This window comes from Burkholderia sp. Bp8963 (assembly GCF_003854275.1).
GTDB lineage: Bacteria > Pseudomonadota > Gammaproteobacteria > Burkholderiales > Burkholderiaceae > Burkholderia.
Genome location: NZ_QTQP01000028.1, coordinates 1 through 57,671 on the forward strand (window position 1 = coordinate 1; position 57,671 = coordinate 57,671).

The window sequence follows — 57,671 nt, forward strand, 5'->3', positions numbered from 1 at the left end:
CCGCCTGTTCCGTGTTGAACGGCTCGAGCATCCCGATCAGCACCGAGCCGCGTTTCAGCGACGCCATTTCGGCATCCGTCGGCGCTTGCACCTTCAGCACGATGTCGGCGGCAAACGCAGCCGACTGGTCGGTCAACTCGGCGCCGGCGGCCGCGTACGCGTCGTCCGGGTAGCTGGCTGCGACGCCCGCCCCTTTCGCCACGCTCACTCGGTGGCCGGCGGCCATGTATTTCTTGATGGTTTCCGGCGTCGCGGCAACCCGAGTTTCGCCCGGCCTCGTTTCGACAGGCACACCTATCAAATTGGCACATCGTCACTCGCAACCAACGCATCGTGAATCAGCGACGCTGAAGCGCATTACACGCGCCCCGACGCCATCGGCCCGATCAAAATCGACCAACTTTTGTCGCCGGGCCGCCATTCACATTCTCAGGACGTCAATTCTTTCGATCTGCACCGGTACGCCCGACAACCACGACATGTGGCTCAACGGCTCAATCGTATTCGCGTCTGTCGGCATCAACGAATTACAGTTGGCACCGGCCTTGCGCGACGCGACCGACAAGCCATACGCGTGCGTATTGCCGTGCCCGTGCGTCATCGCAACCGCACCAGGTCTCAAATCGTTGTTGACCAGCACCCGCGTTTCAATGCTTCCGTATTCGTTGAATACGCGCACCGCGTCGCCATTGTGAAGACCTCGCGTCGACGCATCTTCTTCACAAATATTCAGCGGATTGATGCTCTGACGCCCCTGCCGGAATCGCTCCACATTCGCGAGCCAACTGTTTTGCATGTAAGGCGTGCGCAGCGAAATGAGTCTCAGCGTGTCGCCCGGTTCCAATAGACGCTCGACGAAAATCGCATGACAGCGTGCGATGAGTCCCGCTTCGGCGAATGCCGTTGGAAAGCAATCGATCTTCCGGTCCTCGTGCTGAAGACACCGATCAAACAGCACTGCAAAATCTTCCTGCTCAAAGAGCGCCGTCTGCGCAGGCATCGCCCGAAGCACGTCTATCGAAAGCCCCTTCATCGCCAACATCGCGTCGATCTCGTGCGCGCCGTCGCTCAGATCGGGGTTGTCGTCGAGCGATGACGACACGCCCATCGCCTGAGCGATACGGGCAAGGATCCACCAGCCGCTGCGCCGGCCTGCCGCCGGCTGCTCGACCTCATCCGTGTACTGGACGTACGGAACGGACTGCATGCCACTCGCCAGCAGGTTGATGTCCTTGCGCTCGAGCGAGTCCGTTGCCGGCAGCACGTAGTCGGCCATCTCCCCCGTCGCATTGCGAAAGATGTCGACGCTCACCATGATGTCCAGCTTTTCGCATGCTTCGCGCAAGCGATCGCCGCCGCCTACCGTGAGCAGCGGGTTGCCGCCGAGCACGATTAGCGCGCGCACGTCCCCACTTTCGATGAACGCAGGCAACGACACAGCAGGCATGACAGCGTGCCCCATCGGCTCCGGCACATCGAACGTCCCGACAGACGTTTTCATGGGTCGAGACAGCGCGCGCGGCGGGAAATAGCTCAGCAGTCCGCTCGGCTTGTAGGTGCCACCCCGCCGCCCCAGGTTTCCGGTGACGAAGTTGATCATTTCCACCAGCCAGTAGCACAGGATGCCCTGCTGGCTCTGATTGAGTCCAGTTGCCATGTAGACGGCCGCGGATCGGGCCGCAAGCATCTCATCGGCCACTTCGATCACGACCTTCGCCTCGAGCCCGATCACTGGCGCGACCTTGTGTACCGGGTATTCGCGGCAAAAGCGCCTCAGCGCGTCAACGTGCTTGCCGTAACGGTTTACCAGCGCCTCGTCGATGCCGCCGCGCCGATCGATCTCGTGCAACAGCGCCGCGAGAAAATAGACATCCGTCCCGGGTTTGATACGTAACGTTGGCCCGGTTTCGACAGTGGAAGACTCGATCGCCCGCGGATTGACAAAGCGCACCTTGCCACCGCGCCGGACAATCTGCTTCAGCGTGTCGCCACCGTCGTTCGGTGTCGAGAACAACACCCATCTCGAGACTTTCGGGTTCGAGCCGAGGCAGAGCAGATAGTCGGTATGGCCGACGTCGGGCACCATCAACGACATCGGTGAACCATATATCTCACCGGCCGCGACGAACTTGTTGGCCGTATCCTGCGTATTCGCGCTGAAGCGCATCCGGGTGCCGATTGCGTCCTGGAACTGCCCGAGCGTAAGGAATGCCGGTGCGTCGAACGACCACGGGTTCCCCATATACACAGCGATCGAATCCGGCCCATATCGGTCGCGAACCGCTTGCAATCTATGGCCGATGTCGGTCATTGCAACATCCCAATCCGTCGCCGCGAATTCGCCACGCACTTCCGCGCGTGGATTCATGCGTTTTTGCGGCCAGTTCAGCCGATCGCGATGGTGATGCACGTCGAGATAGGACAGCCCCTTGTGGCACGCCATGCCGCCGCTCGGATGGTCTCGATCAGGTATCAAGCGGATCAATTTCCCATAGTCGTCGAATTCGGCCTGCAACGGGCAATGAGGATCGCATATGCGGCAAAAGGTCGATTTCGTATGCGCCAAGACATCTTCTCCTTGTCGAGTGCGAAATCAGCGCGCCGCCGCAGCGCACGCCAGCATGCTTGTGACGTCGGTCATCTTGACGCGCGGTCTGTCCGTTTGACGCCCCGCGTCTCTTTCCGCACGATCGATCGCAATCCAGTCACGGCGGAGGACGAATTCCGGCTTTCTCTTTGTGACAAGTGCCAATATCGCTTCCTTGTCGACGCTCACCCGAGGCAATCGTCCGTTTCTCGCATCTTCGATCAAACAGTCCACAGTCTCTCGCGCACACTTCTTGTTGCTGCCGATGATTCCTCGGCAGCCGCGTTTGGACCAGCCCGTGACATAGGTGCCCGGAATCCATCCTTGCGCGTCGACTACGCGTCCGGCGATGTTCCGGATAACGCCGCGGCGGTCGTCGAATGGAAGTCCGGGGAAAGGGCTACCTCGATAGCCGATCGCACGCAATACGAGCCCCGCGCTCAACACCGACCGTTCCTCCGTGGGTTGTGCAGTCAACGTACCGCAAGCGTCCTGCACAAGACGATTACGCACGACCACCGCCTGTTCGACTTTGCCGCTCCCGCGCAACTCGACGGGCGACGTGAGAAAACGCAACACGATGCGTTTGTTCGACGGACGGGATGGTCGGGTTGCGAGCCGCTTCAGCGTCGCCACTTTGCGCCGGACGTCCCAGTCCAGCTCTGGATTCCCGCCATCCTCATCGGCCAGCGACACGCCGTCGACGTGCACGTCCACGTCGTCCAAATGCTCGAGTTCTTCGAGTTCTGGATTGTGGAACGCGCCCTGCAAATGACCGCGTCGACCCAACACGACCACCTCGCGAATGGCACTGCGACGCAATGCGTCGAGTGCATGGTCAGCAATGTCCGTGCGTTCGAGTGTCTTCACCGGCATTGTCAGCATGCGTGCGACGTCCAGCGCGACATTACCGTTGCCGGCAATCACCGCCCGTTCGCACGACAGATCGAAGCCGAGATGCCGGTAGTCCGGATGACCGTTGTAAAACCCGACGAATTCTCGCGCCGCCCAGCAACCCGGCAAGGTTTCGCCCGGAATGTCCATGCGAGTGTCGCTGCTCGCACCGACGGCGTAGAGGATCGCGTCGTACCACGCGGCAAGCTCTGCGTGGCCGATATCGGTGCCGATTTCGACGTTGCCGAAAAAACGCACGCGCGGATCGTTCAGGTGATATTCGAAAAGCCGGCCGACCACCGATTTCTTTTCCGGGTGATCCGGGGCGACGCCTGCGCGTACGAGCCCCCAAGGGTTTGGCACGCGTTCGAAAATGTCGATGCCGGCCACAAGCCCGTATGTTTCGAGCAGATGCCCGGCCGCATACATTGCAGCAGGACCCGCACCGACGATCGCGACTCTCAGCATCATGCGGATTCGCCCCTCGCCGAAAAGTATTCCCTGTTGACCTGCGCGTAATGCCGCCATTTGTCGGGCAGGCAACCCGCTTCGAAGATCGCCGATACCGGGCAGACTTCGACGCACGCGCCGCAATCGATGCAAATGTCCGGGTCAATGTACAACTGCTCGGCGTCGTCGAAATCCCCGTCGGTCGGGCGCGGACCGATGCAGCCGACCGGGCAGATCTCCACGCATGAATAGTCCGCCACGCACGGCGCGGCGATCACATGAGCCATCGTTACTCCCGAGTTTCGGTCCTTCCCGCGCCCGCCGCGCGGGCGATCATCCGCGTCGAACGCCCGTTGCCTCCGGGCGCCGCGCAATCCAGTCAAGCCGAATCAGGCAGCGACGAGCCCGGCGATTGCCTGACGCCCCCGCGTCAGCGCGGCATCGACAGACGGCACGCCCATGGCCAGACCTTCAGCGCGCACCACCGTGATGTCGGTCAGACCGATGAAGCCCAGTACTGCGCGTAGATAGGTCTCCTGGAAATTCATTGCCTGTGCCGACCCTTCGCTATAGACGCCGCCGCTCGCCGTGAACAGGTAGACCTTCTTGCCCGTCACGAGACCGACAGGCCCCGTCTCGGTGTAGTTAAATGTCAGGCCGGCACGCGTCACGTGATCGATCCACGCCTTGAGCGCCGAGCTGATCGAGAAGTTGTACATCGGCGCGCCAAGCACGATTACGTCGGCGCGCAACAACTCTTCGGCGAGCCCATCGGCCAGTTCGATGGTGCGGGCCTGCTCCGCTGAACGCTGGTCGGCCGGCGTGAAGAAAGCCCCCATCATCTGCTCGGTCAGATGCGGCACCGGATTGCTCGCCAGGTCGCGCTCGATCACGACGTCGCCAGGATTGGCCACCTTCCATTTGCTCATGAATTCGGACGAAAGCTGGCGGGAAACGGAACCTGCATTGCGAATGCTGCTATTGATGTGAAGAATAGTCATCATGACTGGAGACCCTGAAAGGTTGAGTGACCCGCTGCACGCTACTTCGCCCTAATCCACTGCCCGGCGGTCGCGCGCCTCGCTCGGCACACTCCCGGCGATGCATTGCATGCATGGCGCGTAGAGGCATCCTAGCCAACACGTCGCCCGACTATTAGCGGGTGAACGCGGATTTCACTCGTCCATGAGCGAGGCCAATCGATCGCGCGTCGATGCTTGTGTCAGGCAACGCAAGCGCGAGCGACAGGATTGCTTTCCTTTGCGTCACTCCCGGGACTCCTCCAATTTCTGGATGAGTGCCCCCCGATTTCAACACCTAGTCAACGACCCGAGTTGGTGCATAAATTTCACGCATGTCCCGCCGACATTTCGTCGGCTGACGCGCGGTGAAATCCAAACCCATGGTGCTATCGATGAACGCGCTCACCTCGCTTCCTCCGTTGTCCGCCACGACTGCTCCGACCTCGGCCATTGCGCTCGACAAACCGTCCGATCGCGAGGTGGGGCGCGCCGATGTCTGCCAGCGCATCGCCAGTTCGCGTGCGAGGCTGGTGCTCGTCCATGCCCCGGCCGGCTTCGGCAAGACGACTGCCATGACGCAGGCGCGAAGCCGCCTTGACCAGGCCAACGTTCATACCGTGTGGGTCTCGCTCGACCGCGCAGACAACGACGTGCCCCGCTTCATCCGGTGCCTGCGCGCGGCGATCGCACAATCCGGCGTCGACGACATCCCGTTGGGTACGCCGCTGGAAACCCTGCAGGTGCTGTCGCACGATGTGACAGCGTTCACGGTATTCTTCGACGACTTCGAGAAGCTGGTCGAGCCAGCCGTCATCGGACTCATCCGGGAAGCGATCGAACATCTGCCGCGCAACGGTCAGATCCTCATCGGCACACGCGTGCAACCCGATCTCGGTATCGCGCGTCTGCGCGTACAGGGCGAATTGCTCGAAATCGACGAAGAGAATCTTCGATTTACGCCGCAGGAAGCACAGACGCTCTTTAACCTGCGAATGCCGCATCCTCCGTCCACCGACGACGTGATGCGCCTGCATCGAAAAACCGAGGGTTGGGCCGCGGCGCTGTCGCTGGCGGCGCTGTCGCTCGCACGACGCAACGCCGACAGCGACTTCATCGAGCGCTTCTCGGGTGCGCATGGGGATGTTGCCGCGTATCTGGCCGAGGACGTGCTCGCACAACAGCCGGCTGACATCCGCGAGTTCCTGCTGCGCACCAGCATACTGCGACAGCTCGAGCCTTCGTTATGCCAGGCGCTCAATCCGGGGCTCGACGCGAACGACATTCTGGGCAGGCTTGTCGCCACGCACCTCTTTCTCACGCCGGTCGACGGCAAAGACGCCACGTGGCGATACCACAGCATGTTCGCCGACTATCTGAGCACGCAATTGCGTGTCGAACGACCGGACGAAATTGTGCGCCTACATCTGGCGGCGGCTGGCTGGCACGAGGAGCAGCAGCGCCCCGAGGCCGCAATCGAGCATGCGCTCGAAGGCGGCGATACGCCGTATGCTTTGTCGCTGCTCGCGCAGCACGCCGACCGCTTCCTCGAGCAAGGCCGCATGCGCCTGCTCGCGCGCTGGTTCGGCTCGCTGAAGCCGCACGACCTGGCCGCGCATCCGCGCCTGCAAGTCATCTCGATCTGGGCAACGGCTTTCACCCTTGGCCCGCGCCAGGCGATGGCGTTGCTCGAACACTCGGGCTATGCGGACAGCGTGGATCCGCTGGTACGCGCGCACATCAACGGCCTGCGCCCGATGCTGCTCGCGATGATGGATAGATTCGACGAAGCCTATGCGCTCGGTAAGCAATGCCTGGATCATCTGCCCACGCTGAGCGCATTCGCCGACGGCGTTCTGTGCAATGCAATGGGGCATATCGCATCGGTGCTCGGCCAGTGCGAGGAAGCGCATCGTCTGCTCGACACCGCGCGCCACATGCATAACGCCGGCGTCTTCATTCGCATGCACACGGAATCGACCGAAGGTCTCATCGACCTGCAACTGGGACACATGCGCAAGGCCGCCGCGCGCTTCCGCCTCGCGGCGGGTTCGGCGCGCGCGCATTCGTACAACCTGACGAAAGGCAACGCGTGGGCCGGCGTGCTGTATGCCGGCTCGGTCTACGAAGCGGATAACATCGAACAGGCCGAGCATCTGCTCAACGTCTACCTGCCGCTCGCATGCGACGCGGGCCTGCCGGACCATATCATCGTCGGCTGCCGAATCCGCTCGCGGATCGCATTCCAGCGCGGTGACGTCGATCAGTCGCAGCGCTTCCTGACCGAACTCGAATACCTCGGCATCGAGCGCCAGCTACCACGCGCCATCGCGACTGCGCGCATCGAGCGCGCGCGACTTCTGCTGCTGCAGGGACATGCGGCGTTGTCGCACGAGGAGCTGAAGCATGCCGACGACGCCGATCTGTGGCGCAACATCGCGCGAAGGAGCCTGCCCGCCAATGACGTCGACGACATCGTGATCGGGCGTGCACGCTGGGACATCGCCTTTGGCGATCCCGACGACGCGCTGGCGCTGCTCGAGCCGGCGCTCGTCGACGCGCAGCAGACGTCGCGCCATACCCGCGCATTGAAGTTGCGCCTGCTGACCGCGCTCGCGTTGCATTGCAAAAGCGACATGCACGCTGCCGTCGAGATGGTCGCGCCGGTGCTGCACCACGCTTGCCAGGAGGGCTTCGTCCGCCTGATTCTCGACGAAGGCCCACGGATCGCTCCGCTGCTGGAACAATGCCGCGCACTGGCGGACGGAGGCGGCTCGCACCTGGACGATCCCATTCTCAGCGAGTATCTGCATCGACTGCTGCAGGTGTTGGCGCCGACGCACGTTTCCGGCGCCACGCACGCGGTGACGTGCTGCCACGGCACGCTGCTCGACCCGCTGACCCGCAAGGAGCTGCGCGTGCTCAAGCTGCTCGCCGAAGGGTATTCCAACGCCGCGATGGCTGAAAACCTCTTCGTGTCCGACAGCACGGTTCGCACCCACCTGCGCAACATCAACAGCAAGTTGAACGCGAACAGCCGCACACAAGCCGTCGCAATCGCGCGCAAGCTCGGGCTGATGCCCTGAGCACATCGACAGCACACCGAATCGCCAGCACAAGCGATCGAAGCGGAATCGACGCAGGGGCCGTATCGACGCCCGTATGATCGCCGCTTCGGGTAGACATTACTGAAGCCGCTCGACGATTGTCACGTTAGCCAAACCGCCACCCTCGCACATCGTCTGAAGGCCATAGCGCATTCCACGCTGCGCGAGCGCGTGAATCAGCGTCGTCATCAACTTGGTGCCGGATGCGCCCAGCGGATGCCCGAGCGCAATCGCGCCGCCGTTGACATTCAACCGGGCCGGATCCGCGTCGAGCACCTTTTGCCATGCGAGCGGTATCGGCGCGAACGCTTCGTTGACCTCGTACAGGTCGATATCCTGAATGGTCAGCCCAGCCAGTTTCAGCGCGCGCTGCGTAGCCGGAATCGGGGCTTCCAGCATGATCACCGGATCGTGTCCGAGCACCGAGATATGATGTACGCGGGCGAGTGGCTTCGCGCCGAGCATCTTCAATCCGCGCTCGCTCACCACCATCACGCCCGACGCACCGTCGCACACCTGGCTCGACGCCGCCGCGGATATCATCCCCCCTTCCTGCAGCGTCTTCACGCTGCGAATGCCGTCGAGCGATGCATCGAAGCGGATGCCTTCGTCGATCGTGTGCATCTCGCTGCCGACGGCACCATCGAGGCCGATCGCAGCCACGGGAACGATCTCGTCGACAAAGCGCTGCTCCCGCGTCGCGTCGATCGCTCGGTGATGGCTTTCGAGCGCGAACAGGTCGAGTCGTTCGCGCGTCAGCGCGTACTTCTTCGCGATCGCTTCCGCGCCTGAGAACTGGCTGAATTCGACGTGGTCGTAACGCTCGCCGACACGCGGGCTGATATAGCCGCCCATGCCGTTCTTGATCGCCAGCGAATTCGCCGACGCGAGCGGCACGCGCGACATGACTTCGACGCCGGCTGCAATGACGATGTCCATCGTACCGGACATCACCGCCTGGGCGGCGAAGTGCAACGCCTGCTGCGACGATCCGCACTGCCGGTCAATCGTGGTGCCCGGCACCGAGATCGGCAGCTTCGACGCAAGTATCGCGGTGCGCGCGACGTTCATCGATTGCTCGCCTAGTTGACTGACGCAACCCATGATCACATCGTCGACCACCGCAGGATCGGCACCAGCGCGATCGATCAGCGCGTCCAGCACCTCTGCGGCAAGGTCGGCCGGATGCCAGCCCGATAGACGACCACTGCGCCGGCCGCCCGCGGTACGCGCGGCAGCGACGATATAAGCTTCAGCCATGTTGACCTCACGAATGCATGAAACGGAACGGGGTTGTCCAGCCTCGCGACAAGTCGACGGCGAGGCGATCGTGAGTAGTGTACGAACGAGGAATCGATGCGGTCATCGTCAGATACGACGATCTTGCTGCGCGGAACCGAGACTGCAGTTCGTCATTGAAAACAGCATCGGCACGCCAGCTCTACGCTTTCGACGCGAGCGGCACGACGAGCTTCGTTTCGAGCAGTTTCACCGCCGTGAACTCGATGAACGCGCTGACCGCGCGCGGCAGTTGCCGGCGGTTCAGATAGACGAGATAGACGCCGACGCGATGCAATCCGTATTCCGGCAATACCATCGACAGACGGCCGGCGGCGACATCGCCGGCAACCATCGCGGTCGGCAGCAATGCGATGCCGAGGCCACTGCGCGCGGCGTCGAGCTGCACTTGCATGCTGTTCACGTGGAATCGTCCTCTGACTGCGACTTCGATAGGGCCGTCCGGGCCGTCGAGCCGCCAAATCGTGTATCCGGTCGGATTGGACGGCGCGGCGATGCAATCGTGATCGGACAGGTCGGGCGGCGCGTCCGGCTCGCCATGGACTTCGAGGTAGGCGGGGCTCGCCACCAGTCCGGCAGATGTCCAGCCGATCTGGCGAGCAATCAGGTTCGGCTCGATTGCTTTTCCGACACGAAACGCAACGTCGATGTTCTCGCCGAGCAAATCGGCGCGTGCATCGCTGAGAACGAACTCCAGCCGTACCCGAGGGTATGCTGCGAGAAATTCGCTCATGATCGCCGCGGGGACGACATGGAAGAAATCGGCGGGAAGCGCGACGCGCACGCGGCCGCTCGGCGTCGCGGTCCCCTCGGCGATTTCCTGCGTCGAGCGCTCCACCGATTCGATCTGATCCGCACACTGGGAAAAGAGCCGTTGGCCGGCGTCGGTCAGAACGAGCCGTCTAGTCGAGCGCTGCATCAGACGCACGCCGAGTTCCCGCTCGAGCTCCTGCACGCGCCGGCTCGCGGTGTTGGCGGGCAGACCGAGGCGCCGTGCCGCTTCCGCGAAGCTGCCGGCGCTCGCCACGCAGACGAAAAGCGCAACGTCGTTCAGATCGACCATCGAATGTCTCCCGGATTGGATGCGTGAAGTCCGACCTGGGCACTAGTCTACTAGAGGCTAGCCATTTGGCATCTGTTGAGTGTGGATTTGCACTCAACGGAAGAAGCCCGACTTAACGACAGGGCTCCGATCGCCGGTACCAAACGCATCGTCGGGTGCGGCGAACGCGCCCGACGAGGCACCGATGCGATTACGCGGCGCGAACCTCCACCGGCTGACGTCGGCCATCGAGGCTGAACGCGCTGGCGCGGAATGCCAGAACCTGAATCAGACCGCCGGCCATCGCGACATTCTTCAGGAAGTGGAACGCCTGGTTCTGATCGCCGAATGCATGATGAAACACCAGCGCCGTCGCGATCGAATACACGGCCAGCAACGCGGCGACGAGCCGTGTCTGGAACCCGACGATCAGCAGCAGGCCGCCGACGAGCTCGAGCGCCGTCGCGACGACGAAGGCGGTCGTCGGCGCGGGAAACCCAACGAACGTGATGTATCCGATGGTCGCCGCCGGTGCGGCCAGCTTGCCGACTCCGCTGAAAAGGAAAACGGTCGCGATGAGGATTCGACCGATCAGTGCGAGTGCATCTCGAGATTTGATGTTTGAGTTCATGGCGATGGCTAATGAAGGTGAGTTTCGGAAACGAACCGCGCAGCGACAGTGTTGGCCGATGCGACGGACGGCGGCAGCATGATTGATGCCGCGGACCTTCGACAGCCCGCCACCGAAGGTGGTTACCGCTCGGAGGCTGATCGAGGCCCGTGGAATGCATCGTAGGCATTGCCGAATCCGATGACTAGACGGACAACACGGATTGCACTCGTCCAGAATCAACGCGAATTCGCCGATCGATCACGCACGCAGCGCTGTGGAATTCAGGTCGGATGGCGACATGCCCGAAGCGCCGACGCTCGGGCGACGCGCGCCGGCGCCCGGCTCAAAGGCTGCTGACCAGATGCCCGCCGTCGACCGCGACGACCGACCCGGTCATGTAGGCGCCGGCGTCCGATGCCAGCAGCAGCAACGGGCCGAGCAGATCCTCCGGCCGGCCGAACGCGCGCCCCGGAATGCGGCTCATGAGTTTTTGCCCCGCGTCACTGGCCAGGAACCCGGCGTTGAGTTCGGTCGACACGTAGCCGGGCGCGATCGCATTGACACGGATTCGATGGCGCGCAAGCTCCAGTGCCATCGAGCGTGTCAGATGGATCAGGCCAGCCTTCGATGCGCAGTAAGGCGCGACACCGCCGGCGACGCGAAGGCCCGTGATCGAAGCAATGTTGATCACGGCACCGCCGACGCCAGCGGCCACCATGCGCCGGGCCGCCTCGGTGGCGACCAGATACGCGCCCTTCAAATTCGTGTCGATCGCTTCGTCCCAGGTCTGCTCGCTATGCTCCAGCAACGGATGCGTCGATGCCACGCCCGCATTGTTGATGACCAGGTCGACGACGCCCACGTCCGCCTGGATAGCGTCGAAAGCCAGGCGAACGCTGTCGGCAGACGTGACGTCGATCGAAGCAGCGATCGCCATTCCGCCGGCCTGCTCGATTTCGGCGACCACGTTGTTTAGGCGGTCGACGCGGCGAGCCGCGACGACGACGGTCGCCCCCGCCTGCGCGAGCGCGCGCGCGAAATAGCGCCCCAGGCCGCTCGACGCGCCGGTCACGAACGGCCGCCGCCCGCACAGCGAGAACAGCGCGTCGATGTCAAGGCGCATGGCGACCATCCGTGTCGTCAAAATAGCGGCCGTTGCGATCCGCAAGCGCGAGCAGGCCTGGCGGCGGCTCATAGAGCCGCCCGAGCGACGCGAAACGCTCGCACGCCGCCACGACCTGCTGCGCGCCGAGCGCATCCGCGTACCGCAGTGCGCCGCCCAGATGGCGAGGAAAACCGATCCCGAGGACGAGACTCATGTCAATGTCGCCGGCGGATTCCGCGATCTGCTCGTCGAGGCAGCGCGCGGCCTCGACGATCATCGGCAACATCATGCGAAGAACGATGTCGTCAGCCGCCATCTCACGGACGCCGTACGGTTGCACGGAAGCGAGCAGCTCATGCGTATCGTCCGCCTCGAGCTTCTGCGGACGGCCTTTCGCATCCGGCGCATAACGATAAAACCCAAGCCCGCTTTTCTGGCCCAGGCGACCGTGCGTAGCCATCAGCACGACCGCGTGTTGACCGTCGACATTCATGCGCGGCGCATACCCGGCGCTGACGACGTCGATCACGTGCGAAGCCGTATCCATGCCGACGACGTCCTGCAGATACGCAGGCCCCATTGGCCAGCCCAAGGCCTCCATGGCCGCATCGATTGCGATGAAGTCCACGCCGTCCCGCACCAGCATCAGGAACGCCACGATGTAGGCGGTCAGGATGCGATTGACGAGGAAGCCCGGGCAATCAGCGACGACGATGGGCACCTTGCCCATCGACCGCGCATAATCGACGACGGTCGCAACGGCTTCGGCCGACGTCCGCGGCCCCCGCACGACTTCGACGAGCGGCATCACGGGAACGGGATTGAAGAAATGCATTCCGACGAAGTTCTCCGGGCGCGTCAGCGCAGACGACAAATCCGCGATAGACAGCGACGACGTGTTGGAGGCCAGAACCGCATCGCCGGTAATCCGGCGTTCGACGTCGGCCAGCACGCTGCGCTTGATGCCAAGATTCTCGACGACGGCCTCGATGACGACGTCCGCGCTGTCGAAGCCGGTGAATTCGAGCGTTGGAACAATGCTTTCCCCAACCCGCCGCGCCCGCTCCTCCGGCATCTTTCCGCTGCCGACCTGTTTGTCGAGCAATTTCGCCGCTTCGCGCATGCCGAGATTGAGCGCCGCCTGCGCGATGTCCTTCATCACGATCGGGATGCCACGTAGCGCGCTCTGATACGCGATTCCGCCGCCCATGATGCCGGCGCCGAGCACGGCGGCCCGACGCACCGGCCTCGCGATGCGAGCTGCATCGCGGCTCTTCCGTTTCAGCGCCTGCTCGTTGATGAAAATCCCCACCAATGACGCGGCCGCCTGACTCTTCGCGAGTTTCGTAAACGTATCGGCCTCGAGAGCGAGCGCCCCGTCACGCCCGAGCGACGCCGCTTCGCCGATCAGATCGACCGCCGCGGAAGCTGCCGGAAAGTGCGGACCGTAGCGGCGCGCGGCCGCCCTCGCGTCGCCGAGCGCCTTCGCCGGCACGTCGAACGGCCCCAATCGCGCGCGTCGCCGTGTATTCCAGCTATCCGGCTGCCGGATCGCGTCGTGCAGGCAAGCGAGCGCAGTCATTCGCAGCGCGTCCGGTTCGCAGACCACATCGACCACGCCGGATGCCGCCGCGGCTTCGGCGGTCCTCGGCGTCGCGCTGACGATCCAGTCGAGCGCGACGGCCGCACCGGCAATTCGCGGCAAGCGGACTGTCCCGCCGTACCCCGGCACGATTCCGAGCCCGATCTCGGGCAACCCCAGCCGCGCCGCGGTCGCGGCCACCCGGAAGTCGCTCGTCAGCGCCAGCTCCAGACCGCCGCCGAGCGCCATTCCGTTGATCGCGGACACGGTCGGATACGGCACGTCCTCGAGTCGCGTGAAAAGAGCACTGCATCTCACATCCCACTCGCGCAACTGAGTGTCGGATAGTCGAAACGTGCTTGCGAATTCGAAAATGTCCGCACCGACGACGAACGATTCCTTGCCGCTCGTCACGAGCAGCCCCCGGACACCGTCGCGTCCGGCGAGCGCATCGAGCGCAGTCTCGAATTCGGCAAGCGTGTGGCGATCGAACACATTGACCGCCTGGTCGCGACGATCGAAACACAATTCCGCCACGCCGCCTTCGACGTGCCGCAGACGCAAAGCCGTTCCTTCAAAGATCATGAGTGGCTCCTTTGATCGATTAATGCGTAGCGCTGCGAGCGATCTGTTTCGCGATGCTCCACCGATGGACTTCCGACGGGCCGTCGTAGATGCGAAACGCTCGCATGTCGGCAAAGATTCGCGCGACGATGGTTTCCGCCGTGACACCCGGCCCGCCGAGAATCTGCACGCAGCGATCGACTACGCGCCACTGCGCTTCCGAGCAGATCACCTTCGCGACGCTGGACTCGTGGCGCCCTTTCTCTCCCTGGTCCAGCAGCCATGCGCAATGCCAGATCACGAGGCGCGCGGTGTGAAGATCCATTTCGTTATCGGCGAGCATGAAGCCGACGCCTTCATCTGTGGCTGCAGCCAGCGGGCTTTCTGTGACGCGGTGGCGACGGCCTCCATCAGGTGAATGTTGCCTTCGTCGGGCGCGGCAATATTGAGCGCCGTGGGCCCCAGCGTCGAATAGCCTGCTTCCTCGAAGACGATCGCCTTCGCGAAGTGAGAGAGCCCTAGCCCGCCCGCCTCGACCAATGCATGCGGTGTCAGCAGACCGGCCCGCCGCGCCTTATCGATCAGCTCATGGCGTAGCGCCTCGCTCGGGCCGTGGGCCGTCTGACGCAAATCGCGCTCCATCGGGATGACCTCCTCCGCGATGAAGCGACGGGTACGAAGCTGAAGTTCCTTCAGGTTGTCGGGGATGTCGAAATTCAATTCGCGGCTCCTCGATGCGCGGCTTCATCGCGGGCGCCGTCGGCGACATCGAACCGCGCCAATGCCCGCTGCAGCCGTTCGTGACAATCGGCGACGATGCGCTCGATCAGCACTTCGCACGTCGGCACGTCGTGAATCAGCGCAACGACCTGGCCGGCGGTGATGATCCCGCCGTCGATCTCGCCCTGCGCCAGCGCGGCCTTGCCTCGCGCGCCCGCGACGAGCGGATGGATGTCCTTGAACTCGCAGCCGCCGGGACGCCGCTCGGTCGCGACCACCTCGTCCGCAATCGCGTTCTTGAACACGCGCGCGGTATTTTTCAGCGTCCGGAAGATGAGTTGCGTATCGCGTTCCGTCGCGTTGACGAGCGCGTCCTTGATCCGTTGATGAATCGGCGCTTCGACCGTCGCGCAAAAACGCGTGCCCATGTTGATCCCCTCCGCGCCGAGCGCCAGCGCGGCGGCCATGCCCCGGCCATCCCCGATGCCGCCTGACGCGACCACCGGGATGTCAAGCGCCTGCACCGCGCGCGGAATCAGGATCAGCCCCGGGACGTCGTCCTCCCCCGGATGCCCCGCGCATTCAAAGCCGTCGATGCTGACGATATCGACGCCGTTTCGCTGAGCCGACAGCGCGTGTCTCACCGTCGTGCACTTGTGGACGATCACGCCGCCGGCCGCCTTGATCTTGTCGATGAATTTCGTCGGGCTGTTGCCGGCGGTTTCAATGATCGTCACCCCGGCTTCCAGCGCGGCATCGAGGTATGCCTCGTAAGGTGGCGGGCTCGCTGCCGGCAGAATCGTCAGATTCACCGCGAAAGGCCGCGACGTCATCGCGCGGCAACGTTCGATTTCCGCCGACAAGGCGTCGGGTGTGGGCTGGGTCAACGCGGTCAGTGTCCCGAGTCCGCCCGCGTTGGATACCGCGGAGGCCATTTCCGCGGTGCCCACCCACATCATGCCGCCCTGAATGATCGGGTAACGAATCCCGAGAATATCCGTGACGCGCGTCTTCATGCGTTGAGTTTCCTGTCGTCGAGCCCGAGGTCGCGGCCAATGATCTCCTTCATGATTTCATTGGCCCCCGCAAAAATTCTCGATACGCGCGCGTCGGTAAACATCCGCGCGATCCGGTATTCCTCCATGTAACCGGCGCCGCCATGCAGTTGCACGCAGGCGTCGATCACCTTGTTCTCGAGCTCCGTCGCAAGCAGCTTCGCCTCCGACGCCACCGCGGCCGTCAATTGCCGCTCATTCGCCTCCATCACGCAGTGATCGACGAGCGCCTGCACCGCGTCGAGTTGCGCGCGCATCGAAGCCATCTCGAATCGCACGTGTTGAAACGATCCGATCGGCTTGCCGAACGCCATCCGTTCCTTCACGTAATCGAGCGTAATGTCGAATGCCGCCTGTGCATGCGCGATCGATCCGATCGCGACCTGCAGGCGCTCCTCGGCCAGCAGCGACGACATGTAGAAGAACCCTTTCGCCGGATCGCCCAGCACGTGACTCTTCGGCACCTTCACGTCGTCGAAGAACAGTTCCACCGTATCCTGCGCATGCAGTCCGATCTTGCGCAGCTTGTTGCCGCGCTTGAATCCGGGCATATCGGCTTCGACGATGAAAAGCCCGATGCCGTGACGGCTTCCTGGCACCGTTCTCGCCGCGACGACGATGACGTCGGCCTGACTGCCGTTCGAGATGAACGTCTTCGCGCCGTTGAGCAGCCAGTGGTCGCCCATGTCGATGGCGGACGTCTTCATGCTGGCGAGATCGCTTCCCGCCCCCGGCTCCGTCATCGCGATCGCGAGAATCTTCTCGCCGCGCATCGCCGGCGGCAGGAAGCGGGCCTTCTGCTCGTGCGAGCCGAACGCACCGAGATACGGCGCGACGACGCGCGAATGCAGATTCATGTAGAAACCGATCTCGCCATGACGGACGTTCTCTTCGTACAGGATCTGCTCGAAACGCAGATCGGCGATCCCGAGTCCGCCATATTCCTCCGGCGTCCAGATCAGCAGATAACCCTGCTCACCGGCCTTCAGGAAGGCTTCGCGATCCACGAAGCCCTGTTGACGCCAGCGCTCGGCGTGCGGACCGATTTCGCCGCGAAAGAAGCGGCTAACCGTGTCGCGGAATGCGAGGTGCTCGGCGTCGAAATGAGTGCGTCGCATATTCAGATTTCCTTGTGCATCGCGTCACGCATGCCGGGGATGGAATGGCTCGTCGGCGCCGGCGCGCGCGCGCAGCCATGCCGAAGGCCGGAAGCGCTCACCGAATTGCGACGCCAATGCATCGCAATCGGCCACGAACGCACGAAGCCCCACGGTATCGATCAGCGACAGCGTGCCGCCCGTCCAGGTCGGAAAGCCGAGCCCCAGCACGGCGCCGAGGTCGGCGTCCGCCGGCGCGGTAATCACGCCCTCCTCGACGCAACGGGCGGCCTCGAGCGCCTGGATGTAAAGCAGCCGGCGCTTCGCGTCTTCGACGGACGGCTGTCGCTCCTGCAGCGGATGGCGCTCCGCCAGGCCATCCCACAGATGCTTTTTGCCGCCCGCCGGATAGCTGTAGAAACCCATCCCGGCCCTGCGGCCGAGCCGGCCGAGCGCATTCATGCTCTCGATGACCTGCGCCGCGTGCTGTCGCAGGAAACGGCTCGGCAAATCGTCCGCGCGCGCCTGATCCAGTACCTTCTTCTGCAAGTCGAGCGTGACTTCGTCGGTCACCGCCAGCGGCCCCGTCGCCATCCCCGCCTGCTTTGCGGCGTTTTCGATGAGGCTCGGCGCGACGCCTTCCGCGAGCATCGCCATCCCCTCGTCGATATACGCACAGAAGATTCGGCTCGTATAGAACCCGGGGCTGTCGTTCACGGCGATGGGCGTCTTGCGCAACTGCCTCACGAACGCTAACGCGAACGCGATGGTCGCCTCCGACGTGTCGCGTCCGACGATGATCTCGACGAGCGGCATCCGCTCGACGGGTGAAAAGAAATGAAGGCCGATGAACTGCGCCGGACGCGCGCTGTGCTTTGCAAGCCCCGTGATCGGCAGTGTCGACGTATTGCTCGCGAAGATGGCCGATACCGGCAACGCCGCCTCGGCTTTCCGGATCACATCGGCCTTGATCTCGCGATTCTCGAAGACCGCCTCGACGACGAGGTCGCACCCGCCAAGCGCGCCGAAATCGTCGGAAGGCGTGATGCGGTCGAGGATCGCGGTGGCGGCCTGCTCGCTGCGGCGACCTGCGGCCACCTCCCTTTCCAGCGACGCGGCGCAACGCGCCTTGCCCTGCTCGGCGGCCGCGCGGTTCGTGTCGAGCAGTACGACGTCAATGCCGGCGGCGGCGGACACGAACGCGATCCCGCTTCCCATCATGCCCGCGCCCAGCACGCCGAGCTTCGTAACTTTCGCATCCGGCAGCCTGGGCCGTCCGATGCCCTTGTCGGCAGCCAGCTTGTTGACGAACAGCGTGCGGATCATGTTGCGGGCGACCGGCCCGGCCAGCAGCGGACCGAAATAATTGGCTTCGACGCGTAGCGCCGTATCGATCGGCAACTGCGTTCCCTCGTACACGCAGGACAGGATCGCCGCGGGAGCGGGATAGTTGTCCTGCGTCCCCTTGCGCACCGCGGCGACGCCGCGGCCAAACGTGCTCGCCGCGTGTGGCGCGAGCGCACCCGCGCCGCCGGGCACACGAAAGCCCTTCACGTCCCACGGCTGGCACGCATCCGGATGTTGCAGCACCCACGCGCGCGCCGTTTCGTAGACGAGATCCGCATGCACGACGCTGTCGACCATGCCGAGCGTCAGCGCCTCCGCCGGCTTGACCTTCCGCCCGCTGAGCAGCAACGGCATCGCACGCTCGATTCCGATCAGACGCGGCAGGCGCTGGGTGCCCCCCGCGCCGGGCAACAGGCCGATCGTCACTTCGGGCAGGCCGATCACCGCGGCCGGATCGTCCGCGAGCACGCGGTAGTGGCAAGCGAGGCAGAGCTCGTAGCCGCCACCAAGCGCCAGCCCGTTGATCGCGGCCGCCACGGGCTTGCCGCAGGTTTCAAGACGGCGGTAGATCATCGACGCTTCCAGCGTCAGGTCGCGCGCCGCCGATGCGCTCATCTTGCGATCGTATGCGGTCACGAAATCCTTCAGGTCCGCCCCGGCGACGAACGCCCCCGGCTTCGCCGACGTCACGACTGCACCCCTGACGTCGCTTCGCGTGCGAATCAGCTCCGTGACGTGCGCCAGCTCCGCGAGCAGTTCAGGCGCCAGCACGTTGACCGTTCGCCCCGGTACGTTGATCGCCACTCGCGCGATGCCGTCGGCGTCGACCTCGAAATCGATGTTGTTCATGTTGTTCGCTTTCTCAGATGCGTTCGATGATCGTTGCGGTCGCTTGTCCGGCCGCCGCGCACAGCGTCACGAGGCCGCGACCGAGATCGCGTCGCTCCAGTTCGTCGAGCAGCGTGCCGAGCAGCATGGCCCCCGTCGCGCCAAGCGGATGGCCGAGTGCGATCGCGCCGCCGTTGACGTTGACGCGGTCGTGCGGGATGCCGAGCGCCTGCATATAGAACATCGGCACCACGGCGAACGCCTCATTGATTTCGAACAGATCGATGTCCGACACACGCATGCCCGCCCGCGCCAGCAGCTTCTCGGTCGCCGGCACCGGCCCGCCGAGGCTCAGCAGCGGCTCCGATGCGAGCGACACGTGATCGCGGATGCGCGCGCGCGGCACAAGACCGTTACGCTCGCCGAACGCCCGGCTGCCGACGAGGACGACGCTCGCGCCGTCGACGATCCCGCTCGAATTGCCGCCGGTATGGATATGGTCGATCGTCTCGAGATGCGGATAGCGCTGCTGAACGATCGCGTCGTAACCCGCGTCGCCGAGATCGGTGAACACCGGCTTCAGTTTCGCGAGATCGTCCAGCGTCGTTCCCGGGCGGATCGCATCGTCGCGCTCGAGCACGGGCTCGCCGAGCAGGTCGCGCACTGCGATCAGCGATTTGTCGAAATATCCGGCGCTGCTCGCCTGTGCCGCACGACGCTGGCTCTCCACTGCGTACGCATCGACGTCGTTGCGCGTGAATCCACCGAGCGCGGCCATCAAATCCGCGGCGACGCCGTTGGGTACGTACGGATACCGGCTCGCGAGACGCGGGTCCGAGTAGCACGCGCCACCATCCGATCCGATCGGCACGCGTGACATCGATTCCACTCCGCCGCCAATGGCCGCGTCCGCGAGCCCGCTCCGAACCAGGCTCGCGGCCTGGTTGACGGCGTCGAGCGCGGACGTGCAGAAGCGGTTGATCTGATAACCGGCGATGTGCTCGCCGTAGCCCGCATTGAGCAGCGCGAAGCGCGTCAGGTCGGCGCCCTGCTCGCCGACCGGCATCACGATGCCCAGACCGACGTCGGCGATCTGGCGCGTATCCAGCCGGTTTCGATCTTTCAACGCGATCAGCGCCTGGCTCGCCAGCTCCACCGGCGTAATGGCATGCAGCGCGCCGTCGGCGCGACCGCGGCCGCGCGGCGTGCGGACGTGGTCATAGATGAAGGCATCGGTCATGTGTGGTCCCATCTGTACTGTCGACATGGCTTCGACTCGTGCGGGTCGAAGCGAAAACGCGTAGTGCGCGTAGTTCCCGGTGGCGCAATGCGTCCGCTAGGACGAGATCCGTCACGACCGGGCGCGCGTTTATCGGCTACGCAACTCGTGGTTTATCCTAGGCAACGCGACGTAAGGGGGAATCGTCCGAACCGACGTTTTTCATGTTCTCGCGCACGTCTGCCAGAAAATGCGACGACTGCGATCCGCATGCCACGCACGGCACGGTAGACAGCAAGCTGTCGGCCAGTCCTGCTCGACCGTATCGGCAAGAGCAAGCAGCGTGGCACGAGCATCGGTCACTGCGCCTCCTCACCGGCCCACGAATTTCGGCGTGCGTTTTTCGATAAACGCGTTGACGCCTTCGGCGAAATCCTCACTGCGGACCAGAACCGACTGCGTGTCGGCCTCCCACGCGAGCAGCGCATCGAGCGGCATCGGAGCGCGCGCCAGCGCGGCCTTGGTCGTCGCGATCGTGCCCGGCGGCGCCGCCGCCAGGCGTTCGGCAAGATCGAGCGCACTCGGAAGCACGGCAGACGGCGCGCAAAGCCGGTCGACCAGCCCGAGCTGCTTCGCGTCGACGCCGCCGATCGGTTCGCAGAGCATCAGCATCTCTCTTGCAACCCCGATGCCGACGCGCTGCGGCAGCGTCCACATCAGCCCGTAATCCGGCGTCAGCCCGACGCGTCCGAACGCGGCGCAAAAACGCGTGTTCTCGTCAGCGACCACAAAATCGCACGCGAGCGCCAGCGAGAAGCCCGCGCCGTACGCGTTCCCCTCCACGGCGGCGACAACCGGCCACGGGCCGCCCGTCAGCGCGCGGACGATCCGGTGGCCGTGAAGCATCGCCCGCCGCATGTCCAGCGTGGACTCATCGAGGCCACCGAGGTCGCCGCCCGCGCAAAAATGGCTGCCGCCATACAGCACGACCGCGCGCACGCTGGTGTCGTCCTGCAGATGCGCCAGCGTTTCGGCCAGCCCCGTGTAAAGGGGCGCCGACAGCGCATTGCGCTTGTGCGGCAGATTCATCGTGATCTGCACGACGCTCCCGTGACGGGCGACAAGCAGGGCTTCGCTCATGGGTAATCCTGAAATCCGTTCGGACGACGATCGGTCAACGCGATGCGAGCGCCGCGTAGACGGCGTCGATCAGCCCGCGGCGACGCGGATTCAAATCCATCTGGTCGCTCATCAGGTTCATCGCATAACCGACGGCGACACCCGCGACCGGATCGGCGAAACCGAACGAACCGCCCCATCCGCCATGGCCGAACGCTTCGTTGTTCGGCCCCCACACGTGTTCTTCGTTGAGGAGAAAGCCGGCCGCCCAGGGGCGGCGCACGCCACGGACCAGGTCGATGCCGTCGAAGCGCAGCTTCCTCGATTCCGCCAGTGCGGCGTCGCCGACCAGCCTGCGGCCCAACGCGTCCCGGTGCAGCAGCAGGCCGTACATCGATGCGAGCGCCCGCGCGTTCGTGAACCCGTTGGCCGCGACGATGTCGGCGGACTGGAAGTCCGCGTTGTTCGGCATGTCGCCGCGCATCGGCGGGTTGTGCACCGCGCGTTGCGCGTCGTTGCTCGCCGGGATCGTGTTGAGCGCGTCCATTTTGTCGCCGCCGAGCAGATCGGCCACGCGCGGCTTGTCGCGCGCATCGAGGCCCACCGACAGATCGAGGCCGAACACGCCCTTCAGCTCCTCCGCGACGAACTTCCGGATCGATCGTCCTTCGATGCGCTTGAACAGCGCGGTCTCCAGAATGCCGACCACGTTGCTGTAGCCCGATGCCGTGCCGAGCGGCCAGAGCGGCGCCTGGGCCGCGAGACGCTGCGCGGCGGCCTCGCCGGCGAACAGGTCCGCCAGCGTCGCCGGCGTCGAGAAGCCCGTGATGCCGGACTGATGCGACACGAGCATCCCGATCGTCACGTCGCCCTTCCCCTCCGCCGCGAATTCCGGCCAGTATTCGCTGACCTTGTCTTCGTAGGAAGCCAGGCCGCGATCGACGAGCATCGCGAAACACACGGCGCCGATCCCCTTCGACGTGGACCAGACGCACGAGATCGTGTCCCGCTCCCACGGCGCGGTTTTTTCGACATTCTTCCAGCCGCCCCACAGGTCGGCGACCAGCTTGCCATCGACCATCACCGCGAAGCTGCCGCCAATCTCGCCGAGCTCGCTGAAATTCTTCAGAAATGCGTCGTGCAACCCTTCGTATCCCTCTACAACGTAACCTTGCAGCACGGTTTCGCCGGCTGCCATAGCATTCGTCTCGCTCATTTTCGGTACTCCTTGCCTGGTGCCGCGCGCTCCCGCGCAGCGCATGTTCGTCAATGAAATCGCTTCGACGCGGCCGCCGGCCGCCGAACGCCGCTCAGTTCGCGGTCCATCCGCCGTCGATCGGCACCATATGGCCGGTAATCGACGATGCCTCGTCCGAGCAGAGGAACAGGAACGCGTCCGCGCACTCCTCCGGCGTCACAGCCCGGCCCGTCGGATGCACCGTCGCGAGCTGATCGAATTCCTCGCGTGTCCACCGGCTCAGCACGCGCTCGGTGACGGTCGCGCCCGGCGCCACGACGTTGACGCGAATGTTGTCGCGCGCGTACTGGATCGCGGCCTTGCGCGTCAGATGGATGACGGCCGCCTTGGCCGCGTGGTAGCTCGGCGAGCCCGCGCTCGACACACGCACGCCGGCCATCGATGCGGTGTTGCAGATCACGCCGCCGCCCTGCCGCAACATCGCCGCGATCTCGTGCTTCATGCTCAGAAAGGTGCTTGTGAGATTCCGGTGCAGCGTGTCCTCGAACGCCTCCAGCGGGGTCTCGTGCACCTTGCCGAGCGCCGAGTCCGTCGGCGCGGTGTTGCCGACGTTGTTCACCGCAATGTCGAGGCGCCCGTACGTTTGCACGACGCGCTCGATCACGCCGCTAATCTGCTTTTCATCGCGGCTGTCGCATTGCATGAACTTCACCTCGTGGCCCTGCTCGGTCAGCTGCTGTTCAAGCGCGGGGCCGTCGCCGGACGTCGAGCCGGTGAAGACGACCGCCGCGCCTTCCTGCAGGAATTTGAGGACGATGGCTTTGCCGATACCTTTCGTGCCGCCTGTCACCAGTGCGACTTTCGATTGCACGCGTAGTTTGGATGTATCCATGATGTTCGGTTGACTCTCTTCAAATGAACTGCATTGCCGGAACCCGCCCGCGCCTTTAATCGGCCTGCCGCCGGACCGCCCGAATGGCTTCGGCGACCCGCATCAGACGCACCGCATCGCCGTAATGCATGTGCTCGACCCAATGTCCGTCGACTTTGAGCACCGATTGCCCCGCGTTTTCCGGCGCGTCGAAAGCCGCGACGATGGCGCGCGCCCGGGCGAGCGCCGCGTCACCCGGCGAAAACGCGCGGTTCGTCGCGTCGATCTGGTTCGGGTGAATCACCGTCTTGCCGTCGAAGCCGAGTGCGGCGGCCTGATCGCACTGGATCGCGAGGCCGTCCGGATTCGTCAGATCGTTGAACACGCCGTCCAGAATCGCCAATCCATACGCCCTTGCCGCCATCACGCTCATCGACAACGCGGTCCGCAGCCCCGGCCGTTCGACGTCATGTGCGCAACGAATGTCGCTCGCGAGATCGTTCGAGCCGATGACCCACGCGCCGACGCCGTTCGCTGCGCTGGCCGCCCCGATCGCGTCGAGCCGTACGATCGCGATGGCCGTTTCGATCATTGCCCACAGCGGAATCGTTTCGCCGAGCACCGCGCGAGCCGTCTCCAGATCGACCGGCGACGAAATCTTCGGGACGAGTACCGCGTCCGGCCGGGCGAGCGCCGCCGCGGCCAGATCCTGCATGCCCCATTGCGTATTCAGGCCGTTGACGCGAATCACCACTTCGCGGCGCCCGAAATCGCCTTGGCGCACCGCGTCGACCGCCGCCGCGCGCGCGTCGGGCTTCGCATCCGGTCCGACCATGTCTTCGAGGTCGAGGATCACGACATCGCACGGCAACGAGCGCGCCTTGTCCAGCAAGCGGGCGTTGTTCGCCGGGAGATAGATCGCGCTGCGTCGCGGCCTGGCGGATGACATCATGTGAGATTGACTCCTTGTGACACGATCGGGACGCGCTGATGGTGCGCGCGCTCAGGCTTCCGTCTCGAAGACCGCGTCGAGCGCGCCGAGCTCGTCGATTTCGCAGCGCACGCGATCGCCCGCCTTCAGAAAGACCGGCGGCTTCATCGCGGCGCCGATGCCGCCGGGCGTGCCGCTGAATACGATGTCGCCGGGCTCGAGCGTCATCGCCTCGGACAGATATTCGATCTGTTCGAACACGTTGAAGATGAGCTCGCGTGTATTCGATTGCTGCCGGACTTCGTCATTCACGATCGAACGGATCCCCAGGCGATGCGGGTCGCCGATTTCATCGGCCGTCGTGATCCACGGCCCGAACGGCCCGTGCGTATCGAACGACTTGCCGAGCACCCATTGCGGCGTGCGCATCTGCCAGTCGCGCACCGTCACGTCATTGCCGACGCAGTAGCCGAATACGTAGCCCGACGCTTCGCCCTTCGGTATATGGCGGCCCCGCTTGCCGACGATGAAAACCAGTTCAACCTCGTAATCGATCGCCGTGGACGCCTTCGGAATCTGAATCGGCTCGTAAGGCGGATGAACCGTATTCGGCTGCTTGCAGAACCACACCTGATGTTTCGGTACCTCGAGACCCGCTTCGGCGACATGGTCCGCATAGTTCAGGCCCATCGCCATGATCTTGCCGGGCCGTTCGATCGGCGCGAGAAAGCGGACGCTTCGGTCCAGATCGACGACGTCGGCGGATTGCGCAACGGCCCGCTGCACCACGGCGCGCGCCGTATCCCATGCTGCGATCAGCCCGATCATCGTCGTCGGCAATTCGGGCTGCGCAGCCTTGAGCCGCACGAGGCGTCCGTCGTCGACGACGACGATTTCGGGGGACCCGCCGCGGATGCTGACTGTGGCAAGCTTCATTCAACAGACTCCCAATGCTGCTCTTCGGTCGATTTCAATCCGGCATCGCCGATCGGTCGCGTTGCAACCGAAATCGGCGTGCCGGTCTACGCCACGCATCACCAGGCTTGCGCGGCGCCGCGATTCCATCGAAAACCCGCGGCGTGATCGCCGGCGAAATCGGGATCGAGATAGATGTACATCCGCGCGATCAGACCATCGGCGTTGAAGTGGAACAAGCTGGCGAAGCGTCCGCCGGGCGTGCTGCCGCCGCGCCATTCGACGCCGGTTCCGGTGACGCCTTCTGTCGTCCCTTCGACGGCTACGCTGCGGCCGTCCTCGATCATCAGCATCTCGCCGATCGCATGCTTGAACTGCGCGACGCTCGCACCTGACGCCATTGTTTCGAACTCCTTGAGGCCTCGACCGACGCCGAACTTCGGTACATAGAACTCGAAGTCCTCAGTGAAGAGATCCGCTGGAAACTGCCCGGCATCCGTCTGCTCGTAGTAACGGACGATCGCGGCTTTCTGGGTGGACGATGCACTGGAACTCATGTTGTCGCTCTCCATTCAAGCTTCGTTGAGGTGATTCGGATCGTGTGCGATGTGCAGGTCGCTCTGGAACCCGCCTTCTCGCCAATCGCGGAGCAGATCGATGTATTCGAACGGCCCGCCGCCGTATGCCGTCGTGAACGTCTGCTTGCCCAGTTCTTCCAGATGGCCTTCCGCGTTCAGGATGCTCGGCGTGCATTCGCGCATGTACTCGAGATTGACCGTCGATTTCTCGATGATGATGTTGCCCCAGCGCTCTTCGGCCTGCTGCTTGACCTCCATCACCGCGACCTTGTCGTCGAGCATGCGCTTGACCACGCCCGCCGCATGAATCGCCTGCTCGTCCATCATGTACGGGAAGTTCAGCGTCGGCGCGCCCTGACGCAAGCCGGCGACGAAGAACAGATTCGGGAAGCCGTGCGTGTAGATACCGTGCAGCGACCGCACTGCCTTCGCCCACTTTTTGTCGATCGTTTCTCCGTCGCGCCCGATGATTTCGAAGCCGCCGGTCTTGTGCGACGTCGTCACGGCCTCGAAACCGGTTGCGTAGATGATGCAGTCGACCTCGTAGGACTGATCTTCGAAGACGATCTCGTTCTCGGTCACGCGCGTCAGCCCCTTGCCCTTCGTGTCGACGAGCGTCACGTTCGGCAGGTTGAAGGCCGGTAGATATTCGTCGTTGAACGTCGGCCGCTTGCAGTAGCGGTTGTAGTACGGCTTCAGCGATTCCGCTGTGGCCTGATCCTTGACGGTCGAATCGATCCGCGCGCGCACGCCGTCCATCTTTTCGATGTCCATCTTCTGAGCCGCTGCAGCCGCTTCGCGCGGATCGGCGCCGGCGTCCGGCGCATGCGGCGGCTCCCAGAAGCTGGTCCATTCGTCGCCGACGAGGTCTTTGTCACGCACGGTGCCGGCCAGGACCGATTCGAAGTTCGCCATGCGCGCGCGGTGCCATCCGGGCTCCAGCGACTGCGCCCAGTCGTAGTCGGTGGGCTGGTTGCCGCGATAGGCGACGACGGCGGGCGTGCGCTGCACGACGTACAGTTCCTTCGCGGATTCACCGAGCGCCGGCATGCACTGAATCGCCGAGCAGCCGGTGCCGATCAGTGCGACGCGCTTGTCCTTCAGATTCTCCAGGTTCCCGTTCGAGTCGCCGCCCGTGTACGCGTAGTCCCAGCGACACGTGTGGAACGAATGCCCCTTGAAGTCCTCGATGCCGGGAATCGCCGGCAGCTTCGGATAGTTCAGCGGACCGTTACCGACATAGACGAACCGCGCATGGATCGCATCGCCCCGGTTCGTGCTGACGATCCACCGGGCCTTCGCGTCATCCCAGCGCAGCTCGCTCACCCGGGTCTGGAACACCGCATGCCGGTACAGATCGAAATGCCGTGCGACGGCCTGCGCGTATTCGCGGATTTCGTCGGACGTCGCATATTTCTCGGTCGGCATGTAGCCGGTTTCCTCGAGCAGCGGCAGATAGATATACGATTCGACGTCGCAGCGCGCGCCGGGATAGCGGTTCCAGTACCACACGCCGCCGTAGTCGCCACCCGACTCGATGATGCGAAAGTTGTCGACGCCGGCCTGGCGAAGACGCGACCCGGCCAGCAGGCCCGACCAGCCGCCACCGATGATCACGACGTCGACTTCGTCGTTCATCGGCGCGCGGTCGGCCGGCTCGGCCGAGTAAGGATCGTCGAGGAAGCGTGCAAACTCCCCTTCGGTTTTGCGGAATTGCGCAAGGCCATCGGTGCGAATACGTTTTGCGCGCTCTTCCTTGTACTTCTCCAGTAGCGCGGCCTCACGCTCCGACAAAAGCTCAGTGTTCATCGTGTCTCCTTCATTGGCATCGGACGGGCTCGGTCTAGCATGCGACGTCCGGCGTTTTTCGCATTGAATCCGGTCGCTCGCCGCATTCGGTCACGGTCGAATTGCATGACACCGCAGAGCGACCATGTGTCGAATCCTAGGCAGCGAGAACTTCAGTGACTAGCCGGCGCAACCGGAGTGCACTCATCCAGGAACCGGAGTAATCAGCCGAAATCGTCGCAACCGACGATGCCCGCCATCGGGCCCGCGCCTACCATGCATCTCACTTGATACTGTGGCCGCTGCGTTCGCCATCGGCGGCCCGATGACAAAGGAGACGCCCATGTTCGCGAAGTTCGAAGGCAAGTCGGCAATCGTCACGGGGGGCGGCAGCGGCATCGGCGAAGCCGTCGCGCATGAATTGGCGCGCAACGGCGCTCGCGTTCTCGTCGTCGATCTCAACGGCGAGCATGCCGAATCGGTCGCACGCTCGATTCGCGACGAAGGCGGCGGCGCGCTCGCCTTTCGCGCCGACGTATCGGTCGAAGCGCAGTGCAGGGCCGCAGTCGACAAGGCGCTCGACGCGTATGGCGCGCTCCATCTGGCCGTCAACAATGCCGGCGTCAGCGGCAGATTCGCCGCGATCGAAGCGCTCGACGCCAACGACTGGCGCAAGGTGATGAGTGTCAACGCCGACGGCCTCTTCTTCGGCCTCAAATATCAGCTGCCGGCGATCGAGCGATCGGGCGGCGGCGCCGTCGTGAACACCGCGTCCATCTACGCAAACCTGGGCCTGCCCGGGTTCGATGCCTATACCGCGAGCAAGCATGCGGTCCTCGGATTGACCCGCTCGACCGCGATCGAATACGGAACGCGGGGCGTGCGGCTCAATGCGGTTTCGCCGGGCCCGATCCTGACGCCGCTCACGCGCGGCGAGAAAGAGCAAACCGATGCCGTGGCCGCGATGACAGCGATGAAACGGATGGGACAACCCACCGAAATAGCGAAAGTCGTCGCGTTTCTGCTGTCGTCGGATGCGTCGTTCATGACGGGCGCCGAAATCGTCGTCGACGGCGGCGTCATGCTGTCCTGAGCAAAGCGCCGCACGACGCTTCGCGCGTGCTTGCGCCGGTGGATCGCTCTGCCCATCGATAACGTCCGAGCCAGGTGCGGCCAACGGGACGCATATGTCCGAACAGCCTTTGGAGAAACACTATGAATCTGCAATGGAGTGACGCCGACCTCGCGTTCCGTGACGAAGTACGCGCGTTCTTCGCCGAGCATCTGACCGACGAGTTGCGCGCGGCCGGCCGCTTGATGACGAGCGTCTACGCCGATCACGATGCTGCGATGCGATGGCAGCGCATCCTGGCAGCCAAAGGATGGGCCGCGCCGGCTTGGCCGGTCGAATACGGTGGTTGCGGCTGGAGTGCATCGCAACGCTATCTGTTCTCGCGGGAACGCGTCGCGGCGGGCGCGCCGCCGCTGTCGCCTATGGGCATCCAGATGTGCGCGCCAGCATTGATCAAGTTCGGAACCGCCGAGCAAAAGGCGTTCTTCCTGCCTCGCATGCTGAGCGGCGAGCACGTGTGGTGTCAGGGGTACTCTGAACCGCAATCCGGCTCGGATCTCGCGTCGCTTCAGCTCAGTGCGCGCGACGATGGCGACCATCTGGTCTGTAACGGTTCCAAGATCTGGGTCACGCACGCGCAGGATGCGAACTGGATCTTCTGTCTCGTGCGGACGTCGCGACAACACAAGCCGCAGCTCGGCATCACCTTCCTGCTGATCGAGATGAACACGCCGGGCCTGACGTTCCAGCCGATCGTGATGTCGTCGGGCGAGCATATCCAGAATCAAGTGTTCTTCGACGACGTGCGCGTACCCAAAAGCAACGTTATCGGCACCATCGACGCCGGCTGGACCGTCGCCAAATATCTGCTCGAATTCGAGCGCGGCGGCGTCGCGTATACGCCGGAACTGCACGCGATGCTCGACGAGGTGTACCGGTTCGCGCAAGCGGTTCCCGGTGACACGACCGAATCGCTCGCCAGCGATCCGTTTTTTGCGAACAAGCTGGCCGCCGCGCGCATCCGCATCTCGACGCTCGAGGTTTATGAGCTCAGGACGATGTCGGCGATGTCGACTGGTGAATCGCCCGGCGCGAGCGCGTCGGCCATGAAGATCCTCGGCACCGAGCTCAGTCAGCACATCACGGAGCTATGGCTCGAAGCCGCCGGCCGATACGGACGCGCATTCCAGCCGCAGGGCACGCGCCCGGGCGGCCCGGTAAAGCTCTGGCACGCCTCGGGGCCTCACGCCGGGCCACTCTCGGCTGCGCTCGCGCCGCTGCGTTACCTGAACGACCGAGCCGGCTCGATCTACGCAGGCTCGAACGAAATCCAGCGCAACATCCTGGCCAAGGCCGCATTGGGCTTCCATTGACGCGATCGCGCGGAATGCATGCGCCCAACCATCCACGAAGACGCGGAGCCAAGTCATGAATTTTGACTTTACCGAAGAGCAGAATCTGTTGCGAAGCACGTTGCAGGCCTTTCTGCACGACCACTACACGTTCGAGGCACGGCGTACCGCGATTGTGTCCGATGCCGGCTGGCGCCGCGACATCTGGCGCGCATTGGCCAGCGATCTCGGCCTGCTGTCCGTGACCGTGCCGGAGCGCATGGGCGGTTTTGGCGGCGGGGCCGTCGAAACGATGATCGTGATGGAGGAGCTCGGCTCCGCCCTCTTCGTCGAGCCGTTTCTCGAAACGTGCGTGATGGCCTCCGGCGTGCTGACACGCGTCGGCGGATCGGCGGCGGACGCACTGATCGCCGATATCGCAGCGGGCGAAACGGTCGTCGCGTGCGCATGGCTGGAAGACGGCAGCGGTCCTCGCCTCGGTGGAAGCGGTTATCGTCTGTCGAACGTCGCGACGCGAGCACAACGCCAGGCAGGCGGCAGCTGGCGGCTCGACGGACGCAAGACCGTCGTGATGGCCGCGCCGTGGGCATCGAAGCTGCTCGTGAGCGCGCGGACGTCCGGCGCCGCCGGTGACGAGGCCGGCATCTCGCTCTTCGTCGTGGACAAGTCCGCCGCCGGCGTATCGACGATCGACTACGCGACCATCGACGGCCGGCGCGCGGCCGACGTCGTATTCGAGAACGTCGCGCTGCCTGCCGATGCGCTGCTCGGCAACGACGACGACGCTCTGCCCATGCTCGAGCAAATCGTCGACGAAGCAATCGCGGCCATCTGCGCGGAAGGCGTCGGCGTGCTGAAGAAGATGCATGCGGACACCGCCGACTACATGCGGCAGCGCCGGCAATTCGGTCAGCCGCTGGCGAGCTTCCAGGCGTTGCAGCATCGGATGGTCGACATGTATCTGCAGCTCGAGATGGCGGGCTCGTCGATGTATCTGGCGACCTTGTCGCTGGCGGACTCGGCGCCGGACCGCGCGCGCGCCGTGTCGGCCGCGAAGGTGACGGTCGCCAACGCATGCCGATTCATCGGGCAGAACGCGGTGCAGTTGCATGGCGCGATGGGAATGACCGACGAGCTGCCGCTTTCGCACTACTTCAAGCGAACGACGACGCTCGAACACGAGTTCGGCAACGTCGATTTCCATCTGGTGCGATACGCGAGCCTGGAGTCGTCCCGACACTGAGCGGGATCGCCGAAGAACCGGCGACTTTTTTCACCTCGTCACGCGCAATGCCCGGTTCGATCGAGGGTTCCCCCTCCCGACCGGGCATTTGAATTGCTGGGCATTCAAAGGCCGAGTCCAGTGCCTCACCGGACTCGGTCCTTTCCGTTTTGGCTTGATGCGCTCGCGGCTGCAGAAAGCGTCCGCAGTCGCCGTTCGATGTGACGAGACGGAATCGCGGCTTATCAATCTCAAGAACTCCGCTGCGTCGGATCGGGCTTGCTCGACAAGCGGGACGGTGCAAATATGTGTGCCGCCGCAGTGATTCTCTGACAGGCCGTCCCGTGACACTAACCCGATCTCGGCTGCGACATGCTCCACGGCACGACCTGGCGAACACTCGTCGAACTCCCCGTCCTCAGCGCCCGATCCCGCCTCTGCAAGAAAATGCCCCAAGCGTCGGATCGGCGTCCAACCCTTGGGGTCTAGTTCAATCGAAAGCGAGGATCGGCGATAGCAAGCGTATTGCAGCACCGTCAATGTCATCGATCTGCCGGATAACCGGCCCACTGCCGCCTCACCGCATTTCGCGCCGCGGCCTCCCGCCTACAGATCTTCCGATACCACCACGCTCGTCGAGGCCGTCACGTACGCGCTGCGCCTGGCATCCCCGACACGCTTCAGCAGGAAATGAGACAGCGCCGGAATGAGGACGAGCGCGCCCACCATGTTCCAGAGGAACATGAATGTCAGCAGGATGCCCATGTCGGCCTGGAACTTGATCGGCGACCATGCCCAGGTAATCACGCCGGCCGACATGGTGAGGCCGACCAGCGCGACCACGCGCCCGGTGAACTGCAGCGAGTGCATATAGGCTTCGCGCAGCGGCATGCCGGTACGCTGAAACGCCAGCTGAATACTGAGCAGGTAAAGCGCGTAATCGATGCCGGCGCCCACGCCCAGCGCGATCACCGGCAGCGTGGCCACCTTCGCGCCGATGCCCAGCTGGACCATCAGCGCCTCGCACAGCACCGATGTGATCAGCAGCGGCACCAGCGCGACGACGACAGCCCGCCAGCTCCGGAATGCGATGAAGCAGAGTACGACGACCGCTGCATAGAGCAGCAGCAGCATGCGATGCTGCGCTTCCTTGACGACGATGTTCGTCGCGGCTTCGATCCCCGCCGAGCCGGCGGCCAGCTGGAACCGGCGCTCGGGCGTATCGTGCTGGCGGCCGAAGGCCTCGGCGGCGTTGACGACGCGCGTCAGCGTGTCGGCCTTGTGGTCGTTCAGATAGGCGATCAGCGGCGACACCGCGCAATTCGGTTCCGCGAGTTCGGGATGATCCGTCATGACCTGCTCGAGCGCCGTGTTGAGAACAGAGGTATTGCGCGGGATCGTCATCCACTTCGGATTGCCTTCGAACTGCCCTGACGTACTTTGACGCACCATGTCGGCCGCCGATGCCGTCGCCTTCACGCCGTCGACCTGCCGAAGATAAGCGCCGAGCCGGTCGAGCTCGGTCAGCGTCCCGAAATCCTTGCAATGCCCGGGCGGCGTCGCCAGCATCACCACGAACTGGTCGCTGGACAGTGCGTAATGCGCATTCACGAATGCGCTGTCCCGGTTATAGCGCGAGTGAGCACGAAGTTCCGGCGCGCCGGGATCGAGATCGCCCGTCTTGAGCTGCTGGCTGGCTTCGAACGCGCCGAGCCCGAGCACGAACGCCGTCGCGATCGCGGCAACCGCCCAGCGCCGGTCGGTGAAATGCAACAGACCGGCCCAGACGTGCGCGCTCGATGCATTGGTACTGCCTGACCGCTCGGCTTCGACAAAGCGTTCCGCTGCCTTTTTGCCGACGCCGACATACGACAGCAGGACAGGAACGAGGAGCAGCTTGGTGAAGATCAGCACGGCCACGCCGATGCTGGTCGTCAATGCTAGATCGCGGATCACCGGCACGTCGATCACCATCAGCACCGCGAATCCGACGACGTTGGTCAGGAGTGCGGCGAACCCTGTCACGAAGAGCCGCCTGAACGTGTAGCGCGCGGCCACGTAACGATGCGCGCCGCGCGCCACGTCCTGCACGATGCCGTTCATCTTCTGCGTGCCGTGCGACAGGCCGATCGCGAAAACGAGAAACGGCACGAGAATCGAATAGGGATTGAGCACATAGCCGAGCAGTTGCATCAGTCCGAGCAGCCACACCACGGCCAGCGCGGACACGCCAACCAGCAGCAGCGTGCTGCGCAGATCGCGCATGAACGCATAGACGAACAACGCGGCGATCGCGGCGGACAGGCCGAAGAACACCATCACGTGGCTCAGGCCGTCGATCAGATCGCCGACGATCTTCGCGAACCCCACGATGTGGATCTTGACGGTCGCGCTTTCGAGCGGCCCTAGCTTCGCGTTCAACTCCCGGGAGAATGCCGTGTAGTCGAGCGGCTCGTGCGTCTCCGGATTGGTATCCAGCAGCGGCACGACGATCATGCTCGAACGCATGTCGTCGGCCACGTAGCTTCCCGCGATGCCCGCGCGCGCTATATTGACCTTGAGCCGGTCCAGCATCGCGCGTGAGCCGTCGAAGTTGTCGGGCATGACCGGACCGCCTCGGTAACCCTCCTCCGTCACCTGGGTCCAGCGAAGACTGGTGGTCCACAGGCCACGCATCGCCGCACGATCGACGCCGGGAATCAGATACACGGCGTCGTTGACCTTCTGCAGCGTCGACAGGTAATTCTTGTCAAAGATGTCGCCATCCTTGTTTTCGACCACGATACGCACGACATTGCCGAGGCCGCGCAGCGCTTCCTTGTGGCTAAGGAAGTTCTGTACGTACGGATGCCGGCTCGGGATCATCTTCTCGAAGCTCGCATTGACTCGCAGATAGAGCGCATGCCAGCCCAGGAAGAGCGTGACGACGAGCGACAGCAGCAGCACCACCGCGCGGTTGTTGAAGACGACGCGTTCGAGCCACATGCCGCTTGCGCGATCGAAATCCTCGATGTTGCGCACGATCGGGCTCTCATTACGATTGTCGGTTTCCACCTTCATGACGAGTGACTCACTGGAAGGTTGCGCTACTCGCACCGCTCACGCCGGTCAGCGCGACCCGGTTGCGTCCCGCGGGCGCGATGCCGGTGAAGAGGTCCGGCCGTGAAATGGCGATGGTCTGGAACGTGTCGCCCTGGTCGCGGCTCATGATCAGATGACCATCCTGGGTCGCGAACAGCAGCCTGCCATCGTCGAGAACGCATCCACTCGTGATGCTGCCCTGCACGCCGGTGGACAGCCGCTGCCAGGTCGCGCCGTTGTCGCGGGAACGGTAGGCCGAGCCGCCGATCCCGTATGCGACCACGTATTCGCGCGTGCCGACGACACCGAAAAAGCTCCCGTTGTAGCCGGTCGCAATCCGGACGAAGCGGCCACTGGCCCGGTCGAGCCGGAACAGCGCGCCCTGTTCGGACGCAAGATAGACGTTGCCGCCGACGTTCGCGATCGCGCTGAAGTGGAGCATCCGGTCGTTGTCGACCTTCTCCATCCACGACGTCCAGGTTTTGCCGCCGTCGCTCGTGCCGATGATCGTGCCGAACGAGCCGATCGCCCAGCCGGTCTGCTCGTCCTCGAACCACAGGTCGAGCATCGGCACTTCCGGGCCATCCTGGTAGTTAAGCGCGACGCCCTTTTGCAACCGGGCGGCGCGGGCATCGCCGCCCGCCGCCAGCGCGCCCAGATGCGCGTTGAGCAGATCGGCCGTCATACGGCCGTCGATCTGCTTGACCCAGTGCTCGCCACCATCGGCGGTGGCGAGTATCGCGCCGTCATGCCCCGACGCCCATCCCCGTCGGGCCGAGATGAAGCGCACGGACACGAGATCCGAACTGACCGGGCTTGCAACCTGGCGCCAGGTCTGCCCATCGTTGTCCGAAAGAACGATCAGACCTCGCACACCGACAGCGACGAGCCTCGCGCCCGCTCTCGCAATCGCGCTCAACTGAGTCTGGGACGCGAATCGCGTCACCTGCTCGGGCGTATCCAGAGGGTCCTGAAATTTGCCGTCGCTCGCGGTGGAGGCGACCGCGGACACGCTCGCGATCGCCAGCAACGCCACCCAGTTCGCGACCCTGCCCGCGCGCGCGGCCCGAACCCCGCGGCCGCACCCGGGCTCATGTGCGCGGGCGAACACTATTGGACCCCTCGTCCGGACATCGCGTCGGCAGTAAAGTAATTCGCCGGCAGCGGATTGCCTTTGTGGAATCCTCCGTCGACAGGAATGGAGCCCAACGCCCAGATCTGCTTGACGAAGTCATAGGCTATCTCGTTGATGTTGACGGCGGCCGGTACGTCATAAGCCTGCCAGAGCGGGAACTGCAGGTAGCGAACGAGCTTGCCGGCATGATCGTAGCCCTCGTATCCGACAATGTTCCAGCTGTCTTCGTCGAGATAAAACACCTTCTTGCTATTGACGTGGCGCGCACCGTTCTTGAGCGTGGCTTCGACCACCCAGACACGATGGAGCTCATAGCGCACCGCATCGGGATTGACGTGAGTCTTCCCGAGCAGATCGTCGACCGGCGCGTTCAGGTATTTGTAGACGTTGTATGGAACGAACATCTCCTTCTTGCCGGCGAGCTTGAAGTCGAAGCGGTCCATTTTGCCGTCGAAGCCGTTAAGCTCATCCCACAGAAACAGGCCGCTGTTCTCCGACACGACCGTGTCGTAGGTGAACTCAGGCGCGAGTCGTACGCGCCGCTGGCCCGGGGTATAGAACCAGGCCGTCGGATCGCGCTGGTCCATACGCCGCCATTGGACGCGCATGTCCATTTCACCGGCCTGGGACGGCGGCCCGACATGAATGTTGGATACCGCTGAAATCTGGTCGGCTTTGGTCTTGCGGTTATCCCAGTAATCAAACCGGTAATTCGCGGAACCGTGCGTGCTGAGCGTCTTGTTGCCTGCCGCATCGACCAGCCACCACGCGTAGTTGCCGGCGAAATACACCGGGAAATATCGCGTGAAGAAGTTGTAGATCGCTTCCTGCCCGTTCGCGGGGACCGGGAACGGGAACTGGGCATGCGCGTCATCGAGCCCGGGCCCGTCTCCGACGAGCTTCGGCGACATCACGCGCTTGATCGTATTGTCATACACCCAGTCGGGGAAGCACGCGGTGCGGTGCGTCGGGTATACATCGATGCGATAGGTCTTCGGATTCCGCTTGAACAGATCCTTCTGACCGTCGTCGAGCTTGCTCGCATACTGAGCCAGGTTGGATGCCGTGATCGAATGCAACGGCTTCTCATCGGCGAACGGGTCAACGTAAGGCGTGCCGCCCAGCGAGTTGAGTGGCTTGTACTTCGCCGGCGCCTTGCACAGGCCGCCCGTCCATTCGGGGATCGTGCCATCCTTGTTGCCCGCCCGCTCGGCCCCCAGGGGCGTGAGTTCCTTGCCGAGACGCGCCGCGTCGGCAGCCGAAGGCGCCGCCAACGCGTGCGTACCAATGATAGCCGTGACACCTGCGGCCGCCAAAGTCGCCAGATAGTTCATACCGCCTCCTCCAGTTCAACGTCTAGTTCAACGAATAGATGCATGACTCCGAAACCGCCGCTGCCGGGCCTGGATCGGAATCCCGGTGCCGTTCGACTATCGGCGGGGCGTGACGTGACTTGTTGTGTGGTGCCCATTGTGGGCGTCGCCCATTGCACGTGCGTCGTCGAAAACGACGAAATTTCGCAAACGGATCGACGAGCGCCGAAGGCGCAGGCGCAGGCGCAGGCGCAGGCGCTCCGAAATCGAAATCGAAGCCGAAGCTGAAGTCAAAACCGAAGCCGCACGCATCCTGCGAGCTCGCGGCGACGTGGCTGGCGATGCGTGACGACGTGACACGCACACGGCTTGCCGTCGCGCATTGTGTCCGATGCGCCGGGAGAAATTCTTAAGGGAAAGTCGTGGACATGCGCGACAGGCGCAAGACGGGAAATCAGTCGCAGCCGCCGCGTGCCAGTGCGGCACGCGGCGGCTGCAGCCCGATGGGCGTTGCGGTAACCGCGATCACCCGAGCAGTGACGGATTCAGCAACTCGTGACCCCAACTGTCGCCTCGGGGGTTGTATTCGGACTGCTCGAGCGCAGGCGTGCCGCCCCAGCCATATTCACAAAAGAAGCCGGATGGCGTCTGCATGTAGAACGACACCATGTTGTCGTTCTGATGGCGGCCGAGCCCCATCAGAATCGGCACCTTGTTCTCCTTCGCCAGCTCATAGGTCAGGCCGACGTCATCAATCGAGTCCGCCTCGACCATGAAATGCTGAACGCGCTTCGTGAAGCCCGGAATGCCGAACGCGACGGAGTGGCCGCGCGAATTGCAATGCATGAACATCGGCGCGATTTTATGCCCCGCCATCGACATCCTCGCCTCGATGCTGCCTCGCATTCCGAGCGCCTCCCGATAGAAGCGCTCGGATGCCTCGACACCCCGCTCGCGGATGATCATATGCCCCAGCCCGCTCGCGCCCAGCACGAATTTTCCGTGCATCGCGCGCGCCGGATGGAACGGTGCATGACGATCCACCTGCGGTCCATGGAAGAGCTCGATCGGCAGGCCGGCGGGATCCTCGAGACGAAGCAGTTCGAGTACGTGGCGCTCCTCGGCTTCGGCCGTCGACGCCACCTCGAACCGCACGCCCAGCGCCGTCAGTTGCCGCTGCATCGCCCAGAAATCTTCCGGACCGGAGAGGCGGTATCCGGCATACCGCAAATCGTCCGACGCGCCTTCGTGCAACACGATCCGCTGATGCCAGTAATCCATTCTGAGGCGCACGTCGGCACCGTCCGTGATGCATTCCATGCCGAGAATCTGCGTCGCAAAATCACGCCAGGCTCCCAGGTCGCTCACATCGAAGCCGATGTAGCCTAGTTCGGTGACGCCCACCTTGTTCATTCCGCCTCCTCCGTCGATTACGTCTGCGAAGGGTGAGTCGATCTCACCCGCTCCGCACCCATTGCGTTGCCGCCCGTTCGCCGACCGGCGGCCATTAATTGATCCGCCGCTCGAACCCGGCCCAGTACGGCTCCCGCAGCGTGCGGCGAACCACCTTGCCGGACGCATTGCGCGGCAGCGACTCGACGAAGTCGATGCTCTTCGGAACCTTGTACGCGGCGATGCGCTCGCGCGCGAACGACAGGATGTCCGGCGCGTCCGCGCGGACGCCTGGCTTGAGCACGACGACGGCCTTGACCGCCTCGCCCCATTTCGGATCGGGCACGCCGATCACCGCGACCTCAGCGACGCCCGGATGGCCGTAAATCGCGTTCTCGACCTCCGCCGGATAGATGTTTTCCGCGCCCGAAATGATCATGTCCTTCACACGGTCGTGGATGTACAGATAGCCGTCCTCGTCGAGGTAGCCGGCGTCTCCCGTCCGCAGCCAGCCGTCCGGATCGACGGTATCCTGCGTCGCTTCGGGCATGCGCCAGTAGCCCGCCATGTTGCTGCTCGACCGGATCAGCACTTCGCCGACGGTATTCGGCGGCAGGATCACGCCCGCGCCGTCGACAATCCGGATTTCGACGCCGGGCATCGGAATGCCGGCGGCGCGCAGCCTTTTGCTGCCCGGATAGTGATCGTCCGGCGGCAGGTAGACGATCACGCCACTCGTCTCCGTCATTCCGTACTGCTGGCAGAAACCGCAGCCAAAGATGTCCATGCACTCGCGAAGCAGATCGACCGGCATCGGCGACGCACCGTAGACGATGCACTTCAGCCTCCGGTAATCGACCTCGCGACTACGCGGCTGACGCACGATGATCTGCAGCGCAGATGGCACCATGAACATCTTCGAGATGCGATCGCGTTCGACGAAGTCCAGCACCTTCAACGGATCGAACTCCGGGACGACGATCCCCTTCGCGCCGAACAGTAGTCCCAGCATGCCCCACAGGCTGCCGGCGGCATGTGCGACGGGCATCGCCACCAGGCTCACGTCGTCGGCTGTCCATTGATACCAGCCCATCTCGGCATTGGATGCATGCCGCTGCTTCGACAGGATGTTCTCGTGCGTCAGCATCACGCCCTTGGGCCGGCCGGTCGTCCCGGACGTGTAGAGCTGCAGGACGACATCCGACGGATCGACTGCGATGTCGGGACTATCCGGGCTCTGGGCAGCAAGCCAAGCATCGAACGACGTCGCACCGTTGACCGGAATGCCGTCGATCGCGATCACCAACGGGCGGCTGGCAATCCGCTCGAGAACCGCATTGGCCTGCGCGGCGACATCGGGTCCGACAAACACCACATGCGCTTCGCAGTCTTCGAGGATGGCCGCCGCCTCGGCGGGAGCCAGACGCCAGCCGATCGGCGTCGTCACGACGCCGGCCTTCGCCGCGCCGAAAAACACCTCGAAATAGCGATCGCTGTTCTTGCCCAGATATGCGATGCGATGGCCGGGCGCCAACCCTTCGGCAATCAGCGCATTGGCCACCTGATTCGAGCGGGAATGGAATTGCCCATAGGTCGTGTCGCGCCCGTCGAACGAGAGCGCGACCGCGTGCGGCCGATGAAGCGCGTGCAGCCGCGCAATCTCGGCGAGCGTCGTCATCTGTTCAATGTTGGTCGGACTCGCAGTTGCGTTCACATCATCCTCCAGAGAATTACGGAATTTCGCCCGGCCTTCGCCGTGTGCGAACTCGGCCGGCCCGGCTAGTCCACCCGATACTTCTGCACGACGTCCTCGAGCAGCGTGAGTCCATGACCGGGGCGTTCGCTGAGATGCAGCGAGCCATCTGCAAGAACTGGCAATCCGTCGAACAGAATCGACGACCAGTCCATCCATTCGGCAATGAGGCCGTTCGGAACGGCGGCGATGCAGTGCGCGAAAATCTCGGGAATCAGATGGCTCGCGACCGGAACGCCGAACGATTCGGCCAGCGCAGCCGCTTTCCGGAACTGCGTGATGCCGCCCATCCGGCACATGTCGACCATCAGGTAATCCACTGCGCGGGCCTTCAGCAGGCGCAGCAGGGACACCGGGTCATAGTGGTATTCGCCGGCGCAGATCGGCACGTCCAGCGCCTGAGCCACCGCGGCCTGGCCCTCGATGTCGTGCATCGCGGTCGGATCTTCCAGCCAGAAAAGCTCGAACTCCTCCAGCGCGCGGCCCACTCTGATCGCGCGAGACGGCGTCCAGGTCTGGTTGACGTCGTACAGCAGGTCAACGTCGTAGCCGATCGCTTCGCGCACTGCCCGCACGCGCGCCACCACATCCTCCACGCGCGCGTCACGCTCCGCGTGCGGCCGAATCTTGACGGCACGATGGCCTTTCGCGACGAGTTCCGCCGCCTGGCGCTGCAGGACATCAGGCCGGTTTCCCATTGCGGCGTTGCTCTGGTAAGTCCTCACGTGATTCGCGTGCCCGCCGAGCAGGCGCCACAGCGGCTGGCCGGTTTCCTTGCCCCAGACGTCCCACAACGCGATGTCGATCGCCGCCGCCGCGATGTTCAGCAGCCCGCCCGGGCCCACGAAGTTGGACGGATAGATCATCCGTGCGAACACGTGCTCGATCTGCCGCGGATCCTCGCCGATGATCAGGTCGCCCAGATCGCGCACCATCGCCGATAGCGATCGCTGAAATTCCGGGTTCAGGCTGAAGGTATGCCCGATGCCGTCTATGCCGGCGTCGGTGCGAATCCGCGCGACGACCACCGGCAGGCGGCCTTGATAGCGGCCGAAATTCTGCGGAACGACTGTGGAAATGACGTCGACATGGGTAATCTTCATGGGTGCTCTCTTGTTCCGATAGCGCTCGCGTGACCATTGCCATGCGAATCGATCGATACGCCAGCCATTCGCGGTGACACACGCGGCGAACGACTCAGCGGCGCAGTCGCCCTTCCTTGCGGAGCTGCATGCCGATCTTCTGAATGCGAGACTCGCCTTCCCGCAGCGCATCCTCGCTCGTGTGCACCGAGTAGTAGCCGAGCACCAGATCGTGCGGATGCTTCACCGCCGAGCCGACGACGAACTCCGCGTCCGTCTCGGCCTCGAATTCGATTGCGTCGTCCGACTCTGCAAAGACCACGAGCTCGCCGGCGGCCAGGGCGTCCAGGGCGTCCGGCGCGACGAGCGCACCCCGGCTGATTGCCGTCCATCCGACGGTCTGCCCCTTCGGGGGCTGGAACCGCCAGCGTTCGCCGGCCTTCAGCGAGACCGACAGATAGGTGATCGGGGACGGCACGTCGATCGCGCTCTTTGCTGAACCGTAGCGACCCAGCAGCACCGTCACGGGACCATCGTGCTCAATCGCGTCTCCTTGCAGATAAATGCTCTCGGCCTTGCCCAGCTCCGTTTCAGCCGGGAGTGCGATCCACAGTTGAAATGCACGAACCGGACCGCCATCGCCGAAATCACCGCCGTGCCACGCGCCGCCGCCTGCATGCATCCATTCGAGGCCGCCCTTCGAGATTTGCCCGGTGCGGCCCATCGTGTCTTCGTAGCCCACGCTGCCCTCGAGCATCCACGTGATCGTCGCGATGCCCGAATGCGGATGAAGCCCGAAGCCCTGCGCCGAAATGCCGTTGACGTCGACCAGGTCGAGAAAAACGAACGGGCGCAGCATCTGTCCCACGTCCGAAGGACTCATCAGCCGCGTGACGGGCCCGTGCCGGCGGCCACGGGTGCGGAATACGACGTGGCGCTTGGTGGCTGCGTCGGCAATCGGCATGGAATAGGACATCGGTTGCTCCTTCGATACGGAAGTTCACATGACGAATCCATCATATGGAGCACTCGATGCGGCGACTAGACCGTGCCGCCGGACGACATTCATCCAATAATCGACGCTATGACCATTGCGCGTCGCATGCGCCCAGGCAGCCCCAACGCGTGCGGCGGCATCGGGCATGTCTGAACCGCCGCGCGCGTGTCGAAGCGAAGCCAGACGTTCGCGAAACGTCAGAACGTCGTCTGCAGCGTCAGCGATACCCACGGCTTGTCGTTCCACATGAACGGGCCGTTCCCACCCGCGTAAAAGGACGGCCCGCCGGGCGCGAAGCGTGTCGTGCCGCCCGTGTGGCTGTGGTAGCCGTTGTATTGCAGCGTGACGTTGTACTTGTTGTGAATGAGCGAGTGGAGCCCGATCGTGTAGATCAGCGAACCCTGATTCGCGACGGCAGTGGATAACGACGGCGTGTTGCCATAGATCCCGTACATCACGAACATCGGCATGTCGATATCGACGCCAGGAAAAACCTGCAGCCATTTCGGATCGAACTGCATCGCGGCGACGATCGAGTTGTTCGTCGCGCAGCCATCCCATTTGCTACCCGTCGGGCACGCGAGCCCGTTGCCGGTGCCGTGGTAGAGATCGGCATTCTTGATCGAACCCACTCGCTGCGTGAAGGCGAGTTCGGCGATCAGCGTCGCCGATTCATAGAGCGGCGTCTTTTTCAGCGGCACGAGCGCGTTCGCGATCAGGTTGATCGTGTCGCCGCGGGCGCCCGCCCTGCCGGACGGATCGGCTAGCGAAGGGCCGGCCACCGAATTGAGCGCCGTGTTATGCCGATACGAGAGCTCGAAACCCGTGCTGAGGTTGCCGAGGCCCGCTTCCGCACTGACGCCGAATAGCTGCGCGTTCTGGTTGTAGGACAGGTGATAATTGGTCGCCCCCGTGGCCGGATCGCGGCCGAAGAGCAACCACGGCTGTGCCTCGTCGAGCCGGCGATAGTAAAAGCTGAGATTGCCGCCCGCCATGAAATCCGGGCTCCACGTTGCCCGAATGCCGAAGTTGTTGTGAACGTTCCTCGGCTTGAAATCGGTGCCGCGCGGGATCGCGCCCAGCAACTGGGTCGGTCCGTAGAACAGGAAATCCGACAACCCGAGATAAGTCCCACCCTCCGGCAACAGGTTGTGCTCGAACTCGAAGAAGTACTGCGCAGCCAGCGACAACTGGGGCGTGACGTCGGTCTGCATGTAGATCTGGCCACGCGGCAGCGCCAGTTCCTTCAGCGTGGAGCCCGGCGCGGCAGACCCCTTGATGCCGTCCACCGGATTCTGCGCGTAGCTGATGCTCTGGTCGCCGAAGAAGAATGCCGTGCCCCAGACCGCCGCCAGACGACCGAGCTTGACCGACGTCGAATGCCCGCCAACCTCGAAGTTGCCGTAGGCGAATGCGTCGAGCAATTGCGTACCGCTCTCGTAGTAACTGCGCGTATATGACGAATACCGGTTACCCGCGTACGAGCCGAGCGCCGAATACGGCAACCCGGGCGCGACGAAACCGGGATTGGATTTCACGGTATCGTTGTACGCAAAATCCTTGAAAAGCGATGCGCTGACGCGGAATCCATAATTCTGACGATATGAGACTGTCAGTTCCGTGAGATCGGATAGTCGATTGGTCACGAGGCTGCCGGCGTGATCGAATTTGTATTCGGATTCGTTGAAAACGGGGTTGTTTCCAATACCCGAATTCACGCCATGCACGCGCATGCCGCCGACGTATTGAAACGTGTTGTCCCAGCGCCCGTCGATATCGTCGCCCAGCGTAAATTGAAAGGCCTGCGCCGACATGGGGCCGGCAAGCAGGATCCCTCCACACGCCATCGCGCCGATGCCGGTGCACACGCGGGTCGCACATCTTCTGCTCTTCTGTCTCACGTCAATCTCCTCACGTCTCGTTGAAATATGAAATGTCGTCGCGCGGTCATGCGATGGCGTCGTCTCTCACGACGAGAGTCGATCATTCAGGGAAACAGACGAAACGACACCCCGGAAAATGTGCTCGGGGTGATGCAGCTGCCGCCATAGTATGTGCATGCGACCGGATTGGCCTGCTCGCTGGCCGGACCTTCACTGACACAGACAGGAATCAGGACTGCCATCGCAATGGCACATAACAGCAACCCGATTGCATACGTCGATCGTTTCATTGCCGTCTCCCATTCGATTATTCGATGCCGTCCGCATGAACCGGACGCCGGCCTACTTCGACTGACCAATCGATTGATGAAACGTCACGGCCCATCTTCCACAACAGCACGGACGATGTTTGTCGCCTTCGGCATCGAGCCTCCCCTGGAATCAGCCATCCCTGGCTGCCCTAATCAGGTTCTCGATGGAGTCGTCAAAGCATGGGGGCAATTATGAAACCTGGCGTCATACGGTCATCGTCGGAAGAGACGAATTTTCCCTACGAGAATCGGTGATGGGAAATCGGACAGCGTGACGCCCCATCCGAGCAAGTTGCTTCACGAAGCCCGACACAAAAATCGTCCATTCCGACGAAGACTGAATGCCGCGGTGCTTCACAATGATCAATCACCAATGGCGCGGCGCGACCACAGTTCCTCTGATGGTCCGGTCGGAATTTTATATTGCGTCACGAACTTCAATAAAAAAACAGACAAATCCGATGATTTATGGCCACCATCATTTCGATGAAATTTCGTATTTCATAATTCCATACCCATAAAAACTATTACCCAACCGCCTTATATAACCGACACCCTGGACAAGCTCGCCATTGAATACGAGGTTCACTCCAGCAAGTGGAACCGAAACCAAATTCATTTAACCGACAAAGGAAAATCATGGGACTTCTGGAAGGGAAAGTTGTCGTCATCACAGGGGCTGCCCAAGGACAGGGGGCAATGGAGGCGCGCATATTCGGCTCGGAAGGAGCGCAACTCGTACTGACCGATATCGCGCCCGCCGGCGCGGCGGTGGCCGAGGAAATCGGCAGCCAGGCGGTATTCCGGCAGCATGACGTCGCCGATCCGGCCGCGTGGAAGAGCGTAGTCGACCTGGCGATGGACCGATACGGTCGGATCGACGTGCTTGTCAACAACGCTGGCGTATATAAGCCCTGTACATTGCAAGATACCGATGTCGCGCTGCTGGACTTGCACTATCGGATCAATCAGCTAGGCGTTTTCCTCGGGATGAAGTCGGTCATCGGCCCAATGACTGCCGGGGGCGGAGGTTCCATCGTTAACATCTCGTCCCAGGCCGCCCTCAGCAGCGTCCCAGGCGCTTTTGCTTATGCGGCGACGAAGTGGGCAGTGCGGGGGATGACCAAATCGGCAGCGCTGGATCTTGCGCGTTACGGAATTCGCGTCAATTCGGTCCATCCGGGCGGGATCGACACGCCCATGATTGCCGAGAATAGCGCCGAGGCAATGGAAGGCTTCAAAGCCATGATTCCAATGGGACGCCTTGGGACGCCGGCAGAAGTCGGCCAGGTCGTACTTTTTCTCGCCTCAAGCGCGTCCAGTTACATGACCGGAGCGGAAATCGCGGTAGCCGGGGGCTTTGGAGTCTAGCTGAAAGGGTTGCCAACGAGATCGATTCAACCACAGACAGCACAGCCGTGCGCAGTAGCCGATGTTCCGTTATCGTCCGGCATTTTTGCGTATACATATGCGTACACGCCATCAATTGCTCTCAAAAAACCTATTTATATTCAAATAACTATGCGATAAATTCGAGTCCTCTCCTGGGCACCATCTGTTTTGAAAAGGTCGGCTTTATGCCGGCCTTTTTTCATTTCCAGCCCAAACATCGCGCCATGACGTTCGTCGATTACACCGCGCCCTTTAACCGCACGCTGTGACGGATACCTGCCCTCGCCATCTTCGCGTACGGGCAGATCTTCTCGGTTTCGGCGACCAGCATCGCCGCGTCCTCGGCGGCAACGCCAGGCAGTGCCACGTCCAGGTCGAGCGTGAGCGCAAACAGCCCATCGGCCGGATCTCGCCCGAACGTCGCGCTCGCCGTGACAGCCAGGTCACGCGGTAGACGCACCCTCCGTTTCATCGCGACCAGCGTCAGAGCGCCGTGGAAGCACGCGGCGAATCCGGCCGCAAACAGTTGCTCCGGATTCGTTCCACCGCCGCTCCCGCCAAGCTCGACCGGCAGTCGCAATTGCAGGTCCAGTTCGCGATCGGCCGATCGCGCGTGCCCCGACGACCGACCATGCGCCGCGTCGCCTCCAGTGACTGTGACGGTCGTCGTGTAGAGCGGCAACAGTTCACTGCCAGTGTACGGGTCGAGCAGGGATACAGAAGGCGGTGCCGTGTTTCTCATTAGAATCTCCATTTAAGGCTGTACGCGTCACGCCGGCGCTTGCGCAGCAATGCGCCGTCTGATCGGTGATGTTGACGGCCGCCCCGACCGGCGTCCATAGGACGTGTTCGAAACTTCCGGCCCCATCCCATAGTTCGGCGGCCAACTCCTCTCCAGCAACGCGCCCCGACCGCAGGCCGGTCATTACCGCCCCGCCCGACACCCACTCACCGCGTTCAATCCCGGGATTTCCCTAGGCTGACATTCCGGCCGCCACGCGGTTAAATAAATCAACGTGATTTATTTAATGCGCCGCCGCCCGGCGCCCCATGGAAGGAGACACCATGCGAAGCCCGCACATCGGCCAGGGAAGCAATTCGGCCAACGTGCGCCGTTACAACGAGCGCCTGTTGCTGAAAGCCTTGCGCCGCGCGGGCAGCGCGTCGAAAGCCGATCTCGCGCGCCTCGCGAACATGACTGGCACGGCCGTCGGCAGCATCATCACGTCGCTCGCCGACGCGAAGCTGATCGAGTTCACCGGCCGTCGCGTCGAAGGCCAGCGCGGCCAGCCCGCTTCGCTGATCCGTCTCGACCCGCGCGGCGCGTTCGGCATCGGCGTCCACCTCGACCGGATGCGGATCGAGACGGCGCTCGTCAATTTCGACGGCGACGTGCTCGGCCGCGTCACCCACGACACGCTGCTGCCGCCGCCCGCCGACGTGCTCGAGATCGTCCGGCGCGATATCGACGCGATGCAGGCCCTCCTGCCCGCGCACGAGCGGGAACGGCTGACCGGCGTCGGCGTTGCGCAGCCGTACAACCTCCGCAGCTGGATGCGCGAACTCGGCCTTGCCCCCGACACGTTCCGTCCGTGGGAAGACGTCGATTTCGCGAGCGAACTCGGGCGCGCGCTGTCGCTGCCGGTGTTCGGCGAAAACGACGGCAACGCCGCCGCGATCGCCGAACTGTTCTACGGCTTCGGCCGGCAGCAGGACGATTTCATCTACCTGTTCATCGGCCCGGCGATCGGCGGCGGCATCGCGATCGACGGCGACTGCCTGCGCGGCGTCACCGGCAACGCGGGCGACATCGGCGTGATGCCCGTGCCGCCGAGCCGCCTGCCGTCAGCGCCGCCGCCGCGCGGCCCGTGGGACATCCTGCTTGCGCGCGCATCGCTCCACGCACTCGTGCGCCACCTGCGCTACAGCGGCGAGACGGTCAACAACCGCGCGGATCTCGAAGTGTGCATCGCACGCGGCCTGCCCGCCGTCGACGAATGGATCGACGACTGCGTCGACGCGCTCGCCCCCGCGCTGCGCGCGGTGCTTTGCGTGATCGACGCACCGGTGGTCGTGCTCGATGCCGACACCGACGCCGGCCTGATCGACACGATCGCGAAGCGTCTGCACACCGCGCTCGTCGCGACCGCGCCGGAAGCGCGCGGCACGCCGACGCTCGTGCGCGGCACCTTCGGCGCGGACGCCGGCGCGATCGGCGCGGCGACGCTGCCGATGTTCTTCAACTTCTCCCCGCGGGCCGGCATCCTCAAGGGTGCGAGCGCGGAATCGCAGGAGGTCAACCATGTCGCAATCTGAGTCGCCCCGTCCGCTGCTCGAGATGCGCGGGATCAGCAAGACGTTCCCGGCCGTGCGCGCGCTCGACAACGTCAGCCTGACCGTCTATCCGGGCGAGATCCATTCGCTGATGGGCGAGAACGGCGCGGGCAAGTCGACGCTGATGAAGATCCTGTCGGGCGCGTACCAGGCCGACGCGGGCGGTGAGATCCTGATCGACGGCGCGCGCATCGACGTCGACGGCCCGCTCGCCGCGCGCGACGCGGGCGTCGCGGTGATCTACCAGGAGCTGTGCCTCGCGCCGAACCTGACGGTCGCGGAAAACATCTACGTCGGCCGCGAACTGCGGCGCGGCAACCGCCGCTGGGGCACGATCGACCGCGCGGCGATGGCGCGCGGCTGCCAGGACGTGCTCGCGCGTCTCGGCGCGCCGTTCGGGCCCGAGACCCTCGTCGGCACGCTGTCGATCGCCGAGCAGCAGCTCGTCGAGATCGCGCGTGCCGTCCACACGCGTGCGCGCATCCTCGTGATGGACGAGCCGACGACGCCGCTGTCGTCGCGCGAAACGGAACACCTGTTCCGGCTGATCCGCCAGCTGCGCGAGGAAGGTCTCGCGATCATCTACATCAGTCACCGGATGGCGGAAATCTACGAACTGTCCGACCGCGTGTCGGTGCTGCGCGACGGCACTTACGTCGGCACGCTGGACCGCGCGTCGCTGTCGGCCGAGCGGCTCGTCGGGATGATGGTCGGCCGCGACATCTCCGGTTTCTACAAGAAGGAACATGCGCCGTACGACCGCGGCCACCTGCTGCTGTCGGTGCGCGACGTCGCCGATGGCGGCCGCGTGCGCGGCTGCAGCCTCGACCTGCACGCGGGCGAAGTGCTCGGCATCGCGGGGCTCGTCGGCGCAGGCCGCACGGAACTCGCGCGGCTCATCTTCGGCGCGGAGCCGCGCACGCGCGGCGACGTGACGATCGGCGAGCGGACCTTCGGCACGCATTCGCCGCGCGACGCGATCGACGCGGGCCTCGTCTACCTGACCGAAGACCGCAAGCGCCAGGGCCTGTTCCTCGACATGAGCGTGCGCGACAACATCAACATCTCGGTGTGCAACCGCGACGCACGGCTCGGCGCGCTCGATCTCGCGCGCGGCGCCGCACGCGCACGCGACGCGATCACCGCGCTGTCGATCCGCGTGCCGCACGCGAACGTCAACGTCGGCGCGCTGTCGGGCGGCAATCAGCAGAAGGTGCTGTTGTCGCGGCTGCTCGAAACGAAGCCGCGCGTGCTGATCCTCGACGAGCCGACCCGCGGTGTCGACATCGGCGCGAAATCCGAGATCTACCGGATCATCAACGACCTCGCCCGCGCGGGTGTGGGCGTGATCGTGATCTCGAGCGAACTGCCGGAGATCATCGGCGTCGCCGACCGCGTGCTGGTGATGCGCGAAGGCGAGATCGCGGGCGAACTCGGCGGCTACAGCGGCACGCCGATCACGCAGGAAGCGATCATCGCGCTCGCGACCGGCTCGCAAACGGAACTGGCGGACGCGCACTGAGCGCCGCCGCTCATTTTTTACCTTCCATTTAGGCTACCGAAATGATCAACCCGACCAAGCAGCGGAACCTCGCTTCCGCGCCGGCCCATCCGGTACAAGACCGCGCGCCGCAGACGCGCGTCGCCGACCGCCGCGCGCGCATGCAGTCGCTGATGCGCACCGCCGGCATGCTGCCGGTCCTGCTGCTCCTGTGCATCGGATTTGGCTTCCTGACCGACGGCTTCCTCACGCTGCAGAACCTGTCGATCGTCACCCAGCAGGCATCGATCAACATCGTGCTAGCGGCCGGGATGACGTTCGTGATCCTGACCGGCGGCATCGACCTGTCGGTCGGCTCGGTGCTCGCCGCCGCGGCGGTCGCCGCGCTGCTCGCGTCGAACATCCCGAACTGGGGCTGGCTCGGCGTGCCGGCCGCGCTCGCGGTCGGCCTCGTGTTCGGCGTGATCAACGGCGGGCTGATCGCGCTGCTGCGCCTGCCGCCGTTCATCGTCACGCTCGGCGCGCTGACCGCCGTGCGCGGCGTCTCGCGGCTGATGGGCAACGACACGACGATCTTCAACCCGCAGCTGCCGTTCGCGTTCATCGGCAACGGCTCGATCCTCGGCGTGCCGTGGCTCGTCGTGATCGCCGGCGCGGTGATCGTCGCTTCGTGGTTCATCCTGCGCCGCACGGTGCTCGGCATGCGGATCTACTCGGTCGGCGGCAACCCGGAAGCGGCACGCCTGTCGGGCATCAACGTGCGGGCGATCCAGCTGTTCGTCTATGCGGCGTCGGGCCTCCTTGCCGGCCTCGGCGCGGTGATGTCGGCCGCGCGGCTCTATGCGGCCAACGGCCTGCAGCTCGGCCAGTCGTACGAACTCGACGCGATCGCCGCGGTGATCCTCGGCGGCACCAGCTTCGTCGGCGGCGTCGGCTCGATCGTCGGCACGCTGATCGGCGCGCTGATCATCGCCGTGCTGACCAACGGGCTCGTGCTGCTCGGCGTATCCGACATCTGGCAATACATCATCAAGGGGCTCGTGATCATCGGCGCGGTCGCGCTCGACCGCTACCGCCAGCGCGACTCGGCCCGCACCTGACGTTCCCCCTTTCACCCATCGGGGCGCAGGCAGGTCCACCTGCGTCCGCCGCCTGACGAACCTCACGGACCTCACGGAGACAACGACATGTTCAAGCACAAAGCTGTCCTGACCGGCATCGCCTGCGCGTTCGCCTTCGCGGCATCCGCCGCCCACGCGGACAGCAAGCCGCTGAAGTCGATCGGCATCACCGTCGGCTCGCTCGGCAACCCGTATTTCGTCACGATCGCGAAAGGCGCCGAGGCGCGCGCGAAGCAGATCAACCCGAATGCGAAGGTCACGGCCGTGTCGGCCGACTACGACTTGAACAAGCAGTTCACGCAGATCGACAACTTCATCTCCGCGCACGTCGACATCATCCTGCTCAACGCCGCCGATCCGAAGGCGATCGAGCCCGCGGTGAAGAAGGCGCAGGCGGCCGGCATCACGGTCGTCGCAGTCGACGTCGCGGCCGCCGGCGCGAATGCGACCGTGCAGACCAACAACGTGAAGGCCGGCGAACTCGCGTGCGACTTCCTCGCGAAGAAGCTGAACGGCAAAGGCAACGTGATCATCGAGAACGGCCCGCAGGTGTCGGCGGTGATCGACCGCGTGAACGGCTGCAAATCGGTGCTCGCGAAGAACCCGGGCATCAAGCTGCTGTCGAGCGACCAGGACGGCAAGGGCTCGCGCGAAGGCGGGATGAACACGATGCAGGGCTACCTGACGCGCTTTCCGAAGCTCGACGGCGTGTTCACGATCAACGATCCGCAGGCCGTCGGCAGCGATCTCGCCGCGAAGCAGCTGAACCGCACCGGCATCGTGATCACGTCGGTCGACGGCGCGCCCGACATCGAGACCGCGCTCAAGACGAACACGCTCGTGCAGGCGTCGTCAAGCCAGGACCCGTGGGCGATGGCACAACAGGCCATCAATGTCGGCTACGGGATCATGAACGGCCAGAAGCCCGCCAATCCGATGATCCTGATCGAACCGACGCTCATCACGCGCGACAACGTGAAGGGCTACAAGGGCTGGAGCGCCCCGCACTGATCCTTCATAACCCGAACGACGCCAGCCCATCATGACTCCGTTGACCCAGACGCCCGCGTGGCGCGCCCTCGCCGACCATCGCGACACGCTGGCCGGCATCCCGCTGCCCGAGCTGTTCGCGCGCGACTCCGATCGCGCCGCGCGCTTCTCGCTCGAGGCAGCCGGCCTCTTCGTCGACTTCTCGAAACATCCGGTCGTCGACGAGACGATTGCGCGTCTCGTCGCGCTCGCCCGCGCGACCGGCGTCGAAGCGCAGCGCGACGCGATGTTTGCCGGCGAGCGGATCAACCGCACCGAGCAGCGCGCAGTGCTGCACGTCGCGCTGCGCGACCGCTCGGGTGCGCCGCGCATCGTCGACGGCACCGACGTTGCCCCGCAGGTCGCGGCCGTCCTCGCGAAGATGCGCGGCTTCGCCGACGCGGTGCGCGACGGCGCGTGGCGCGGCCATACGGGCCGCCCGATCACGGACGTCGTCAACATCGGCATCGGCGGATCGGACCTCGGCCCGAAAATGGTCTGCGAAGCGTTGAAGCCCTACGCGCACCCGCGCCTGACGATGCATTTCGTGTCGAACGTCGACGGCGCGGACATCACCGAGGTGCTGAAGCACGCGAATCCCGACACGACGCTGTTCGTCGTGTCGTCGAAGACCTTCACGACGCGCGAGACGCTCGTCAACGCGCACACCGCGCGCGCGTGGCTGCTTGCGAGCGGCGCGCCGGAGGCCGCGGTCGCGCAGCACTTCGTCGCCGTGTCGACGAATGCGGACGCGGTGGCCGCGTTCGGCATCGATCCGGCCAACATGTTCGGGTTCTGGGACTGGGTCGGCGGCCGCTATTCGCTGTGGTCGGCGATCGGCCTGCCGATCGCGCTGCAGACCGGGATGGATGCGTTCGAAGCGCTGCTCGACGGCGCGCATGCGATGGACCGGCACTTTGCCACTGCGCCGCTCGAGCACAACCTGCCGGTGCTGCTCGCGCTGATCGGCATCTGGCATCAGAACTTCCTCGGCGCGACGAGCCACCTGATCGCACCGTACGACCGCTACCTGCACCGGCTGCCTGCGTACCTGCAGCAGCTCGACATGGAAAGCAACGGCAAATCGGTGACGCTCGCGGGCGAACGCGTCGACTACGCAACCGGCCCCGTGATCTGGGGCGAGCCGGGCACCAACGGTCAGCATGCGTTCTTCCAGCTGCTGCACCAGGGCACGGCCGTGATTCCTGCCGACATGATCGTCTGCATGCGGCCGCAGCACGCGCTCGACGAACACCACGACATCCTCGTCGCGAACTGCTTCGCGCAATCCGAGGCGCTGATGAACGGTGCGCGTTCGGCCGACGAGCCGCACCGCCATTTCGAAGGCAACCGCCCGACCAGCACGATCTGTCTCGACCGGCTCGACCCCGCGTCGCTCGGCGCGCTGATCGCGCTGTACGAGCACAAGGTGTTCGTGCAGGGCGCGGTCTGGCAGATCAATTCGTTCGACCAGTGGGGCGTCGAGCTCGGCAAGCGACTCGCGGTGGCGATCGAGCGCGAGCTCGGCGAACCGGGCCCCGTCGCTTCGCACGACGGCTCCACCAACCAGTTGATCAACCGCTACAAGGCACGGCGCGACACAGCGGCGTGATCTGACATGACGACGAACCTCCCCCGACTGGTCGTATTCGGCGAAGCGCTGACCGACTTCATCCGCGACGACGCGCAACACTGGCACAGCGTCGCCGGCGGCTCGTGCTGGAACGTGGCCCGCGTCGGCGCCCGCCTCGGGGTGCCGACCGGCTTTGCCGGCACGGTCAGCCGCGACATCTTCGGCGACGAGCTGATCCGCAAGAGCGAGGAAGCCGGGCTCGACATGCGCTTCATGCGGCAGGTCGACCGCGCGCCGTTCCTCGCGATGGTCGTGTCGAAGCAGCCGCCACACTATTTCTTCATCGGCGAGAACAGCGCCGATCTCGCGTTCGATCCGGCCGCGCTGCCCACCGGCGCGCTGGACGCCGCCGAGATCGTGCACGTCGGCTCGCTCGGCGTCGTGCGCGAGCCGCTCGCGTCGCGCCTGATCGACATCGCGCAGGCCGCGCGCGCAGCCGGCAAGCGGATCTCGTTCGATCCGAACTTCCGTGCGCCGATGGCCGAGCCGTCGTATCGCGCGACGCTGCGCCGGCTCGCCGGCCTCGCCGATTACATCAAGGTGTCCGACGAAGACCTGACCGGCCTGTTCCCCGAACTCGACGAAACCGCCGCGCTCGCACAACTGCGCACGTGGGCGCCCGATGCGGCCGTGCTCGTCACGCGCGGCGCTTCCGGCATGCACCTGTTCCATCGCAACGACACGCTGTTCCAGCCGGCGTTCCCGACCGATGTCGCCGACACCGTCGGCTGTGGCGACGCAAGCGTCGGCGGCTGGATGGCGAGCCTCCTCACGCGGCCCGATGCGCCGGCCGCCGAGCATCTGCGCTACGCAGCCGCGTGCGCGTCGGTCGCCTGTGCGCATCCGGGCGCCTACGCGCCGACGGCCGCCGAGGTCGCCGCGCGGCTCGACGCGTCGAGCGTCGCGGCGGAGCTGTCGCGATGAAGCCGGCCCAAGCATCAGTCGCGCGCGATCCGTCGGCGTTCGCCTTCGTGCTGTTCGGCGGCACCGGCGATCTCGCGATGCGCAAGATCCTGCCGGCGCTGTATGCCGCGCATCGAGACGGCCTGCTCGCACCGTCCGGACGCATCGTCGCGGTCGCGCAGAACCCGTTCGACGATGCGGGCTACCTGCGCTGGGTCGATGCGTCGGTGCGTCCGCACGTCGAGCGCGCATCATTCGACGACGCGTCATGGCGCAGCTTCGTCGAGCGGCTCGCGTATGTCGAGCTCGACGCGAGCCGGCCCGACGCGTTCGCGCGCCTGCGCGATGCGCTCGAGCCGATGCCCGGCCGCCGCATCTTCTACCTCGCGACGGGACCGTCGCTGTTCGTGCCGATCTGCCGCTCGCTCGCGGGTGCGGGCCTCGCGCCATCGTCGTCGCGCATCGTGCTCGAGAAGCCGCTCGGCTACGATCTCGCGTCGTCGGCCGCGATCAACGACGCGGTCGGCACGATCTTCGCCGAGGAGCAGATCTACCGGATCGATCACTACCTCGGCAAGGAAGCGGTGCAGAACCTGTTCGCGCTGCGTTTCGGCAACGTGATGTTCGAGCCTCTGTGGCGCCGCGAATGGATCGAGAACATCCAGATCACCGTCGCGGAGGAACTCGGCGTCGGCGGTCGCGGCCCGTTCTACGACCAGACCGGCGCGCTGCGCGACATGGTGCAGAATCACCTGCTGCAACTGCTCGCGATCATCGCGATGGAGCCGCCGCAATCGATGGAAGCGGACGCGGTGCGCGACGAGAAGCTGCGCGTGCTGCGCGCGTTGAAGCCGCTCACGGCCGACGACATTCCTCGCAGCGTCGTGCGCGGCCAGTATCGCGCGGGCGCCGTGCGCGGCAGCGCGGTGCCTGCGTATCAGGACGAACCGGGCGTGACGCCTGGCAGTGCGACCGAAACCTTCATCGCGCTGAAGGCCGAGGTCGACAACTGGCGCTGGGCCGGCGTGCCGTTCTTCCTGCGCACCGGCAAGCGGCTGGCGGACCGCGTGGCCGAGATCGTCGTCAACTTCCGGCCAGTCCCGCATTCGGCGCTCGGCGCCGCCGCGCTGCGGCCCGGCTCGAACCGGCTGACGATCCGCCTGCAGCCCGACGAATCGATCCGGCTCAGCACGCTGGCGAAGCAGCCGGGGCTCGGGATGTCGCTGCAGGGCGTGCACCTCGATCTCGCGTTCGACCGCTTCTTCCAGCAGAACCGGATGGAGGCCTACCAGCGGCTGCTGCTCGACGTGATCGCCGGACGTCTTGCGCTGTTCGTCCGCCGCGACGAACAGGAAGCCGCGTGGCGCTGGGTCGCGCCGATTCTCGACGGCGCCGCGCATCACTCGCCCGCACCGAAGCCTTATGCAGCCGGCAGCTGGGGGCCCGCGCCGGCGAGCGCGCTGCTCGCGCGGCACGGCACCTGCTGGCGCGAGGAAGAAAACTGACCGGCAATTTGCCACATTAAGAAGCCACACCACGCTGCACCACTACCGCACTTACGCATCGACTTCATGGACACAGTCTGGCATCTCGAATGGGCGCACGGCGCGTTCGACGTACACGCCCGCGGCGGCATGCTCGGCGGCGTCGCCTTTTTCAGCGGCGCACGCGTCATCCGGCCGTTCTACGAACCGCCGTGGCTCGGCGAACCCGCCGCCCGGCCCGACGGCCTGCTCGGCGTGATGCGCAGCGAATTCGCGTGCGTGCCGTTCGGCGTGCCATATGCGCCGGACGGTCTCGCCGAGGGCTGGCGCGACGCGGTCGCGACGCCGGCTGCCGCGCATGACGCGCACAACGCGCATGACGCGCCGCTCGACGCGAGCGACGATCTGCAGCACGGCTATGGCTGTATCGCCGACTGGACCTGCGTGCGGCGTACGTCGCACGAGATCGAGATCGCGCTCGACTATCCGGCCGGCTCGCCGATCGCGCGGGTCACGCGCACGATCCGCGCCGATCCGCAGCGCGCGGCGCTTGAATTCGTGCTGCGGATCGACGCGCGCACGGCTGCGCGCCGCCCCGCCGGCCTGCACCCGAATCTCGCGCTGCCGTCACTCGCCGGTGCGTTCCGCATCGAACCCGGCGCGTTCCGGTTCGGTGTCGTCCACCCTGGCGGCCCCGAACCCGGCGTGTCGCATGGCCGGCCCGGCGCGACGTTCGAGACGCTCGACCGCGTGCCGCTGGCCGACGGCGAATATCGCGCGTTCGACCGGTTGCCGTTCGCGGACGCCACCGAGGAAATCGTGCAGCTTTGCGGGATCGATGGCAGCGTGACGCTGCACGACGACGTCGCCGGCACTGCGTACCGGTTGACGTGGGATGCGGCCGTGCTGCCATCGCTGCTGCTGTGGATCAGCAATCGCGGCCGCGCCTATGCGCCGTGGAATGGCCGCAACCTGTGCGTCGGCGTCGAGCCGGTCGCGAGCGCGTTCGAGCTCGGCTGCCACGCGTCGCTCGCGCCAAACCCGATCAATGCGCGCGGCGTCGCGACCGCGCTAACGCTCGACCCCGCGCGACCGCTCGAGATCGCGTACCGCTTCGACGTGCTTGACGCACTTGACGCGCGCTAAAGTACGCTGAAGCCCGTCAGCCCCCCGCGGGCGCCACGCCGACAGACGCCTGCAGTTGCTGCAGGCTCTCGTCGACGCTCAGCTCGGACATCGCGTCCGCGCGCAGCGTGCCGTCCGCCGCGCGATGCAGCGCATTCAATGCGTGCAGCTTGAGCCGCACCATCGCGAAACGCTGACCGCGCGCCGCACATTCCGCGGCGAACGTGCGCAGCGATTCGATCGTCGTGCCGTCGACGTCGGGCGTTTCCTCGAGGCTCAGCATTACCGTGTGCGTATCGGGCGCCGCCTTCACGAGCGCGCGCACGCGGTTCAGCATCCGGTCGGCGTTCGCGAAGAAGAGCTGCGCCTCCGGCCGCGCGATCAGCACGCCAGGCACCGGCTTCGCATCCTCATGGATCGACACGTCGACGAAGTCGTGGCTGTCGCGCAGCCGGCCGAGCACGCTGACGTTCGGCTCCGACAGCTTGCGCAGCGTCAGCAGCAGGCTCACGCCGATCGCGGCGAGCAACCCGTGCAGCACGCCGAGCACCAGCACCGCGAGCAGCGCGGCAATCACGACGAGCCGGTCGCGATGCCAGACCCAGTAGGGCTTGAACACCGACGGATG

Annotated in this window: 44 protein-coding genes and 2 pseudogenes (1 of these 46 running past the window's edge); 14 read left to right on the forward strand and 32 right to left on the reverse strand. The window is 64.5% G+C overall.

Annotated features, from left to right (window positions below):
* The 5 genes and pseudogenes from DID96_RS22495 to DID96_RS22515 all read right to left on the reverse strand — a co-directional run.
* Positions 1 to 301 (reverse strand): annotated as a pseudogene (locus DID96_RS22495) (NAD(P)(+) transhydrogenase (Re/Si-specific) subunit alpha); the annotation flags it as partial.
* Positions 302 to 421: 120 nt separating this feature from the next.
* Entirely contained in the window at positions 422 to 2,566 is a 2,145-nt protein-coding gene (locus DID96_RS22500; protein ID WP_124601475.1) for a molybdopterin-dependent oxidoreductase, read from the reverse strand.
* A gap of 27 nt (positions 2,567 to 2,593) precedes the next feature.
* Positions 2,594 to 3,952, reverse strand: coding sequence for an FAD-dependent oxidoreductase (locus DID96_RS22505; protein ID WP_124601476.1), 1,359 nt, complete (start codon positions 3,950 to 3,952; stop codon positions 2,594 to 2,596).
* Entirely contained in the window at positions 3,949 to 4,209 is a 261-nt protein-coding gene (locus tag DID96_RS22510; RefSeq protein WP_221624599.1) for a ferredoxin family protein, read from the reverse strand. Before DID96_RS22510 ends, DID96_RS22505 begins: the two co-directional genes overlap by 4 nt.
* Before the next feature lie 111 nt (positions 4,210 to 4,320).
* A complete protein-coding gene (locus DID96_RS22515; protein ID WP_124601477.1) occupies positions 4,321 to 4,935 on the reverse strand; it encodes an FMN-dependent NADH-azoreductase in 615 nt (204 codons plus the stop codon).
* 410 nt (positions 4,936 to 5,345) lie between these two features.
* Here DID96_RS22515 and DID96_RS22520 point away from each other — a divergent pair, with 410 nt between their 5' ends.
* Positions 5,346 to 8,036 carry a LuxR C-terminal-related transcriptional regulator gene (locus tag DID96_RS22520; protein ID WP_124601478.1) on the forward strand — a complete coding sequence of 897 codons (2,691 nt, stop codon included), beginning with the start codon at positions 5,346 to 5,348 and terminating at the stop codon, positions 8,034 to 8,036.
* 99 nt (positions 8,037 to 8,135) lie between these two features.
* On the opposite strand, the gene DID96_RS22525 is transcribed toward DID96_RS22520, so the two are convergent.
* The 17 genes and pseudogenes from DID96_RS22525 to DID96_RS22605 all read right to left on the reverse strand — a co-directional run bounded on the left by DID96_RS22525 (position 8,136) and on the right by DID96_RS22605 (position 27,949).
* Positions 8,136 to 9,317, reverse strand: a complete 1,182-nt coding sequence (locus tag DID96_RS22525; RefSeq protein ID WP_124601479.1) for an acetyl-CoA C-acetyltransferase — start codon at positions 9,315 to 9,317, stop codon at positions 8,136 to 8,138.
* A gap of 181 nt (positions 9,318 to 9,498) precedes the next feature.
* Positions 9,499 to 10,419, reverse strand: coding sequence for a LysR family transcriptional regulator (locus DID96_RS22530; protein ID WP_124601480.1), 921 nt, complete (start codon positions 10,417 to 10,419; stop codon positions 9,499 to 9,501).
* A 190-nt stretch (positions 10,420 to 10,609) separates the two neighbouring features.
* The gene (locus tag DID96_RS22535; protein ID WP_311767762.1) at positions 10,610 to 11,251 is read right to left on the reverse strand and encodes a DoxX family protein; all 642 of its coding nucleotides are present in this window, start codon (positions 11,249 to 11,251) and stop codon (positions 10,610 to 10,612) included.
* Positions 11,252 to 11,354: 103 nt separating this feature from the next.
* A complete protein-coding gene (locus tag DID96_RS22540; RefSeq protein WP_409333802.1) occupies positions 11,355 to 12,143 on the reverse strand; it encodes an SDR family NAD(P)-dependent oxidoreductase in 789 nt (262 codons plus the stop codon).
* Positions 12,124 to 14,283, reverse strand: coding sequence for a fatty acid oxidation complex subunit alpha FadB (gene fadB / locus DID96_RS22545; RefSeq protein ID WP_124601481.1), 2,160 nt, complete (start codon positions 14,281 to 14,283; stop codon positions 12,124 to 12,126). The genes DID96_RS22540 and fadB overlap by 20 nt, the downstream gene beginning before the upstream one ends.
* 19 nt (positions 14,284 to 14,302) lie before the next feature.
* Positions 14,303 to 14,982 (reverse strand): annotated as a pseudogene (locus DID96_RS22550) (acyl-CoA dehydrogenase family protein).
* Positions 14,979 to 15,998, reverse strand: a complete 1,020-nt coding sequence (locus DID96_RS22555; protein ID WP_124601482.1) for a nitronate monooxygenase family protein — start codon at positions 15,996 to 15,998, stop codon at positions 14,979 to 14,981. The pseudogene DID96_RS22550 and the gene DID96_RS22555 overlap by 4 nt, the downstream one beginning before the upstream one ends.
* Positions 15,995 to 17,155: an acyl-CoA dehydrogenase family protein gene (locus tag DID96_RS22560; RefSeq protein ID WP_124601483.1), complete on the reverse strand. Its 1,161-nt coding sequence runs from the start codon at positions 17,153 to 17,155 to the stop codon at positions 15,995 to 15,997. Before DID96_RS22560 ends, DID96_RS22555 begins: the two co-directional genes overlap by 4 nt.
* 24 nt (positions 17,156 to 17,179) lie before the next feature.
* Positions 17,180 to 19,330 carry a 3-hydroxyacyl-CoA dehydrogenase NAD-binding domain-containing protein gene (locus DID96_RS22565; RefSeq protein ID WP_124601484.1) on the reverse strand — a complete coding sequence of 717 codons (2,151 nt, stop codon included), beginning with the start codon at positions 19,328 to 19,330 and terminating at the stop codon, positions 17,180 to 17,182.
* A 13-nt stretch (positions 19,331 to 19,343) separates the two neighbouring features.
* Positions 19,344 to 20,549: an acetyl-CoA C-acetyltransferase gene (locus tag DID96_RS22570; protein ID WP_124601485.1), complete on the reverse strand. Its 1,206-nt coding sequence runs from the start codon at positions 20,547 to 20,549 to the stop codon at positions 19,344 to 19,346.
* A gap of 351 nt (positions 20,550 to 20,900) precedes the next feature.
* Positions 20,901 to 21,668 (reverse strand): enoyl-CoA hydratase/isomerase family protein, encoded by a 768-nt coding sequence (locus DID96_RS22575; RefSeq protein ID WP_124601486.1) that lies wholly within the window; start codon positions 21,666 to 21,668, stop codon positions 20,901 to 20,903.
* Between the two features lie 34 nt (positions 21,669 to 21,702).
* Positions 21,703 to 22,863 (reverse strand): serine hydrolase domain-containing protein, encoded by a 1,161-nt coding sequence (locus DID96_RS22580; protein ID WP_185732333.1) that lies wholly within the window; start codon positions 22,861 to 22,863, stop codon positions 21,703 to 21,705.
* 94 nt (positions 22,864 to 22,957) lie between these two features.
* Positions 22,958 to 23,737 (reverse strand): SDR family NAD(P)-dependent oxidoreductase, encoded by a 780-nt coding sequence (locus DID96_RS22585; protein WP_124601488.1) that lies wholly within the window; start codon positions 23,735 to 23,737, stop codon positions 22,958 to 22,960.
* A gap of 55 nt (positions 23,738 to 23,792) precedes the next feature.
* Positions 23,793 to 24,668, reverse strand: a complete 876-nt coding sequence (locus tag DID96_RS22590; protein ID WP_124601489.1) for a CoA ester lyase — start codon at positions 24,666 to 24,668, stop codon at positions 23,793 to 23,795.
* A 51-nt stretch (positions 24,669 to 24,719) separates the two neighbouring features.
* Positions 24,720 to 25,583: a fumarylacetoacetate hydrolase family protein gene (locus tag DID96_RS22595; protein ID WP_124601490.1), complete on the reverse strand. Its 864-nt coding sequence runs from the start codon at positions 25,581 to 25,583 to the stop codon at positions 24,720 to 24,722.
* Between the two features lie 98 nt (positions 25,584 to 25,681).
* Entirely contained in the window at positions 25,682 to 26,134 is a 453-nt protein-coding gene (locus DID96_RS22600; RefSeq protein ID WP_124601491.1) for a nuclear transport factor 2 family protein, read from the reverse strand.
* On the reverse strand, positions 26,135 to 27,949 hold the full coding sequence (locus DID96_RS22605; RefSeq protein ID WP_124601492.1) for an NAD(P)/FAD-dependent oxidoreductase: 1,815 nt from the start codon (positions 27,947 to 27,949) through the stop codon (positions 26,135 to 26,137). It abuts the gene before it with no gap.
* A gap of 322 nt (positions 27,950 to 28,271) precedes the next feature.
* Between DID96_RS22605 and DID96_RS22610 the strand changes: the two genes are divergently transcribed.
* The 3 genes from DID96_RS22610 (at position 28,272) to DID96_RS22620 (ending at position 31,595) form a co-directional block, all read left to right on the forward strand.
* Entirely contained in the window at positions 28,272 to 29,021 is a 750-nt protein-coding gene (locus tag DID96_RS22610; RefSeq protein ID WP_124601493.1) for an SDR family NAD(P)-dependent oxidoreductase, read from the forward strand.
* Between the two features lie 122 nt (positions 29,022 to 29,143).
* A complete protein-coding gene (locus DID96_RS22615; RefSeq protein ID WP_124601494.1) occupies positions 29,144 to 30,373 on the forward strand; it encodes an acyl-CoA dehydrogenase family protein in 1,230 nt (409 codons plus the stop codon).
* Between the two features lie 55 nt (positions 30,374 to 30,428).
* Positions 30,429 to 31,595: an acyl-CoA dehydrogenase family protein gene (locus DID96_RS22620; RefSeq protein ID WP_124601495.1), complete on the forward strand. Its 1,167-nt coding sequence runs from the start codon at positions 30,429 to 30,431 to the stop codon at positions 31,593 to 31,595.
* Positions 31,596 to 32,180: 585 nt separating this feature from the next.
* Here the strand turns inward: DID96_RS22620 and DID96_RS22625 are convergent.
* The 8 genes from DID96_RS22625 to DID96_RS22660 all read right to left on the reverse strand — a co-directional run bounded on the left by DID96_RS22625 (position 32,181) and on the right by DID96_RS22660 (position 44,228).
* The gene (locus DID96_RS22625; protein ID WP_124601496.1) at positions 32,181 to 34,634 is read right to left on the reverse strand and encodes an RND family transporter; all 2,454 of its coding nucleotides are present in this window, start codon (positions 34,632 to 34,634) and stop codon (positions 32,181 to 32,183) included.
* 10 nt (positions 34,635 to 34,644) lie between these two features.
* Positions 34,645 to 35,691, reverse strand: coding sequence for a YCF48-related protein (locus DID96_RS22630; protein WP_124601497.1), 1,047 nt, complete (start codon positions 35,689 to 35,691; stop codon positions 34,645 to 34,647).
* 74 nt (positions 35,692 to 35,765) lie between these two features.
* Entirely contained in the window at positions 35,766 to 37,124 is a 1,359-nt protein-coding gene (locus DID96_RS22635) for a DUF1329 domain-containing protein (protein ID WP_124601498.1), read from the reverse strand.
* Positions 37,125 to 37,628: 504 nt separating this feature from the next.
* Positions 37,629 to 38,684 carry a VOC family protein gene (locus tag DID96_RS22640; protein ID WP_221624600.1) on the reverse strand — a complete coding sequence of 352 codons (1,056 nt, stop codon included), beginning with the start codon at positions 38,682 to 38,684 and terminating at the stop codon, positions 37,629 to 37,631.
* A complete protein-coding gene (locus DID96_RS22645; protein WP_260463977.1) occupies positions 38,611 to 40,209 on the reverse strand; it encodes a fatty acid--CoA ligase in 1,599 nt (532 codons plus the stop codon). Before DID96_RS22645 ends, DID96_RS22640 begins: the two co-directional genes overlap by 74 nt.
* Before the next feature lie 65 nt (positions 40,210 to 40,274).
* Positions 40,275 to 41,522: a mandelate racemase/muconate lactonizing enzyme family protein gene (locus DID96_RS22650; protein ID WP_124601499.1), complete on the reverse strand. Its 1,248-nt coding sequence runs from the start codon at positions 41,520 to 41,522 to the stop codon at positions 40,275 to 40,277.
* Positions 41,446 to 42,294, reverse strand: coding sequence for a pirin family protein (locus DID96_RS22655; protein WP_260463978.1), 849 nt, complete (start codon positions 42,292 to 42,294; stop codon positions 41,446 to 41,448). Before DID96_RS22655 ends, DID96_RS22650 begins: the two co-directional genes overlap by 77 nt.
* Positions 42,295 to 42,524: 230 nt before the next feature.
* Positions 42,525 to 44,228 (reverse strand): DUF1302 domain-containing protein, encoded by a 1,704-nt coding sequence (locus DID96_RS22660; RefSeq protein WP_124601501.1) that lies wholly within the window; start codon positions 44,226 to 44,228, stop codon positions 42,525 to 42,527.
* 228 nt (positions 44,229 to 44,456) lie between these two features.
* On the opposite strand from DID96_RS22660, the gene DID96_RS22665 reads away from it, so the two are divergent.
* Positions 44,457 to 44,717: a hypothetical protein gene (locus DID96_RS22665; RefSeq protein WP_124601502.1), complete on the forward strand. Its 261-nt coding sequence runs from the start codon at positions 44,457 to 44,459 to the stop codon at positions 44,715 to 44,717.
* 443 nt (positions 44,718 to 45,160) lie between these two features.
* A complete protein-coding gene (locus DID96_RS22670) occupies positions 45,161 to 45,892 on the forward strand; it encodes an SDR family NAD(P)-dependent oxidoreductase (protein WP_124601503.1) in 732 nt (243 codons plus the stop codon).
* A 259-nt stretch (positions 45,893 to 46,151) separates the two neighbouring features.
* On the opposite strand, the gene DID96_RS22675 is transcribed toward DID96_RS22670, so the two are convergent.
* The gene (locus DID96_RS22675) at positions 46,152 to 46,655 is read right to left on the reverse strand and encodes an Ohr family peroxiredoxin (RefSeq protein WP_124601504.1); all 504 of its coding nucleotides are present in this window, start codon (positions 46,653 to 46,655) and stop codon (positions 46,152 to 46,154) included.
* Positions 46,656 to 46,978: 323 nt separating this feature from the next.
* Here DID96_RS22675 and DID96_RS22680 point away from each other — a divergent pair, with 323 nt between their 5' ends.
* From DID96_RS22680 to DID96_RS22715, 8 genes are all read left to right on the forward strand, one after another.
* Positions 46,979 to 48,229, forward strand: a complete 1,251-nt coding sequence (locus DID96_RS22680; protein ID WP_124601505.1) for an ROK family protein — start codon at positions 46,979 to 46,981, stop codon at positions 48,227 to 48,229.
* Positions 48,216 to 49,769, forward strand: a complete 1,554-nt coding sequence (locus DID96_RS22685; RefSeq protein WP_124601506.1) for a sugar ABC transporter ATP-binding protein — start codon at positions 48,216 to 48,218, stop codon at positions 49,767 to 49,769. The genes DID96_RS22680 and DID96_RS22685 overlap by 14 nt, the downstream gene beginning before the upstream one ends.
* Before the next feature lie 41 nt (positions 49,770 to 49,810).
* A complete protein-coding gene (locus DID96_RS22690) occupies positions 49,811 to 50,848 on the forward strand; it encodes an ABC transporter permease subunit (protein WP_124601507.1) in 1,038 nt (345 codons plus the stop codon).
* A gap of 87 nt (positions 50,849 to 50,935) precedes the next feature.
* Positions 50,936 to 51,880 carry an ABC transporter substrate-binding protein gene (locus DID96_RS22695; RefSeq protein ID WP_124601508.1) on the forward strand — a complete coding sequence of 315 codons (945 nt, stop codon included), beginning with the start codon at positions 50,936 to 50,938 and terminating at the stop codon, positions 51,878 to 51,880.
* 31 nt (positions 51,881 to 51,911) lie between these two features.
* Positions 51,912 to 53,510 (forward strand): glucose-6-phosphate isomerase, encoded by a 1,599-nt coding sequence (pgi, locus tag DID96_RS22700; protein WP_124601509.1) that lies wholly within the window; start codon positions 51,912 to 51,914, stop codon positions 53,508 to 53,510.
* 6 nt (positions 53,511 to 53,516) lie between these two features.
* Positions 53,517 to 54,455 carry a carbohydrate kinase gene (locus DID96_RS22705; RefSeq protein WP_124601510.1) on the forward strand — a complete coding sequence of 313 codons (939 nt, stop codon included), beginning with the start codon at positions 53,517 to 53,519 and terminating at the stop codon, positions 54,453 to 54,455.
* On the forward strand, positions 54,452 to 55,939 hold the full coding sequence (gene zwf, locus DID96_RS22710; RefSeq protein WP_124601511.1) for a glucose-6-phosphate dehydrogenase: 1,488 nt from the start codon (positions 54,452 to 54,454) through the stop codon (positions 55,937 to 55,939). The genes DID96_RS22705 and zwf overlap by 4 nt, the downstream gene beginning before the upstream one ends.
* A gap of 66 nt (positions 55,940 to 56,005) precedes the next feature.
* On the forward strand, positions 56,006 to 57,064 hold the full coding sequence (locus tag DID96_RS22715) for a hypothetical protein (RefSeq protein WP_124601512.1): 1,059 nt from the start codon (positions 56,006 to 56,008) through the stop codon (positions 57,062 to 57,064).
* 16 nt (positions 57,065 to 57,080) lie between these two features.
* Here DID96_RS22715 and DID96_RS22720 read toward each other — a convergent pair whose 3' ends face one another.
* On the reverse strand, positions 57,081 to 57,671 hold the 3' portion of the coding sequence (locus DID96_RS22720; RefSeq protein ID WP_124601513.1) for a SulP family inorganic anion transporter. It continues 1,143 nt past the right edge of the window; 591 of the gene's 1,734 nt are visible here — the last part of the coding sequence; its start codon lies beyond the right edge, outside the window; its stop codon occupies positions 57,081 to 57,083.

Coding starts and splice junctions, on each gene's coding strand:
- DID96_RS22615 (WP_124601494.1), top strand. CDS start 29,144: ATGAATCTGCAATGGAGTGACGCCGACCTCGCGTTCCGTGACGAAGTA.
- DID96_RS22530 (WP_124601480.1), bottom strand. CDS start 10,419: ATGGTCGATCTGAACGACGTTGCGCTTTTCGTCTGCGTGGCGAGCGCC.
- DID96_RS22650 (WP_124601499.1), bottom strand. CDS start 41,522: ATGCGCTGCGGGAAGGCGAGTCTCGCATTCAGAAGATCGGCATGCAGC.
- DID96_RS22635 (WP_124601498.1), bottom strand. CDS start 37,124: ATGAACTATCTGGCGACTTTGGCGGCCGCAGGTGTCACGGCTATCATT.
- DID96_RS22640 (WP_221624600.1), bottom strand. CDS start 38,684: ATGCGTCCGGCAAGGTGGTTCGCCGCACGCTGCGGGAGCCGTACTGGG.
- DID96_RS22600 (WP_124601491.1), bottom strand. CDS start 26,134: ATGGAGAGCGACAACATGAGTTCCAGTGCATCGTCCACCCAGAAAGCC.
- DID96_RS22680 (WP_124601505.1), top strand. CDS start 46,979: ATGCGAAGCCCGCACATCGGCCAGGGAAGCAATTCGGCCAACGTGCGC.
- zwf (WP_124601511.1), top strand. CDS start 54,452: ATGAAGCCGGCCCAAGCATCAGTCGCGCGCGATCCGTCGGCGTTCGCC.
- DID96_RS22570 (WP_124601485.1), bottom strand. CDS start 20,549: ATGACCGATGCCTTCATCTATGACCACGTCCGCACGCCGCGCGGCCGC.
- DID96_RS22525 (WP_124601479.1), bottom strand. CDS start 9,317: ATGGCTGAAGCTTATATCGTCGCTGCCGCGCGTACCGCGGGCGGCCGG.
- DID96_RS22590 (WP_124601489.1), bottom strand. CDS start 24,668: ATGATGTCATCCGCCAGGCCGCGACGCAGCGCGATCTATCTCCCGGCG.
- fadB (WP_124601481.1), bottom strand. CDS start 14,283: ATGATCTTTGAAGGAACGGCTTTGCGTCTGCGGCACGTCGAAGGCGGC.
- DID96_RS22520 (WP_124601478.1), top strand. CDS start 5,346: ATGAACGCGCTCACCTCGCTTCCTCCGTTGTCCGCCACGACTGCTCCG.
- DID96_RS22655 (WP_260463978.1), bottom strand. CDS start 42,294: ATGCCGATTGCCGACGCAGCCACCAAGCGCCACGTCGTATTCCGCACC.
- DID96_RS22625 (WP_124601496.1), bottom strand. CDS start 34,634: ATGAAGGTGGAAACCGACAATCGTAATGAGAGCCCGATCGTGCGCAAC.
- DID96_RS22560 (WP_124601483.1), bottom strand. CDS start 17,155: ATGCGACGCACTCATTTCGACGCCGAGCACCTCGCATTCCGCGACACG.
- DID96_RS22665 (WP_124601502.1), top strand. CDS start 44,457: ATGGCACATAACAGCAACCCGATTGCATACGTCGATCGTTTCATTGCC.
- DID96_RS22595 (WP_124601490.1), bottom strand. CDS start 25,583: ATGAAGCTTGCCACAGTCAGCATCCGCGGCGGGTCCCCCGAAATCGTC.
- DID96_RS22685 (WP_124601506.1), top strand. CDS start 48,216: ATGTCGCAATCTGAGTCGCCCCGTCCGCTGCTCGAGATGCGCGGGATC.
- DID96_RS22715 (WP_124601512.1), top strand. CDS start 56,006: ATGGACACAGTCTGGCATCTCGAATGGGCGCACGGCGCGTTCGACGTA.
- pgi (WP_124601509.1), top strand. CDS start 51,912: ATGACTCCGTTGACCCAGACGCCCGCGTGGCGCGCCCTCGCCGACCAT.
- DID96_RS22585 (WP_124601488.1), bottom strand. CDS start 23,737: ATGGATACATCCAAACTACGCGTGCAATCGAAAGTCGCACTGGTGACA.
- DID96_RS22675 (WP_124601504.1), bottom strand. CDS start 46,655: ATGAGAAACACGGCACCGCCTTCTGTATCCCTGCTCGACCCGTACACT.
- DID96_RS22575 (WP_124601486.1), bottom strand. CDS start 21,668: ATGAGCGAAGCCCTGCTTGTCGCCCGTCACGGGAGCGTCGTGCAGATC.
- DID96_RS22565 (WP_124601484.1), bottom strand. CDS start 19,330: ATGAACAACATCGATTTCGAGGTCGACGCCGACGGCATCGCGCGAGTG.
- DID96_RS22670 (WP_124601503.1), top strand. CDS start 45,161: ATGGGACTTCTGGAAGGGAAAGTTGTCGTCATCACAGGGGCTGCCCAA.
- DID96_RS22555 (WP_124601482.1), bottom strand. CDS start 15,998: ATGAAGACGCGCGTCACGGATATTCTCGGGATTCGTTACCCGATCATT.
- DID96_RS22505 (WP_124601476.1), bottom strand. CDS start 3,952: ATGATGCTGAGAGTCGCGATCGTCGGTGCGGGTCCTGCTGCAATGTAT.
- DID96_RS22690 (WP_124601507.1), top strand. CDS start 49,811: ATGATCAACCCGACCAAGCAGCGGAACCTCGCTTCCGCGCCGGCCCAT.
- DID96_RS22610 (WP_124601493.1), top strand. CDS start 28,272: ATGTTCGCGAAGTTCGAAGGCAAGTCGGCAATCGTCACGGGGGGCGGC.
- DID96_RS22705 (WP_124601510.1), top strand. CDS start 53,517: ATGACGACGAACCTCCCCCGACTGGTCGTATTCGGCGAAGCGCTGACC.
- DID96_RS22580 (WP_185732333.1), bottom strand. CDS start 22,863: ATGAGCGAGACGAATGCTATGGCAGCCGGCGAAACCGTGCTGCAAGGT.
- DID96_RS22605 (WP_124601492.1), bottom strand. CDS start 27,949: ATGAACACTGAGCTTTTGTCGGAGCGTGAGGCCGCGCTACTGGAGAAG.
- DID96_RS22695 (WP_124601508.1), top strand. CDS start 50,936: ATGTTCAAGCACAAAGCTGTCCTGACCGGCATCGCCTGCGCGTTCGCC.
- DID96_RS22515 (WP_124601477.1), bottom strand. CDS start 4,935: ATGATGACTATTCTTCACATCAATAGCAGCATTCGCAATGCAGGTTCC.
- DID96_RS22620 (WP_124601495.1), top strand. CDS start 30,429: ATGAATTTTGACTTTACCGAAGAGCAGAATCTGTTGCGAAGCACGTTG.
- DID96_RS22540 (WP_409333802.1), bottom strand. CDS start 12,143: ATGGTCGCCATGCGCCTTGACATCGACGCGCTGTTCTCGCTGTGCGGG.